We start from the raw sequence: 54,256 nt of genomic DNA, 5'->3' as shown, positions 1-54,256 counted from the left end.
CGTCGCGGGGAATGCCGGGCTCGTGGCAGAGGATAGCATCGAATACAACGACGCGATTTCCAACGATCAGCAGCAGTCGACCTTCGGTTCGCACTTCGTCGAGGCAGCCGTGGACATCGCCACGGGTGAGACGCGCGTGCGCCGCATGCTCGCGGTCTGCTCCGCGGGCCGGATTCTAAATCCGAAGGCCGCGCGCAGCCAGATGATCGGGGCCATGGTCATGGGCGTGGGTGGCGCGCTGATGGAGGCATGCGCCGTGGACAAGAAGCAGGGCTTCTTCGTGAATCACGACCTCGCCAGCTACGAGGTACCCGTCCATGCGGACATCCCTCACCAGGAGGTGATCTTCCTGGACGAGACTGACCCGCGGTCCACGCCGATGAAGGCAAAGGGCGTCGGGGAACTGGGAATTTGCGGAGTCTCTGCCGCGGTCGCGAATGCTATTTACAATGCCACCGGCGTCCGGGTGCGGGACTACCCGATCACCTTGGAAAAGCTGATCGCGGAAATGCCGGACGAGGATGTGTGAGATATCTGGCGGTCACGGGCGCGGGTCGCACCGCTCCCGTGGCCACTGCGCCCGGACTGCCACGCACCATGAGTTCAGATCCCGGATGGATGGTAGATTCCCACGATCGAGTGCACCGTCACATCACCTGCTGCCGTGCCCGAGATGCGCAGCACGGCATTCGTCGCGCCTCCGGGATTATGGCTTGATCCCATGATGACCTTCGCATCCGAGGTCAGGAATTCCCCGTCAAGCACGTGACTGGAACTGGAAGTCTTCGTGCGTGTGACCCGAAGGACGAATGACGTTCCATTTTCCGTCAAGCTGCCCGAATCAAACCAGTAACCGATCCCGGCGGACTCAATGCGGAGACGCTTCGTGTTGCCGTTCGCACCGAATTTTCCTCTGATCTCGTAGGTGATGCTGTCGCCGTTGTTCGGGAGGTAGGTGTCGTAGAATTGAAGCATCGCACCGTCGATCTGTGATGCCGTGGAGACCAGTGGCGCACCGGTGCCGCCGCTCGCCGCCCCTCCGGAAGAAGGTGCCCACGTATTCGACAGCGTCTGGATCATCACAGGTACTCGCCCGCGACCATTGCCGGTGTTGGCGGACAGCTTGCCATGGATGTAAGCATCGCCACCGACGACCAGGCGGTCAGAGTTTTGCTCACCGGCCACCACGCCTGAAACCGCGCCCGGCAGCTTGAGCTGGGTCATCAGGAGTTGCCCGATGGCACCAGTCGAGAGTGATGCGAGGGCGTCGTTGTAAGGCATGACCCCCAGGCCCGGTGTCTGGTCCAACTGCGGAGAATTCACCCATGCCGAATGCACGGCTACGTAGCCATCATAAGTGGCGGCCCCCTGGGTATCCCCACCTCCCTCAAGGAAGAAGTCGGTATATGGCCCGCTGGCACCGATGCGGGGGTGGGAGAATTTCCACGTCTTGCCAAGCGCGGTGATACGGCACTCGTGCTTCACCGTGTCGAGTTCGATGTTGAGCAGGTATTGCCGCTGGAATTGCATCCAGAACTGATTGGTGGGTCCCCAGTTCACATAGTTCCTCGTAGCTCCTTCGGCCACGACCGGGGTGAAATTGACGCCTCCATTTCCCAGTTCGAAAGCGGCGATGCCACTGCGATCGAAACGAAGGTGCAGCATGTCAACCGGGAGGGTCACCGGGCGTCCGTCTTCATTGATCATGTTGCTCGGGGCGAGCCCGATGGTGAAGCCATTGGTCCACAGGCCGGATGGATACGAGGCCGACGGACGCCACTCGATCACGGTGGACAGCGATGTGATCCCCTCGTCAACGGATCTCCCGAGATAATAGACCGAGCCCGGTACCGCACGCAGGGCCCCGTTTTCGATATAGGGCTTGGCCGATCCTCCGAGGTGGTGCCAGCGCCAGCCTTCGCCGATCTCGGGAGTATGGCCGGGACCGATGACGGTTCCCTCCGGCAAGCGGCCGAAGCGCTCCAGGACGGTCACGCGATTGCTCTGGGCTCCCAGCGCGGCGAGGCCCGTTGTGGCGTCCACATTCGAAAAGTCGGCCAGTGCGCCACCTGCTGCTGCGATCGCCCCGGCGGTCACGGAGGCCAGCGGAGCCACATTGTCCGGGCTCCCGTCGTCGCGGAGACGGTAGTAGGCATTGGGAAGATTCCGCGTGCGGGCGAGCACGGAGATTTCACCGCCCGTGCCTTTCACGGAGTATCCTTCGTTGTCCCACGTGGCCAGGTCCGAGCTGATCTGGATCTGGTAATGCTTCCCGACCTCGGATTGGAAGACGAGCTCCACCGCACCGTGGATGCCGGGGGTGAAGCCGCGCACTTCGCCAACTCCGATGGGATCGGCGAGACAAATCCCGGAGATGGTGGCCAGACAGGCCATCAAGCGCTTGAGCGGTAGGGTGATTGACATGGTGGGAATGATGGGCGGATGAGAGATTCAGATCGTGCTGAAATCGAGAGATAATTCGAAAAAAGCGGGCTCTCGAAGGGCGCAGGCTTCAACCCCGATCAGCCTTTACCTTGAACATCTGCGGGAGGAAAAGCCCCCGCTAGTGTCTGGGGGAGAACTCGGTGTCAGGTTCGGGATTTACGCAGACGAGGGCAATCAGTGCTGGACAGTGAAACGTGTTTGCACAAAATTGTGCGCCGTCTCCTCCGGCCCCAATACATGTCATCAAAGCGCAAGACCCTGGAATTTGAAAACCTCAGCCGCCGCGAGCGGGAAGTGATGTACGTGGTGCATCGCCTGGGTGAGGTGTCCGCAGACTCGCTGTGCGAGAATCTGGAGACCACGATGACGAATTCGGGGGCACGGCGGATCCTTGGCATTCTCCATGACAAGGGCTTCCTCGCGATGCGGAAGGATGGCAACCGCTACCTCTACCTGCCGGTGATGAATTCCTCCGAGGTGGGATTCGAGATGCTGAAGCGCACGGTGGGGAGTTTCTTCAATGGCTCGCTGTCCTTCGGCCTCGCATCCTTCCTGAAGCGGGAAAAAGGAACCCTGGCTCCGGAGGACCGGCGCATGCTGGAGGAGATCCTCCAACGGGCCGACTCGCCGAAGAAGGAAGAGGACGCAGCGAAGGGCTGAGCCTAATTTTACATCCCGCCTGACATTGTGCTGGGCGGCCCGGCGATAGCTGCTTGTCTCGGATCATGGAGGAAATGACCGGGGAGCTTTACCGCTGGCTCCTTGTCGCTTCCCTCCGGTTTTGCCTGGTGCTCCCGCTCGTGCTGGCGCTCGCGTATGTGTCGCGGCGCTCCGCATCCCGCATCGTCTGCGTGTTGTTGGCCGTGGGGCTGCTGGCGGGGCTCGCGGCTCCGGCGTTGCCGATGGTCTTCCGCATCACGATCCCCGCGCTGGCCTCGACGCGTGCTTTCGCACCCGAGGTGCCGGGCGAGTTGCGAGTGTCCGCGGTTTCCTCGATGCCGGTGGCCGGGTCCATCCCGGGGGCAAACCGGGATCCGCTGCCGGGCCTCATCGTGCAGGTCTGGGCGGCCGGGGCATTCCTTTTCCTGCTCTTCCGCGGCGCGCAGTACTGCTCCAGCCTGGTGCGTTTCGCGAAGGCGAAGCCCGTTCATCCGGATCATCCTGCGGCGCGGCTGTTAGAAAAGCTGACGGAGGGAATGCGACGGCGTCCGTGGATGTTTGAAGTGGAGACCCTGCCCGGGCCGGTGGTGCACGGGTTGCTGCACCCGCGGCTGTTGGTTTCCTCGGAATTCCTCGCGCGCGACGAGGCCTCGCAGGAGATGATCCTGCGCCATGAGATGGAGCACCTGCACGGGCACGATGTGCCGCTGCGTGCCGCGCTGGAGCTCGCGGCGATCGTCTTTTGGTTCCACCCGCTCGTCCACCTGCTGCTGCGGCAATACGACCGTGCAGTGGAGATGGCGTGCGATGACGCGGTCATCGCCGGCGGTGTACCTGCCTCGAAATACGGGGAGGTGCTCGTGAACGAGGCGAAAGGAGGCCGCCTGAGCCGCCGCCATCTCCGCGAGGTCCGCAGCCGCCTGCTGGCCGTGCTCCGGTCGGACAAGCGGCGCTCGTTGCCGAATCCTCTGACCGTGGTCTCGCTCGTGCTTGTCTTCCTGCTAGCGCTCGCTCCACTTGCCGTCACCGGCATCACACCGTATCCGAAGCAGCCCGCCTTCCGCCCGCTGACACCGGATCCACGACTCGGCGCGCTGTGGCGCATGCGTGTGGGAAGCGGGGATATCGTGGACGACTGGAGCGGCCACGGTCATCACGGTCGCATCAACGGGGCCTCGTGGGTTACCGATCCCGAGCGCGGGCCGTGCCTGTCCTTTGACGGCGTGAATGACATCCTCATCCTGCCCGCGGCGCTGAGCGACTGGACCACGGGACCTTTGACCGTGGCCATGTGGCTGAAGCTACCTGCGACCGCGGACGGCGGCGGCCTGCTGCTGCGCGGGGACTACAACCAGACTTGGAGCGCGGCCAGTGCCCACATGGGGAATGGAGTCTTCCGGGTCTTCGGAGAGCGTGAGCTGAGCCTGACCGCGCAGCATGGTCCGGATGGCGGGCCATCGAGATCGTCTCCGGGCCTGTATCCCACCTTCGACTCCTTCGGCATCAGTGAGGAGCAGTCGTCCGTCGGGTTGCCGGTGGACAAGTGGGTCCACGTGGCGTTTTCCGTGTTCTTCGACGGGACCTCCATGAGACAGATCCGCTTCTACGTGAATGGCGAGCCGACCGGTGTGCAGGATCAGGATCTCAATACCGCGCCCGCCTTCAATTTCGACTGGCCGTCGGAAAGCTGGTACTTCGGACGGGGCGAGGCCCCGCCCGCCCATGGCAATCACTTCGAGGGACTGCTGTCGGATCTTGCCGTCTTCAATCTCGTTCTAACAGAAGATCAGGTCCGCCGCGTGATGGGCGGCGACTTCAGCCTGCCGCCCGCGGGCCAGTAAGGGCAGGGCCCTTCACGGGGTGGCGGCGAGCCACGGCGGGAGGTCCGGATAGCACTTCACTACCGGTTGCTTGAATTTCGGATCGATCAGCGTGATCACGATTTCCCGTCGCGTATCGCTGGCCTTCCAGCTCGCCGAGTAGCCCTTGAACCACTTGTCGCCCGCGCTGGCGAAGTCCACCACCACGGGATACATGTTGTAGTCGTCCTTCTTCGCCGCCTGCGGGAAGATCATCTGCTTCGAAGGCGGCACGGGCGGGGATGCCTTGCCCGCGATGGTGAAGCGCACGGGCACGGGCGCGAGATTGATGGACCGGATGTGCCCCGGCTTGAAGCTGTCCGTGTCGTCGTCAAAGGCCATCACCTCGTAGGGCTTCGCGCCGCCGGACTTCGCGGGCAGGAAGAGGAAGAACTGCCGGGATGAGCTGGCGAGCGCGACCTTGGCCATGACGGCCGGCTTGCCATCCGCTCCCGGTGCCCCGGTGAAAACCGCTTCCTTGCCCGTGAAGTTTCCCACGATTTCCGGGGAGAGGGAGCCCGTGTAGAGCGGCACCTCCACGGCATCGGCACCCGACTTCGCCGCGGGCAGATGCACGCTCGTGACGCCTGCGGTCTGCTCCAGGCACAGGGTGCGGAAGCGCACGGTGCGTGCCTCCTGGGCATGCAGCGCGGACGAGGGGAGGACGCATGCGGCGAGCGCGAGCAGGGGAATCGTGTGGATTTTCATGATCAAACTTCCTCGGGGTGAAGCCAGCGGAATGCCAAGGTCTCGAAGCGTCTGCCAAAGGTGACGTTGGCTTCCTTGGTCGCGATGATTTCAGGCGACTCCGAGGGGTCCACGTAGTCGGGCAGACGCTGCAGGGTGGCCTCGCACCACGCGCGGGCGAGCACCTTGCCCTGCGGATCGCGAGCCTCGCCATAGGCGCGGATGCGGAAGGTATCCGACCGCACGGTGGCGAAGGACCCGATGGCGGAGAGCACGTCGCCTTGGCTGATCGCGCCGGGAGAACCCGCCGCGGTGTTGCTGCCCTCGAGCGCCTTCGGATTCCTCCATCCGTATTTCGTGACCTCGGCGGGATCGATGGGCATCGCATTCGGCACCATCACCTCATTGATGCCGCTGGCGTCGATGGCCGCCTGCATGGCACCGGCCTTTCCGGTGTCATCCTCCGCCAGGCGGCGGTTCACGAAGTCGGACATGGAGAGGAAGGGGCCGCGCTGGCGGACCTGCTTCACCATCTCCTTCGCCAGCGAGCGGACTTCCTCAGGAGTCAGCTTGCGGTAGCTGTTCCACAGTTGGTCGCGGCCCACCACGCCTCCGTCGAGGCCCGTGCTCGGGCGGCGGGTGCGCAGCAGCGGGACGGAGTCGCCGGTGCTTTCCAGCATACCGGTGGCAAGCGGGACCGGGGAGTCCGCCATCGCGGAGAGCACGGAGACCCAGGCGGCCTCCGAGGTGCTGTTCACATTGAAGCCGCCGCGGGTGAGCAGATACATCGCGGACTTCTGGCCGCCCGCCTCGATGGCCGTGGTCGCGACATCGTCCGGCAGCGAGCCGGTGGGGACGATCGCCATGTTCCGGACATTGGGCAGCGTGCCCTCGCCATTGAAGAAGCTTTTCGCCAGCTCCGTCTGGGTCTTCGCGGAGCTGCCGGCGTAGGCGGGGCCCTGCAGCGTGGCGATGGTCGAGAACCAGTAGCGGTCCCAGAGTTGGTCATTCGACAGCCACGAGTGGTCGAGGATGGTGCGGTTCGTCGCGACGGCGAAGCGCGGGGACTTCGCGGGCAGTGCCGGATGCGCGCGGGATTCACCGGTGGCGTAGGTGAAGTAAGGTGCCGCAGCCATCGTGCCCACGTTCGCGTGGCGGAGCTGGGCCAGCGATTGCAGCGGGGCCATCGGGATCTCGAAGAAGGTCGCGGCGGTGGTGCCGCGGGTCGCTCCGTGGCCGCCGAAGAAGTAGCCCTTCTCACCCTCGGACTCGATCACGGCATTGCCACCGCGCACGGGTGTGAGGATGAACTCATAGGGATTCGTCCCCTGGCTGGCCGTGCTGATGAATTCGCAGGTCGCCATCTGCGGGGCGGCACCGGTATCCGCCGCGGGTCGCGAGCGGGTGAAGGCCTCCTGCGTGGTCTTTCCGCTAAGGCTGAAGACCGCGAAGGGCCGCGCCTTGCTGTAGTCGCGGATCTTGGTACTATTGGACTCGTAGATCGAGGACGCGGTGATCGGGGCTTCCACCCCGGGCTTCGGATAGCTCTCGGGGAAACTGCGTGCCTCGGTGAAGCGCGGCGAGGTCCCTTCCTCCAGCACGGTCTTCAGCTTGCCCTCGTTCTGGAAATAGACCTGCGTGGTGCCGTAGTCCACGGGCGCCGTGCCATTCTTCAGCCGCAGCGTCATGGCGAACTTGTTGTTCGGCGAACTCGGCTGGGTCTTCGGACCATACTTCACCATGATCGACTCGCCGGGCTTCACGGGCAGCACGCCCTCGGCGGTGCGGGCCTTGTGCCACTCGGCGCGCGTCGTCACCAGCGGCGCGAGCCAGTCGAGGTCGTAGCCGATGCCGTCATTCGGCCCGGTGATCATGCCGGGCATGATGCGGTTGCCGAGCTGGGTGCGGTCGTTCCGCCAGTCGAACATGTCCACGCCGTCCTGCGCACCGCCGGCATTTTCCTGCGCCCAGGTCCACTCGGGAGGGAAGGGCTTGCCGAAGATGCGCGTCTCGCCCGCACCCATCACCACTTCCTTCGCGGCCTTCAGGTCGCCGGTCAGCGTGACCTTGAAGACCTTTTTCGCACCGCCCGACTCGTTGCCGGTGTAGAGCGAGTTGAAGGGCTTCATCTCGTTCGTCGCGGCCTGGCCATTCACGAAGAACTGGAAGCCCATCGGCAGGTCCGCGAATTCCACCTCCATCTCCGTGAAGCGCAGAGGCACGTTGTAGGGATTGTGCAGCGTGATCACCGGCAGGTACATGAGATGGATCATGTAGGGGTAGCCGGCCTGGAGCAGCGCGGTGGTGCGGCTGGAGTGCACGTCCCGCGCCACGATGCTGAAGACGATGTCCACCTTGGCCACCGTGGGCATCAGGATGGACTGGCGGACGGTGGAGAGATTCGGCTCGATGCGGACGTCCTTGATGGTGGTGTCGCTCGATTGGGCGAGGCGGTAGGTCGTGGGGACGAAGGCCTTCATCCCGTCCTTCGGATTGTCCTTCGCCACCGCCTTCTGATAGAGGCGGTAGTAGTGCTGGTAGGCCGCCCACATCGGGTCGGAGTTGTTCGTGCCAGTGGCCGGGACCGCCGAGTTCGAGTAGAGGCGCCGGGTCGCATACTCGGTCGGCAGGGTGGCACCGTCGAAGATAACGCTCAGGTCGGTCTTCAGCCCGCCATTCGCCACGTCCGCTTGCACGGAATTCGATGCGACGCTGAAGTCATGGAAGTAGCGGCCGAAGACTTCCTTGTCGCCGCCCGCGAGATTCACCTCGGCGGTGCTCACCAGCTTCGGGAGCTTTTCCAGCAGGTTCTCGCGCGCATCGTCGAGGAAGGCGAGTCCATCCAGGCTGCCGGCCTTGTTCCGCGCGGGCGAGCCCATGCGGGAGACGGCATCGGCGACGGAGTCCTTCGGGTCTTCCGCGGGAGCGAGGTCGATGCGGCCCTTCACTCCCTCGTCGAGCGTGGCCCAGGCGAGCGCGCCGGTGGTGGACTTGCCATTCTCCGCGGCGACCGGAACCACGGGGGCCATGATCTCGTTCGTCGTCTCATCCGTGGTGAGGGCGGTGGATGAAACCGAGCCGCCGCCGAGGCTGCCCGCGCCGACCATCACCTGCTCCTCGTCGGAGGTCGGCACGCTGGCGATGTCATCGGTCTTCCCCGGCGTGGGAGTGGAGATCAGGTATTCGGTGAAGCGCTCGGCCTTCTCCTTCGCGTAGTCGGGATTCTCCTGGGGCGGGCGCCAGGACTTCCAGACGCCGGTCACGCCGCGGGGATTCTTCACGTTGGTGATCGTCGCGGGCGCGGTGATGCGCTGGTCCGGGCCGGCCTGCTTCTGGAGCTGGGCGATGGCGAGCGAGAGCGCGACGCGGGCATTGCTGCGTGCGAGTCGCAGCGCCTCCTCCTGGGTGGAAGATCGCATCGAGATCGATGACAGGCCGAGCAGGCCGACGGCGAGGACCGTGAGCAGGACCATCAGCATGATCGAGATGACCAAGGCGAAGCCGCGCTCGCGAAGTCCGGCGCGTGATAGTGTTCGTTTCTTCATTTCGCTGGTTCGTGACGATGGGGAAGTGGGATGGGCCGCAGCCCGGGCTTTTCAGAAGACCTTTGCTGCCTTGGGCGAAGGGGATGCGGGCTGGGTGCCGCGGACGCGTGCCCAGCCGGATGGCTCGGCCAGCCGCTGCCGCACCTCGCGCATGCCGAGGCCGCCCGCGGCGATCTTGCGGAAGGCCGCCTTTCGCTCGGACCATGCGGCAAGCTCCGCTGGGCTAGATGTGTGGGTGACCTCGCAGGGCGCACGCAGGCCTGTTAGAAGCGCCAGATAGCTATCGAGACCGAAGGGGTCCTGCGCGCCGAGCAGCGAGGCACCGATGCCGGACGCGCCATTCTCGCGATAGAAATCCACCAGCTCCGCCGCGCTGCCGAGATCCGTCTCGCGGCGGCAGCGCAGCCAGAAATCCGTCTCAAGCCGGTCATTGAAGCGGTAGTGGATGGCGAGGAAATCGCGGATCGTTTCCCACAGCGTGCGGTTCATGCGGCAGTAGTGGGCACGCATCGTCGGCGGCGGCTTGCAGCCGGAGTCGATGAGCCCGTCGGTGAGCCAGCGCGCCTGCAGGCAGATCACCATGAGGGCGGTGGCCTCAAGCGGCTCGACGAACCCCGCTGCATTGCCGATGGCGACCACGTTGTGAGCCCACGGATTCCGGTAATGGCCGGAGCGGAATTTCACGATCTTCGGATTCTTCGCCAGCGGCGCCACCTGCGAGTATTGCGCCACGGCCTCGTCATCGGAGAGATGATCCGAGCAGAAGACATAGCCGCGATGGATGCGCTCCGGGTGATCGATGCGCCATGCCCACCCGGCGGGCATGGTCTCAGAAAGCGTGTAGGGAAGGATGGTCTCGTCGCCGCGATCCCAGCCGCCGGCCACCGCGCGATCGCAGAAGAGCTGGCCGGAGAATGACGTGAAGGATTCACCGAGCGCGCCGCCTAACAGCAGCGAGCCGAAGCCCGACGAATCCACATAGAGATCCGCGGAGGTGCGCGTGCCATCCTTGAAGACCAGCTCGGCGATTCCTCCTTCGGCATCACGCACGGCCTCGGCCAACTCGGCATCGCGGAAGGTGACACCCTCGCGCTGGCAAGCGGACTCGAGCCACGCGACGAAGGAGCGGTTCTCCAGATGCCAGGCGATCTGCGTGCCCATCGGCGGCAGCTCCGGGTAGCGGTCGGCGCGGCGCGGTGCGGCCTTGCCAGCCTCCATCAGCGCGGAGGCGAGGTCGGTGCCAACGGGCTCCTCCGTGGCGTAGAAGCCATTCGTCTTTGGCAGCTCCGGCCAGCGCCAGGCGAACTGGCGGCCGGTGAAAGTGTAGTCGAAGTGATCCCGGCGGCCCCAGGCGAAGCGCACGCCCAGCTTGAATACCGGATCGAGCGCCGCCTGTGTTTCCCGCTCGGGGATGCCCAGATAGCCATTCAGGTGCGCAGGTACGTTGGGCGTAGTACCCTCGCCCACGCCGATGACGCCGATCCGCGAGCTCGCGACGACCTCCACCTGCAGCGCGGGTAGCTTGCGCTTCAGGGTGAGGGCGGCTAGCAGCCCGGCGCTGCCACCGCCAAGCACGAGCACGGACCGGATCATGGACGTGGACATGAGGGGTGAGGGCGGGTCAGTCGTTTCTCCGGCGACGGAAAAGCAGCATGCCACCTGCCGCGGCGAGCAGCGCTGCGGAGGGCTCCGGCACTTGCTCGATGATGATGCCCGCGAGGCTGCCGCGGGCACCGCCCGCACCGATGAGGCCGTCGATGGTCAGCGTGCTGCCGCTCAGGTTCGTGGCCAGCGCGTAGTTCCCGGTCTGCACCCCGGCGATCGCGCGGGTCCACGTGCCATTGGCCGAGGTGGACTCCATGCTGGCAAAGGCCGTCGCGGTCGTCGCCGAGGCCCCGCCGAAGATCCACGTGCTGCCATTCAGCAGGAAGTCCTGCGAGGTGTAGGTCGTGTTCGTTCCCGCATCCGAGGCGAGGATCAGATACACGTTATACAGGCTGTAGGAAATGTTCGAGAGGGTGACGAAGACTCCTGGATTCGCCCCGCCCTGGTCGCCGTCATCGAGGTAGCCGAGCACGATGCGCTGGTCCTGCGTGGTGCCGCCGCCATCGCCGAACCACGTTTCCTTCGAGGTCCATGAGATGGACATGCCGGTGTTCGCGCCGGTGTTGTCCACGAGGTTCGTCTCGGTGCCCGTCGCCACACCGCCGGTGGTGGTGACGTAGGAGTCATTCCAGATGGAGGAGCCGAGCGGGCCCTTCGGAGTGGTGGTGTCGAGCGACTGCGAGGGATTCGAGTTGGTCTCGCTGAAGTTGTAGGCCACCGACGCGGCGTCGGCAGCGGGAGTGCCGGCGAGCCATGCGCCCGCGGCAAGCGCGGCGAGGCAGAGTCTGTCGGTCCGGAGGGAGCGGAATACGGGGGTCATTTCAGGTTTGCGGTTTTATTGGTTCGGGGAGGCGATGGGACAGAGGGGTGGGATCAGTTTTCACTGACGCGGAAGAAGCGCTTCGTGCCTGCGGGGCGGGGGAAGGTGTAGCTCGTGGACAGGCCGGTCGCGGGGATGGGCGAGGCATTCACGTTTTGCCAGGAGCCCGCCGTGAGGGTGTCCGAGTATTCGACGTCGTAGGTCATGCCCGCCTCGGAGATCCAGGTGAGGGTGATCTGGGTGGGGCTGAAGGTGGACGACGTGAGCGCCAGCGTGCTGAGGTCCACCTCGCGCAGGATGATGGCGGTGATCGCCGGATCGACCGGGTTGATGTCACCGGGCACGACACTGATGATCTGCGTGGCCTCGGCGCTGGCGGTGAAGGTGCCGATGGCGTAGCCCGGGCCGGAGCGCGCAAGGTTTCCGGTGAAGTGACCGACGCCGTCGCCGATCTTTTGCGTGCGGGTGGAGATGCCCGCGCGGCGGTCGGCTCCGGCAATGACCTGCACCTGGTAGGTAGCGCCGGGAGTCAGGCCGGTGAGCATGTACTGCCAGGCGATGCCTTCGCTCGCCGCGTGGTTGTTCAGCAGATTGTCCAGCGAGGCGTTGCCCGTGGTGTCGCCGTTGGCAGTGAAGAAGGTCCCGGTATTCCCGCTGACACTCGCGAAGTTGATCGTGGTGCTGCCGATCGTGACGTCCACGCCTGCCGAGCCGAAGACCCATGCCTGCGCGAGCGTGCCGGTCATGGAAATCGCTGCGTCCGAGGTGAGTTCGCCCTCGGTGGTCCAGGTGATGGTGCTCGTGCCCGGGCGGATGTGCGGGTCCAGCGGGGCGGTGTCCTCGCCATCGGGCGAGCCGTCGCCATCGGTGTCCGCCACCAGCGGGTTCGTGCCGTAGGCCTCGCTGAGCTCCACTCCGTCATCCAGGCCGTCGAAGTCGGTGTCCGGATTTTGCGGGTTCAGCCCGAGCTGGAATTCCCGGATGTTCGTGACGCCGTCGCCGTCCGCGTCTTCCTGGCTGTCGTCATAGCCGACGATGAGGTTGTTGTTGATCTCCCAACTGTCGATCATCCCGTCATTGTCGGTGTCGGTATTGTCCTCGATGATGATCGCGGCGAGGCTCGCACGGTTGCCGTTGTTGACACCCGGCTCGCCGTCGATGGTCAGCGTGCCGGAAGTCAGGTTGCTGATCTTCCAGTAGTTCCCGGTCTGGGTGCCCGGGATGATCTTCACCCAAGCACCGTTCGCGGAACTGGCCTCCATGCTGGCAAAGGCGGTCGCCGTGGCCGGTGCGCTGCCGCCCAGCGCCCAGGTGGTGCCATTGATCAGGAAGTCCTTGGTGGTGTAGGTCGTATTCGACCCGGCATCGGACGCGAGGATCCCGTAAACATTGTAGTTCTCGTAGGGGATATTCGTCACCGTCACGGTCACGCCGTCATCCCCGTCGTCCAGGTAGCCGAGCACGATGCGCTGGTCCTGGGTGTTATAGACGCCGTCGCCGTACCAGGTGTTTTTCGAGGTCCACGAGATCGAGGCTCCGGTCGCGCCGCCGCTGCCGTCCACCAGTCCGTCCTCCGTGCCAGTGGCCACGTTGCCGGTGGTCACGACGTAGGAGTCGTTCCACACGAGACTGCCGAGTGGTCCCTTCGGCGTGGTGGTATCCAGCGTCTGGGTGGTGTTGGTGCTGGTCTCCGAGAAATTGTAGGAGATCGACTCGCCGTTGCTTTGGAAGGTCAGGGCTGCCGCGAGCAGGGCGGCTCTCGTCACGATCAGGCGGCGGCTGGAATGGGTCGGGGTGGCTACGGTCATGAGTCGGATTTGGCTCGGGATTCGTTCTGGCGCGGAGGAGGCGTCGGCCGATTTTATGAACAAAAATGTGAGAGATCGTTCAGGAGGGGTAGTTCAAGGCAGGGGTCCCGTGGAGGAGGATTGGTGACACTTGCTGCATTGTGATGAATCGCTGGCTATCTGGCACAATCCCTGTTTACCCTCGCAAACGAATGCACACTTTTGTGCTTTTATGGAAAGCGGCTTCCATGCCACCCGTAAAGCGAATTCAGTACCACCTGCCCGAAATGAACGGATTTCTCCGCCACCTGACTCCGCTGGGCGTCATGCTTCCCCTCCTCTCAAGTGCATCCACCATCAACTGGGGGACGGCCTTCAATATCGGCAATGATCCGGCGACCGTGCTCGCGGACTTTGATTCCTCAAGGAATGGCGGGCGATCCTCGACCGGCGTGACGGCCATCGTCTCGGCGGTGAACTACGGCTACCCCGGAGTGAGCGTGAATGGCGTGAGCTTCTCCTCCGCCGCGGGGGACACGGACTACTGGAGTGGCAGCGGCCTGAATGCACAGATCGATGCACTGCTTTCCGGGCACACGGCATTCGGCGAGCCATGGGGCGTCCAGACGAAAACCTTCACCCTCACCGGCCTCATCCCCGGACGACCGTACCAGATCCAGATCATCGGCGCGCACGACAATCGCACCAGTTCCTCGATCAACCGCCGCGAGTATGAGCTGGCGCGCGGGACGCTCTTCAGCGGCGGCACGCTGCCCGTGCTGACGCGTGGTGCCGCCGCTGTGGGCGGCTTCGGCACGGTGGTGGGCACTTTCGTGGCGGATGCGGACACGCAGTCGATCTCGATCCGCAGCAATCAGCAGGACGGCAATCTCTCCGACGACCCCGATCCCGCAATCTCCGGCTACGTGCTCATCGGGGACTTCGCCGACGCGAATGGCGATGGCGAGCCGGACGGCTGGCCGCCGGTGGTGGAACCCATCGAGTACGCAAATGTGCAGCAGATCATGCCCTCGGACAATGCGGCGCGCGTGGCGGAAAAGGCTGCGAAGCTGCTGCCGCGCGCCAACCAGGTGGCGTGGCAACGGCTGGAGACGACCTTCTTCATCCACTTCGGCCCGAATACCTTCAGCGGCGTGGAATGGGGCACCGGCAAGGAGAGTCCGGCGATCTTCAATCCCACGGCGCTGAATGCGGCGCAATGGGTGAATGAAATCGCGGATGCGGGCGGGAAGCTCGCGATCCTGGTGGTGAAGCACCACGACGGCTTTTGCATGTGGCCGAGCCGCTACACCGCTCACGACGTGGCCTCGTCGCCATGGCGCGGCGGGCAGGGGGACGTGCTGCGCGAGGTGGCGGATGCCTGCGAGGCGCGCGGCGTGAAGCTGGGCGTGTATCTCTCGCCCGCGGACCTTTTCCAGATCGAGTCGGCCGCCGGATACTACGGTGACAATAGTAGTTCCGTGCCATCGGTGATCCCCACCGCGCCGGCTTCCTTCACATCCTCACCCACGACCGGCCGCACTCCCGTGGACGGCCACGGCCCGTGGACCTACACGGTGGACTCCTACAACCGCTACTTCCTGAACCAGCTCTACGAACTTCTCACGGAATACGGACCGATCTCCGAGGTGTGGTTCGACGGGGCCAATCCCAAGCCCGGCACCAGCCAGGGCTACCAGCATGCCGCGTGGTATGACCTGATCCGGAAGCTGCAGCCCGAGGCGGTGATCTTTGGAAAGGGGCCCGACGTCCGCTGGGTGGGGAATGAAGACGGCACCGCGCGCGAGACGGAGTGGAGCACGCTGCCCATCTCCGCCCATCCGGACAGCTTCAATTGGCCGGACATGACCGCCACCGACCTGGGCAGCCGCAGCAAGCTCTCGTCGGGCTCCTACCTCTGGTGGTATCCCGCCGAGGCCGACGTGCCGATCCTCAACGGCTGGTTCTGGAATGCCTCGAAGACGCCGAAATCCGCCACCGAACTCATCGACATCCACTACCGCAGCGTGGGGCGGAATGCGAACCTGCTGCTGAATCTCTCCCCGGACAATCGCGGCCTGGTGCCGGATAACCAGCTCACGCCGCTGCGCTCGATGGCGCAGGTGATCCGCAATACCTTTTCTACCGATCTTGCCAGCGGCGGCACGGTGACGGCGACCGGCACGAATGCGGCCAGCATTCTCGACAGTGACCTCGATTCCTATTGGGAATCCCCGGCAGGCACCGGCGCGCAGGAAATCATCATCGACCTGCCTGCCGCGAAGAGCATCGACGTGGTCAGCCTGCAGGAGCCAATCGCCGTGCGCGGCCAGCGCATCGAAGGCTTCGCGGTCGACACGTGGACCGGCACCGCCTGGATCCAGCGGGCGACCGGCACCACCGTGGGTCACAAGCGTCTGGTGCGCTTCACCTCCGCGGTGAATACCACGCGGGTGCGCATCCGCATCACCACGTGTCGACTGAATCCCTCGCTGGCGGAAGTGTCCCTGCACAAGCAGGCCGTGGCCACCGCCGCGCCGCTCATTTCCGCGCGGAATGCATCCGGTTCCGTGACCCTCACCCACGCGTCGGGTCGGCCGATCCGCTACACGCTGGATGGCAGCACGCCGCTGCTGGATTCCCCGCTCTACTCCGGCCCTGTGCCGCTGCCGCTGGGCGGTGTGATCAAGGCCATCGCCGTCGGCACCGACGGGCTCCCCAGCTTGGAAGCGTCCGCGAATTTCCCCGGGCTCGCCTCGGTCGGCTGGACGGCCACGGCGGACAGCCAGGAGACCTCTGGCGCAGCATCGTCGGCGATCGACGGAAATGCGACCACGTCATGGACCTCCACCGCCACGGCGCTGCCGCACTGGCACCGCGTGGACATGGGCGACGCCCGCTGGATCAGTGGCTTCACCTACCTGCCTCCCTCCGGCGGCGGGGCGGGCACGGTGCTCGGCTATCGTTTCGAGACCAGCGACGATGGCGTCGAGTGGACGGTGCGGTCCGAGGGCGACTTCGGCAACATTACGAACAACCCCGTGCAGCAGGAAGTCCGCTTCCCTGAGCTGAAGACCCGCTGGTTCCGTTTCACCGCCCTCACCACCACCACCGGTACGAATGTGGTCCGAGCGGCGGAAATCTCAGTGATCCCCGCGGGCTTCGACGCCTGGAAGCGCGACCGCGGCCTGCAATCGCTGCTGCCGGAGGACGAGATCGATGGCGCACCAGCGCTCGCCGCCTACTTCCTCGGAGAATCCGGCGGCACCCGCTTCCTCGGTCGAAATGCAGAGGGCATCGAGCTCGAACTCATCACCCGCCGCAGCACCACCGACGTCGGCTTCGACATCGAGGTCAGCGACGACCTCTTCGTCTGGGACGACGCCACCGGCGAAGTGATGCTCTCCAGCGAAGACCTCGGCCTCGACTACCGCATGACCCGCTGGTCCTTGCCCGAACCCATGGTGAAGACCAAATTCTTCGCCCGCGTCTCCTACGCGCTCAAGTGAAGCGCAGCCTCGGCTAATAAAGATAGAGGAAGAGAAGTAGTCCCGACAGGAATCGAACCTGTACCTACGGCTTCGGAGGCCATCGTCCTATCCATTGGACTACGGGACCGTTCTTGGGAAACGCGGTGAGGCGTCTCGCGCGGCGGGCGGGAAGGTAGCGGGCCGCGGCGGGGCTTGGCAAGGAGAACCTCCGGCTACCCGGGCATCGGAGACGTTCCTCGCCGGGGCGGGGACTTCAGTGGCGCGGGTCGCGGGCCTGCATTTCCGCCTCCTCCTCGTGGGAGTGGATCTGCAGGCTGACATTCACGTCCTCGCGCTCGGAGATGGACTTGATGACGCCGCGGATGGCGGAGGCGCTGAATCCGTTCCGCCCGATGAGGAGGGCGACGTCGGATTGCCGGAGCACGAGCTTGAAGCGCAGGCGCTTCGGCCCGAGCTCGGTGACCTTGAGCTGGGCTTCGGCGGGGAACTCGATGAATTGCACGGCGACGTACTGGAGGAAGTTCCGGATCTGGTCTGTCACCACTTGCATGCTGCAATGATGCCGCGAACCTGCGTCAGGGCAAGATTGGATCGTCGTTAGATTGTCGCCCGCGTGGCCGTGCTTGAGTCGGTGGGGGCGGTCAGGATAGCTGTCGCACATGGCACTTGCATCCGTTTCGCGCTCGGTACCGTCCGGCGGTCGCTTCATCCGGCAGATCCCGCCGACGCCGCTGGTCCCGGTGACGCTGGAGGCGGAGCTGGGGCCGGTGTGGTGCAAGCTGGAATTCATGAATCCCAGCGGCTCGACGAAAGACCGCATCGCCCGCCACATCCTGGAAAAAGCGTGGCGCCGCGGCGCGCTGCGCGAGGGGGACACGGTGGTGGAGGCGTCGAGCGGGTCCACGAGCATCGCGCTGGCACTGGCGTGCGCGCAGATGGGTCTGAGATTCGTGGCCTTCATCCCGAATACGGCGACGCAGGAGCGCGGGCTGATGATCCGGGCCTACGGCGGCGAGGTCCGCCGGGTGGAGGGCGGCATGATGGCGGTGCTGGAGGCGGCGGAAGCGGCGGCGCTGGAGCACGGGTGGTTCGCCGCCCGGCAATTCGAGAATCCCGACAATGCCGAGGCGCACCGGATCTTCACAGGGCCCGAAATTCTCTCCCAGATGGAATGCGGCTGCGTGGATGCCGTGGTGAGCGGCGTCGGTACCGGCGGGACGCTGCGGGGGCTGTGGGAGGCCTTCGATGACGCGGGCTGCCAGGCACGGGCGTATGCGGCGATCCCGACCGAGGGCCGGGCCTTTGGAGACAATGCCGAGTGTTGCAGTCTGGCCTTCAGCAAGGAGGTGCCGGGCGTGGCGCAGGGGCTCTCTGCACTCTACAGCGATTGGCAGGGCGGGCCGCGCGGGGGAGTTATTGAGGAGCTGGTGATCCAGGAGGAGCTTTGCCTGGAGCTGACGCAGCGGCTGTGGGCGCTCGGCTTCCCGGCAGGGCCGAGCTCCGGGCTGAATTACGCGGCGGCGCTGGAGGCGAAGCGGCGGCTGGGTCCCGGTGCCCGGGTGATCACGGTTTTCCCGGACCGGATGGAGCGCTATTTCTCGCACCGGGTTTTTTCCGGGCTGCGTGAAGATTTGTGAGAGCTTGTCCCTCGACCGGGCGCGGTTTTCTGCTAGATTGGTTAGATCCATGGAAAACACACCCGACAAGTCGCCGTCGTCCGGTACTCCTCCGCCCCCCGACCTGACGCCTCCGCCGCCATCGATGCCGCCCCCGCCGGACATCCCGCCGCCACCTCCGCCAGCATCCGCCCCGCCGGTCAGTGCCGCGCCTCCGGTGGATACCTACGTGCCGCCGGTCAAATCGGACGAGGAAGAGGAGGAAGTGGACATCGCTGGAGCAGAGCCAGGAGCGAGCGCACCCTTTGAGACCCGGGTCATCGCCGCGATCATCGACTGCTTCATCGCGGGCCTTGTTTATGCCATCATCGGGATGATCAGTGGCGCTGTCGGTTGGCTGCTCATGTTGGCTTATATGCTGACAAAAGATGCTCTGCCCTTCCTGGATGGCCACAGCCTGGGCAAGCGGATCATGAAAATCCGCGCCGTGACGCTGGACGGCAAGGGGCTGTCCGGAGACTGGCAGAGCAGCATCGTGCGAAATCTCCCGATGATCATCCCATTCTTCGGATTGGTAGAGCTCTACATTCTCTTCACCCGGAAGGGTCAGGCTCCACCACTGCGCCGCCTCGGCGACGAGTGGGCGAAGACCAAAGTCGTGGCTGTGAAGGAACCGTCCGCGATCTGATAAGGACAATCACGGGTCCAGCCGCGCGAAGACACCCTTCGCCGCGGCTGGCTTGATCTTCTGATTCCTCGCATAGGCCAGGCCCGCGGCATCGCGCAAGCTGCCGCGGGCTTTTCCTTGCAACCACGGCTCCAGGGCATCGTGGAGGATGAAGGAACCGGGATACATGAGCTGGGTGGTCAGCACCACGGGCCGCACGCCCGCATCCTCCAGTCGCTGGCGGAAATAGCGGTCGCTGATGCAGCAGAGGACGATCGCGTCCGTCTTGCCCTTCGCCTTCTGCTCCGGGGCTGGGATCGCCACATCCATCAGTACGTTGTGGCCGATGAAGGTGACGAGGTCGTTCTGGCCGGAGAGCATGGCCTTCTCGCAGGCCTCGTAGCACTCCTTCAGCTTCGAGCCGCGCCACGCCTCCGCCACCAGCACGGCGTCTCCGGAGACATGGCGGAAGGTCAGTCGCTCGAGGATGCGGTCATCGCCCGTGGCGGTGTCGGTCTTCTCCAGCTTCCAGCGCTTGCTCGCCTTGAAGTGGGACTTCAGGCCATCGCTGCATCCCCAGTAGAGATTGTCCGCGGGCTTGTCCCCGTCGCCGATCTTCGCGCCCACCTTCACGATGCCCTGCGTGGCATTGTCACAGAGGCCGACGAAGACCGCGATGCGCTTCTCGGCGGCGGCGAGCGGCAGGATGAAAAAGGAAAGGACCAGCGCGCGGATCATCCCATGGAGACGATCCGCCCGGGTCCTTTCTGTCGAGTTCTTACGGCGTGGGACGGGCGCTCAGCCCAGCTTCGCATCCATGGTGATCTCGGCATTGAGCACCTTGGAGACGGGGCAGCCAGCCTTCGCCTTCGCCGCCAGATCCTGGAAAGTGGCGTCATCGATGCCCGGGATGCTGGCGACCACGTCGAGGTGGCTGGTCGTGATGGCGAAGCCGCCGTCCTGCTGCTCCAGCGAAATCGTGGCGGTGGTGGAAATTTTCTCCGGCGTGAATCCCGCCATGCCGAGGATCATGGAAAACGCCATCGAGAAACAGCCCGCATGAGCCGCGCCGATGAGTTCCTCCGGATTCGTGCCCTGCTCGCCCTCGAAGCGGGTCTTGAAGGAGTATGGCTTGGCGACGAGCGCGCCGGAGCCGGTGCTGAGATTGCCGGATCCTTCCTTGAGGGAGCCCTGCCATTGCGCGGATGCTTTCTGTTTCATGGTCGTAGTGGGGTTGGGAAAATCGACTGCCCGCGTGACCGGCCAATCGCACATGAGAAGAGCACGCGATCGCCCATCCGCAAGGAGCATTCCCGTCCCGGGGAAGACAGGGCGGGAGATGACGGGAGCAGACGATTTGTTCTCTTCTAGGCTGGCCTGCTCTCTGGTATCTTCGTCCCAACCTGAGGAAAGCGCCCTGAATTCATGTCAAAGCGAGTCATCTTCACCTGCGTCGTCCTGTTCATATTCGGGCTCCAAGGTTCCTACGAGACCTTGAATGCCTTTTTGCTGGGGAAGTTGTATTTCAATGTCGGTGCGCTCTTTCTACCCGTCTCGATCCTCCTGTTCCTTGGCATCCGCTGGTCGCGAGCGTTGGCGACGGCGGTTTTCACAATCGGTTATTTGTTCCTCTTGGCTGTGGCGTTTTTCTCCCGCACCTGGCGCGTGTTCTCACCTGCCGAGCTTCCGGTCTCCAATCCGGATTCGTTCATGATCCTCATCGTGATGATCATGGGCTCCGTGCTCGCCCTGCTGCATTGGATGCTCTTTTCCCCGGCCTTCGAAGATCATCTCGGGCTGTCGGATGAGAAGCCAGGGGAGCCGACGTGATGGATCTATCCCGCAACATGTCCGATCCGCGCGGAAATTCCGAGCTACCCAGCGAAGCCGATTTCGATCCGTGGGGCTGCCTCGACGCCAAGCATGCGTGGCGGGAATTCGGCGGGCTTTCCATCGAGCAGGCCTTCGCCAAGTTCATCGCCAATCCGCTGAACCGGCAGGAGGACTTCGCGTCCATGGGCCCGGAGGCATTCGAGTTCTACTTCCCCGTGCTGGACCGCTATCTCCGGGAATATCGAATCGGCTGCGGCCCAGGGTATCTGGACGAATCCTATGCTGCCATCATCGCCGCAGGCATTTCGACACAGGTTCAGTTGCCAGGGTTTGGCCCGCGGCGTCATTTGCGCGAAAGCATTGGCAGCCTCGCTGTCCACGTCCGCAGTCATCTCCATCAACTCACCATGGATGAGGCTGAAAAGCGCCGGATAGACGACCGCTGGCAGGCTCTCCAAGCGCATCTCCGGCGCTGATTGATCGCGTGACGCGTCAGCCTTTCTTCCTGGTCGCCACTCGCTGCCAGATCCACCACGAATAGTGATACTCGCGCTCCTCCACGGTGAAAATGTCCCCGCATGCCATGCATTCGCACCTGGACCGCGTGGTGTATTCCTCCGGGACCACGATGAATTCCAGCAACCTCACCCGGCCGGCTTCAGCCTCCCGCTCCGGATTGTAGAGATCCTCTGTCAGGTAGGCCGCGCACAGGCACCGATCCGTCATGGCCAGGCGGATGCGCTTCAAAGCGGTCTCGACGTGCGTGCGGTTGGCTCGCAGGGCACCGTCGAACTCCATCTCCGGCAGCCGCTTCTGAAGCCGCCCTCCCACCTCCGCCAGTGCCCGGAGAACTGCGCGATCCCATTCGTGCCGGATGGCATGCGCCGCCTCCAGCACCACTCCCGGATCGGGCGAATCGAGCGCCCGGGCGAGTTCGTTTTCCCTGGCATCGTCCATCGGATCCGGTGGCTCAGTGCCTCGCCCGATATCTCGAGTAGAGCTGCGCTTGTGCGCGGATAGCCTCCTGGCGGATGCCGAAGCGCTTGGCGATCGAGTCCACGCGCCGGTGAAGCGATCCGTGAGATGATGTCTCCTTGTTCGGCTCCGTCAGCACCCAGCCGAGGAAGGCATCCAGCCGGAAGCCCGCGGCCATCGCATAGCGAGCCCCGGCGATGTCCGCCTTCAGCTCGACCTCCGGATTCGTCTCGGAGTGAACGCCGAGTTGCTCGGTGAGGTGGGCGAATTCATGGCCGAAGAGGAAGGCCCAGGTATTCGCGGGGAGCTTCTGCGCCGCCAGCGGATGGATGGTGATGGTGCAGTCCGCCAGCGTACCACGGATGCGGACCAGCGGCCCGGGATTCTCCCCGTGGCGCAGCTTCCAGTTGATCTTGCGGCCGGAGGCCCTCGCCACCTCGCCCGCGATTGCCTGGAGCTCGGCGAAATTTGCGGCCGGACGATATCGCGGGTCGGGCCGTGCCTGCATGCCGCGGCGGATCGGTTCGGCCCTCTTTGGCTGGGCAGCGCGGGGCGGCGTGGTCTGGCGTGTCCCGTGATGTGGTGCATTCCACGTGGTGCCGGGCTTCCCGGGCGGGCCCGGTTCCCGCGCGACAACCGGCCAGGTCATCGACGCCACCAGCACGACGCCCATGGCTAGCCGGGCGAGCCGCTGCCGGGTTTGCTCGAGGGAATGTATCGTCATCACCGGCCAGCAATAGAGCCCGGAAATCCGGGGGCGAAAGTGAAATGGTCAGGCGTCATCGTGAGCAATGGTCTCCATGATGAAACGATTTCGATTCCGCGTTATTCATGCATCTGGGAAGATTCCGCCGTGCAGAGGAGCCGGCTGGCATATGCAGGGGCGATCGCGGTGGTCATAGCCGTCGGGCTATTCACGCGCTCGTCGTTCGCCCCGTTCATCCTCCCGCACTTCATCCGCACCTACGCGGGCGATGTCCTGTGGGCCACCATGGTCTTCCTCGGCCTCGGCTTTCTCTTCCCGCGGGCAAGCACGGTGGCGCTCGGTTTCTCGGCTCTCGGCATTTCCTTCGCGGTGGAATTCAGCCAGCTCATCGACGTGGACTGGCTCAATCGCATCCGCGCCACCCGCCTGGGGGCCCTCGTCCTCGGCCGCGGCTGGGTCGCCACGGATCTGATCTGCTACACGGTCGGGGTGGGGATTGGGGTGGCGGGGGAGTCGGCCTTCACATGGCGGCGACGCTGATACACCACAGCGCCACGTATGGCTGAAACCAATGGTTGCAGTCAAGATGCGAGGGTTGCGTCGTTACAGGGGCGTCTGATAGATAGGGTGAAAAGTTAATGAAATCGACGGGCGAAAACGAGATTCGGGAAGGGTTCGGGCAATGATCTATGTGAGGATTTTGGTAGGAGGTTTTCTCATCGTCGGAGCGTTCGCCCTCTTCTGGTATGGCTTGCGAAGGATGGTGGCCGAGGAAAAGAGACGCAGTAGATCCCCCTTCAAAGAGAAGATGCTCAGGCCTCCGGGGGAAAGCCTGCGGCTGAAGATCGACGACCTTCGTGAGAGACTGCACGAGCAAGTGATTTTGCTGAGTTTCGCCATGATGTTTCCAGGGCTGATGGTCTTCATCGCGACTGGCAGCAATTGGATCGAAAATCTGATTGTGTGGGCCGTCGTTATCTCGATCGGTGCGTTGGCGGGAATGCTTCTCTGGAAGAAAATCTGCAAGAATCGGAAACTATTACGGCAGTATCGGCTTGGATTCGAGGGAGAACGCTACGTTGCGGAAAAGCTTGCAGGGCTCTCTCCGCATGGGTTTCGGGTCTATCACGATTTCCTCTTCGATATGAAAGCGGGAGGGAAACAAACCGACTTCAACATCGATCACATCGTGGTGGGGCCTACCGGCGTGTTCGCCATCGAGACGAAGACCTACCGGCAGCCCAATGGAGAGCTGAGGGACGGAAACGTCAGCCACAGGGTCAGATCCGAGGCTGATGCCCTCGTTCTTCCGAATGGCCGAAAAATGAGGAAGCCTCTGAACCAGGTAAGGAGTGCCGCCGAAGATCTTTCGAAGTGGATCACTGGATCGGCTGTACGGAAGGTGCCCGTATTCCCAGTCTTGGCGATGCCCGGCTGGTTCACCGACGAAACCACGATTGCCGACATGCTCGTCCTGAATCCGCAGCGTTTGGTGAAACGCCTGTCAGAGTTCAACCTGCACCCAAGGCTGAGCGCCGAAGAAGTGCAGAGGATAGGTGATCGCATCGAGCATCAGTGCCGCAACGTTGACATCTTATGAACGGATCACCCTCAAATCAGGCCTCCACCTCCGGTGGTGGCGAGCTGACCGGCAAGCTTGTCCAGTGGGATGATGCGAAGGGCTTCGGTTGGGTGGAGCATGAGGGGAAGCAGGCCTTTGCACACATCAAGGAATTCACCACCCGCCAGCGTCGCCCAAGGAAGGGCGATGAGGTGATCTACCGCCTCGGCATGGACGCGCAGGGCCGGGCTTGCGCGAAAGGCATCTCGCTGAAGGTGACGGGCGGGCGGATTGGCGTTGGCGCGTGGATCCTGCTCGGCGTGCTGCTGGTGCTGCCGCTTTTCTCCAGCGAGTATCTGCCGGTTCCGAAATGGGTGGTGCCCGCATGGCTCATCGTGGCCTCAGCAATCGCATGGCATCTCTACCGCAGTGACAAGGACAGGGCCGGGCAGAATCAATGGCGCATCCCGGAAGCCGAGCTCCATCTGATCTCGCTGCTTGGCGGCTGGCCCGGTGCCTTCCTCGCGCAGCGGAGACTGCGCCACAAGACGCGGAAGCCTTGGTTCCAGTTCATCTTCATCCTCACCATCGCGCTCCATCAGGTCGCCGCGGTCGAGGTCATCCTCGGTGGTGCCTTCTCCCGCCGGATTTGGATGGAGATCAGCGAGGCAATCCGGTGACTTCGCCGGCAGAGCCGGTGCCGCTCAAGGATGGTTCCCGGGTCTCCTGACAATGCGATCTCCTCCGGGGCGTCACGATCCATGCCCGCGCGGACGGGGGGGCCGCGGATTGACGGATTCATGTCTTCTCTCGCTCCGCGGAGATGAATTGCCATATCCCATCCGGCATGATAACGGGCAACCGATGAAATTCCTCCCCTTGCTCGTTCTGGCGCTGGCCAGTTGCTCCGCACCGCTCGCCCGCGTATCCGCGCCCGTGTCCTCCTGCTGCGACTACTCGAATGCGAAGTGCTCTCCCACCGGCACCTGCACGGCCTGCAAGAATTGTAAGAACTGCGGCCACTGCAAGGCAGGCGGCACCTGCAGCGTCTGCAAGAAACCCTGAGGGCTTCATTCGCCCGGTGAGCGCTTCCCACTTGGGTGGTTCGGGGAAAAAGGTCGCGAGTGGAGCCGATGAAGGGAATTGAACCCCCGACCTGATCATTACGAATGACCTGCTCTACCCCTGAGCTACATCGGCGTTACCTCGCGGAACGGGCGGGAATGAACCAGACTCGGGGCGGTCCGGCAAGCGGATTTCCTGCGGTCGTCCCGCCCGTGTCATGACGATTGCGCGGCGGCGCGATCCTGCGAGTATCCGGGTGTGCCCAGATTTCCCCGCAGCGCCTACGATGAGACCGGCGGATTGGTCTATTTCCCCCGCATGTGCGACAAGATCCGCCTGCATGGCGCCGGGGAGCTCGGAAAGGATTACCACGGCTATCTGGGCAAGGGCTTCGATGGCCGGCTCTGCGGATTCCTCCGCGTGGACTACGAGGCGGTGAAGGCCCGGGTGCTCGGTGGCGCGAGCGACGAGGAGACGCTGGCTTGGTGCCTGGAAAACGGCCGGGGACTGGAAGCCATCGACTACCTCGTGTGGAATGGCTTCGCTCGGAAGCGCGGCTGGCGGGATGAGGATGGTGGCTCGGAATTCTTCGGGAAAGCCAAGGCTGACGGGGGATTCGGCGCGCACGACGATCTCATGACGATGTTCGACTTCTACGAATACGACGAGGGCCGAAAGCCATGAGCGAGGAGGAGCAAAAACCCGAGACCGCACCGCGCGAGCACCCGCGCGATCCTCTCCACGGCGTGACGCTGGAGACCATCGTCCGCACGCTGCAGGAGCGCTACGGCTGGGAGGAAATGGGTCGCCGCATCCGCGTCCGGTGCTTTCTGGAAAACCCCAGCATCAAATCCAGCCTCACCTTCCTGCGGAAGACACCGTGGGCACGCGAGAAGGTGGAAGGCTGGTACTTGTGGGACCTGCGCCGGGCGAAGCAGGGCGGCTGAATGTCCTGCCGCGGGGCTCAATCCTTGTCCCCGGGCCATGCTTTTTCAATCGCGTCTGCCATGGCGGACTCGCCGCGCTGGCAGAGCGAGTTCACGACGCCGTCCTTGTCCCGCCGGTCGCGGTTCTGGCTGAGTTTCGAAATCCCGGTCATCCCGGAGATGGTGATTTCCACCCCCACGATCTCTTCCAGCAATCCGGCGACGTAGCCGGGTTCGGCGTCGCCCAACGACCAGGGCTTTTCCTCTTGGACGCGGGTCTCATTCGCGTGCGTCAGGAGGGCCACGGAGGCGCGCAGCGACTTCGGATCTGTGATGAAGCGGATGGTTCCGCGGACGTGGACCACCTGGTAATTCCATGTCGGCACCATGCGGTGCGTCTCGTGCTTGCTGGGATACCAGTTCGGCGAGATGTAGGCCTGCGTGCCGTGGAAGATCACCAGCACTTCGCCGCCCTCCGCGACCTGCTGCCAGATGGGGTTCTTCCTCGCCACGTGGGAGTGCAGCGTTCCGTTCCCGTCGCCGCTCCTCCGCAGCACGAAGGGAATGTGGACGGCATCCGGACCGGAAGGCGTGTGATAGGTGACCGTGCCGAGCGGGTGCTCCCGGATGATCCTTTCAATCTCCTCCGGACGCGACTCTTCGAAATGGGGCGGGATGTACATAAGCCACGACAAACGCACCCGGATTTCAGGCGAAGCGCTTCGCTCCCGCAACGCACAAAACGACCACCAGCGTGGAGGCGACCATCGTCCATGCCACCGCCTCGTGCAGCAGCAGCGCTGCAAGCAGCAGGCCCAGGAAAGGCTGGAGCAATTGCAACTGGCCGACCCCGGCGATGCCGCCCAGCGCCAATGCGCGGTACCAGAAGACAAATCCGATGAGCATGCTGAAGACCGAGACGTAGCCGAGGCCAAGCCATGCCGGGAGCCCGATGCCGCCCCACGCGCTGGGCAAGGTGAACCACGCGATCCCCGCCATCACCGGCAGCGCCAGCACCAGCGCCCAAGAGATGACCTGCCAGCCACCGAGCCTCCGTGAAAGCGTGGCTCCTTCCGCATAGCCGAGCCCGCACAGGAGGATGGAGGCGATCATCAGCAGATCGCCCGTGAGCACCCCCGCACCGCCGCGTGAAAAGGCGAATCCAGCCACGGTCACCGCGCCCGTGATCGAGAAGAGCCAGAAGGCGGGCTTCGGCCGCTCGCCGCCGCGCAGCACGCCGAAGATGGCCGTGGAAAGCGGCATCAGTCCGATGAAGACGACCGAGTGCGCCGCCGTGATGTGCTGCAGGGCCAGCGCCGTCAACAGGGGGAAGCCGACGACCACGCCCAGCGCCACGATGGCCAGTGGCAGCAGGTCCGCCCGTGTCGGACGATTCTGGCGGAGGGCAAACAGACAAGCCGAGCCGAGCAATGCCGCGATCACCGCGCGCGCCGACGTCAGGAAGATCGGTGAGAAATCCGCCACTGCCAATCGCGTGGCGGGCAGGGAGCCGCTGAAGATCACGATGCCCGCCAGCCCGTTTCCCCACGCTGTCGCGGTGGATGTACCGGTGGCGTCCGCAAGCACCATTCTACGGGAAGCATTCATGAGCGGTGATGTGGTGCGAGTTGGCCGAGAGTGGCGATGGCTTCCAGCGTGCGCTCTCCGAAGGCGAAGCCGCAGCTCAGGCGGAAGCAGTGATTCAGCCCGCCGGATGCGGAGAAGATCGTGCCGGGCGAGAGGCTGATGCCCTTCTTCAGCGCGGCCTGGGTGAATGCCTGCGAGTCAAATCCGGCAGGCATCTCCACCCACAGGACGAAGCCCCCTGCCGGGTGATTCACGCGGGCGTAGTCGGGAAAGTGCTGCAGCACCGCCTCCCGCGAGCGGGCGCACTGCTCGGCATAGAGCCCGCGGATGCGCCGCAGGTGGCGGTCATAGCCACCGGCATCGAGGAAGCCCGCGATGACGAGCTCCGAAAGCGTGCCATTCCACGGGCACTGGATGCCTTTCAGCCGACGGATCTCCGCGAGATGGGAGCCGGGCACCAGCCAGCCCACACGCAGGCCGGGCGCGATGGTCTTCGATACGGAGCCGCAGTGGATCACGCGGTCGCTGTGGATCGCGATCGATGGCGGGCGTATCCCGTCGTGTGAGAGATCGCCATACACATCGTCCTCGATGATCGTGAAGTCGTGCGCCTCCGCGAGGTCTGCCAGAGCCTTCTTGTGAGACTCCGGCATCACGCTGCCGATGGGATTCTGGAAATGCGGCTGCACGATGCAGGCGGCGATGGTGTGCTTTTTCAATGCAGCCGCGAGGGCGTCGATGACCATGCCGGTGCGCGGATCGACCGGGATCTCGATGACCCGCAGGCCGAGGTCGCGGATCAGATTCAGCGTGCCGAAATAGGAGGGCGATTCGACGGCCACCACGTCGCCGGTCTTCGTCGTCGCCCGCAGCGCGAGCAGGATGCCCTCGGTCGCTCCCTGGGTGGTGACGATTTCATCCGGCGCGACCTTCAGGCCGATGTCGTAGAGCCTGCGAGAGAGCGCGGTGCGGAGTTCGCGTCGACCCTGCGGCGGGGTATAGCGCAGTGCCCCTGCGCCGTGCTTGCGCATCACCTCGCGGGTGATCACCGCCAGCTTTGACTCCGGCACGATTCCGTCGCCCGGTGCCGCCGTGCCAAAGGGGACGAAGTCCGGATTCCCCGCGGTGTCCATGATGGTCTCGACGATCGAGCCGACCTTCAGCGGCCGGGATGCCTTCCTAGCCGTGGTGGGAAAGCGATCCGTGGAGATCTTCGGCGGCGCGACGAAGTAGCCGGACCGCGGGCGCGCCTCGATGTGGCCCTCGTCTTCCAGATGGCGATACGCCTCCATCACCGTGGAGATGCTCACGCGGTGCTCGCGGCTGGTGTGGCGGATCGAGGGAAAGCGCGAGCCAGCCGGGAAAGTGCCGGCACGGATCAATCCCGCGAGCTTTCCGGAGAGCTCCTGATGCAGCGGCAGTAGCGTGGGCATGGCGTGTAGGATGAGGGATTTGTGGCTCCCTGCCAGATACAGCCCGGCGGATTGGAATGCAGTACAGATTCTGTACTGATGCGATTTTCCCGAATCTGTACCTGTGAAAGCCGGCGCGTTGCCCTAGGGTTGGTCCGTCGGCCATGCCACTCATCATCAAGATTTTCATCGTCCTCTTTCTCATCGGCTGGACCATTCTCGGAGGCTGGCTCGTCGTGAAATACAGCGCGCTCTTCGGCCCTCACCACGATCACCGCGCGGAAACTCCGGGTGCCCGCAGCTTCGGCCTCGCCCACATCGGTGCCGTCTGGATCGGTGGTTTCGCATTGGGCGTGTGGTTCTTGACCCTGTGAGGGAGTGATTTCCGGGGCCGCCATTCGATGGCTGGCCCGGGTCGGAAAGGCGGAGCGGGGAGGGGTACTCAGCGCTCATCCCGCCCTTCCGTCTGTCCTTTCGAGGCACTTTTCATATCATCGGCCGCCCTTGGATCGGGCCGATGTCACATTCCGGCGGCAGCGGCGATATTAGGGCAGAACTGCCTTTCGCCGCCGTGTCCGTATTCCGCGCCTTTTCCCGATCGATCGACTCCGCCCGCTGCGATGCGGACTTCCGTCGGTATGTGTCGGATGGCAATGCCGACGCCTTCCGCAGGCTCGTGGAGCGCCACCTGCCGCTCGTGCAGGAAACGGCAGCCCGGGTGCTCGGTGGCCGGGCCGGGTGGATCGATGACGTCTCGCAGGACGTCTTCCTGATGCTGGCCCGCAAGGCCCGCCAGCTTCCGCCGGAGATCGTGCTCTCCGCGTGGCTTCATCGTCAGTCCGTCCGCCGGGCGCTGGATGTCGTGCGCTCCGAGACCCGCCGTCGCAAGCGCGAGGAGATCGCCGACCTCGTCCCCGATGAATCCCCGGGCGTGGATCAATGGAGCGCCATCGCCCCGCAGCTTGATCGCGAAATGCTGCGGCTGCCCGAGCAGGATCGTCAGGTGCTGATCCTGCGATTCATGGAACGTCTCACCTCGGAGGAGATTGCCCGCCGCCTCGGCCTGAGCAGCGCCGCCGTGCGCAAGCGCGTGGAGCGCGCGCTGGCGAAGCTTCGCGAGCGCCTGGTCGTTCCTCTTCCAGGGGCAGGTGCCGGTGCCCTCACCGTTACCGCGCTGGCTGCCTACCTCAGCGTGCCCACGGCGAAGGCCGCCACCGCCTCACAAGTCACGGCCATCTGCTCCGGCAGCCTCGCCGCCACAGCCGCCGCACCCACCATTTCCCTTACCGTTCTCACCCTTATGACCAAGTCACAACTCTGCACCGCCGGTGCTGTCGTCGCCATCGGCGCCGGTGCCTACTTCGCCGGCCTCGGCAATGGTTCCGCCACTCCGCGTGAAGGCACGGATGCCCGGAACGATGCTGCCCACACGGCGGCCGTCGCGAACGACTCCCGCGCATCCTCCCGCCAGGCCGCGACCTCCGTTTCCCTGCCCGCCTCGAAGGAAGGCAAGCTGGAGATGCTCCGCAAGATCCTCGCCGATCCGGATGCCGTCTCCAGGAGTCAATCGCTCGATCGCTTCATCTCAAGGCTGGCTCCGGAAGACTTCGGAGACATCGCATCTTTCCTCACGTCCTATCCACCGGCCACGGACCTGGAGCGGGAGGCCATCACCTCGGCTACCCATCTGGTGATCTCGGCGTGGGCGCAGAAGGATCCCATCGCCGCGCTGGCGTTCTTTGAGAAGAGCCCGAATCTCTCCCTCGTCCAGTTGATCGGCAGCATCTGGGGTGCCCGCGATCCCGAGGCTGCGATCGCCTGGGCAAGGGCCCGGCCTGCGGGGTCGGTGCGTGCCGATCGGGTGGATCCCTTCATGTCCGGGTTGATTTCCAGCCTGGCCAGCCAGGACATTGCACGGGCAAAGGCCCTTTTCGCGGAGATGCCCGTGGGCGTGCCGAGCCGGTCTGCCCTGCCGAACTTGATTCCTCACCTCATCGCCGAGGGGAAGGAGGGGATGCAAGCGTGGCTCGACGGGCTTCAGGACGATGGTTTCCGCAAGGAAGCCACCAACCTCATCGCCAATGAAATCGCCAGCGATGATCCCCGCGCCGCCACGGAATGGCTCATCGAGCGCACCGGTGGCGTGGTCGATTTCAGCGACATGAGCGTCATCTTCACGAAGTGGATGTCGAAGGACCGCGAGGAAGCTCTCGCCTACTACGATGCCCAGCCCGCCGGCGAGATGCGCGACCAGACCTTCACCGCCATCTCTTTCCAGCTCTCGGGGGAAAACATGTCCGATGAAACCATCGACTGGATGACCGGACGCATCACCAACCAGTACCTGCCGGTGGTTCACATGGACAAGCTCTTCGCCCGCTGGGGTGAGAAGGATCCCGCTGCAGCCATCGCCTATCTGGAGAGTCAGAATTCCGCCATCGCGGCGCATGTTTCCACGCCCTTCTTGCAAGGCCTCTTCAATTCCAGTCCAGCGTCCGCAGCCGAATACCTGCAAGAGCATCCCGACCGTGTGAGCCCCACCGCCGTGACTGACGTGGTGAAGAGATTGATAGTGGTCGATCCCGGTTTCGTCGTCCCCTACCTCGAGGGCGACAACATCACCGGGAAATCCCATGCCGCCGCGATGGTCGCCTGGCTCCAGACCAAGCCGGAGGACGCGAAGGCCTACCTCGATGCGAACTTCGAAACGATGCCCGAAGAATCAAGGAAGCTCCTCTATGCGGAAGACTCGGTGAACGCAGCCATTGAGGGCAAGATCACACCCCGGCAGCTCGACGGGAGGTGATGGCGAGTGTCTTGCACTCAGCAGAGTTGCTCTGGCTTGGAAGGGTCTCAGGTGGGGTCCGGCGGGGGATGTCGTCCCAATCGCTCCTCAAAACCCCGGATTACCAGATGATCGGGATTGTTCAGATCAAGGGCGTCGACCGTTGCGCGCCCCGTTGATGTTCTTCCGATGATTTGCTTTCCCGACCAACGGAAGTTTCGCGACCACCAATCGCGACGCGGATGGAATAACGGAACTACCTTTCCCGTCTTTTGATCGATGGCTGAAGTCCGGGCTCCTTTTCGCAGGGAGCAGTGGATGCAGGCGAGGGCGAGGTTCTCCAATTCGGTCGCTCCTCCAGCTATCTGGGGAATGACGTGATCGAGATGAAACGTGGCGGCCTGCCCCACCGAGGCGAGACCGCAATACTCACATCGTCCCGATGCTCGCTTGGTGACTTGCCGCCGCAAACTTGCGGAAATGGCCACGACGTCAGGCCTTGATGGTTTTGACTTGGGCCCCGAGCTTCAGGATCGACAGCGTGGTGGCGATATTGGCCAAAGCTTCCGCTTCCTTTTTCTCTGCCGGGCTCAAACGACCAAGACGCCCTTGCTCATCCAGAAGGTGATGCAAGCGATCATCGAGTGCCTTCGGAAAACGCAGGCTCGCAAGGCGAGCCGGCATGGGCACCGTGAGTTCAACCGTTCGGCTCATGGGGTGGAATACCTCTAGCAGAGAGCATTCGAAAAGGCAAGCCGACGGCCGAAATCCCAACGGCTGGTCATTTTCAATACTCCCGCTTCAACAGGTAGTCCGCGATTTCCCTGAGGCGCTGCGCCTTCTTGCCGAGCGGGAGGAGGGCATCCATGGCTTCCTTGGTCAGCTTGGCAGCTTCCTTGCGGGATTTCTCCAGGCCGAGGATGGCGGGGTAGGTGGCTTTCTCGACGGCGGCGTCCTTGCCCGCGGTCTTGCCGAGGACTTCGGTGGAGGCGGTGACGTCGAGGATGTCGTCGATGACCTGGAAGGCCAGGCCGAGTGCGCGACCGAAGACGCTCAACGCCTCGAGCTGTTTCTCGGTGGCATTCGCCGTCATCGCGCCGAGGCGGATGGAGCTGGTCAGCAGCGCTGCCGTCTTCGCCTCGTGGATCTTCACGAGCTGCGCCTTCGTCAGCTTCTTGCCCTCGCCCTCAAGGTCCATCACCTGGCCGCCGATGAGGCGGGTCGAGCCGCCGGTCAGCGCGAGTTCCGCGACATAGCTGCCGACCGGGTAGCGCTTGGCCGGCTGGGTCTGGGCGAGGATGAGGAAGGCTTCGGTCAGCAGGGCATCGCCCGTCAGCACGGCCATGCCTTCGCCATAGACCTTGTGGCAGGTCGGGCGACCGCGGCGCAGGTCGTCATCGTCCATGCACGGCAGGTCGTCATGGACCAGCGAGTAGGTGTGCAGCACCTCCACCGCACAAGCGGGCGGGATGGCCGCCTCCGGATCCCCGCCACAGGCTTCCGCCGCGGCGAGGCACAGGATGGGCCGCAGCCGCTTGCCACCGGCGAAAACCGAGTAGCGCATCGCCGCATGGATGGTGCCCGGCTTCTCCTTTGCCTTCGGCAAAAAGGCATCGAGGGCGGCATCGACTTCGGCAGCGCGGGTGGCGAGGTATTCCTTGAGATCCATGGCGACGGTTGAAAAAGGCAGTGACTCACCGCCAAGACGCAAAGGACGCCAAGTTACTCAAGAAAGAAGTCCTTCCTTGGCGAACTTGGCGTCTTGGCGGTTCCTCGATTTCAGAGGATTTCGGCGATCTGCACCGCATTGAGCGCAGCGCCCTTGCGGACCTGGTCGCCCACCACCCAGAGGTCGAGGGCATTGTCCAGGACGAGGTTCTTGCGGATGCGGCCGACGAGGCAGTCGTCCTTGCCGGTGGTGTCGAGAGGCACGGGGAAGACCTTGTTTTCCGGATCGTCCACCACCTGGATGCCCGGCTTGCCGGCGTAGGCGGCGCGGGCAGCTTCGACGTCGATGGGCTTTTCAAAGACCGCCGTGATCGAGACCGAGTGCGAGCGATAGACCGGCACGCGCACGCAGGTGCAGGAGACCTTCAGGTCGTCGTGACCGAGGATCTTGCGGCCCTCGTTCAGCATCTTCAGCTCTTCCTTCGTGTAGCCGTTCTCGGTGAAGGAATCGACCTGCGGGATCACATTGAAAGCGATCTGGCGCGGGTAAACGCGCGGCTCGAAGGGCTGGCCGGTGGCAATCGCCTTCACCTGCTCCTCTAGCTCCACGATGCCCTGCGCCCCGGAGCCGGAGACGGCTTGGTAAGACGACGCGATGATGGCCTTAAGGCCGAACTTCTCGTGCAGCGGCGCGAGTGCCATCAGCGAGATGATGGTCGTGCAGTTCGGGTTCGCGATGATGCCCTTGGGGTGATCCTTCGCGGCGGCCGGATTGATCTCCGGCACCACCAGCGGCACGCCCTCGTCCATGCGGAAGGCGGACGAATTGTCGATCACCACGGCACCCGCCGCTGCGGCGGACGGGCCGAATTCCTTCGAGATGCCGCCGCCTGCGGAAAACAGCGCGATGTCCACACCCGCGAAGCTGTCGTGGGTGAGCTCCTGCACGACGATTTCCTCGCCGCGGAACGGGATGCGTTTCCCTGCCGAGCGGGCTGAGGCCAGCAAGGTCAGTTTGCCGACGGGGAAATTCCGCTGTTCGAGACAGAGTAGCATTTCCTCGCCGACCGCTCCGGTGGCGCCTACGATGGCGACGTGCTTGGGTTCGCTCATGATTGATTTGGAGGGCGGGACTGTAGGGGCGAAAGTCGGCATGGCAACCGTATCGTGCGGCTTTGACCCAGTCCTGGAGCGCGTTTGCCGGGATTTTCCAAACCGGGGGAGGTGACAAACCCGTCGCCAATCGTCCCGTGTTTACGGGATTGCCTTGCAGCGGCGGCCCCTCCAAGCTTCGCCCGGCTGCCCCAGTCGCCCTCGTCTCCCCCATTATGCCAATGTCCACCGGACGCAAACAGGCCTTTTCGATCCAGGCGCTCCAGCTTCTGGATGCCGCATTGGTCTGGCTGGGCTTTTGGCTGGCGTCCATCCTGCGCGATCCCATCCGCGAGGCCTTCGGGCTGGGGAAGATGGACCGCTCGATGCTGGCGGACATGAGCTGGGTGCTCTACATCGCCGTGCCCTTTACCCCGCTGGTGCTGGAGCATTTCGGCTTCTACGAGCACATCCGCCGGAAATCCCGCCACAAGGCGCTGCAGCAGATCATCAAGGCGCTGGCCGTGATGGGCCTGGTGCTCGGCCTCATCTCCGTTTTCTCCCGTCTGCCGGAGGCGAGCCGCCTCATCCTCGGCCTTGGTGCGCCGGTCGTCGCCTTCCTGCTGCTGCTGCGCGACCGCATCACCAAGAAGCGCATGGTCATCCTTGATCGCGACGAGGGTCGCCGCGAGCGCGTCGTGCTGGCCGGATCGCCGGAGGACCTCGAAGAGCTGATCCAGGAGCTCGATCCCGAGTCGATCGAAGGCTGGAATATCGTCGAGCGCTTCGACCTTTCCTCCCGCCCCGTGGAGGATCTCTACGAACTCCTGAAGGTGGAGACCGTGGAGCGCGTGATCTTCGCCACCCGCCGCACCGCCTTCGACAAGGTGGCCCAGGCGGTGGAGGCCTGCGAGCTGCAGGGCGTGGAAGCGTGGATCGCCGCCTCCTTCATCCGCACCCAGATCGCGCGGCCCGTTTTCGACTCCATCGGGAACAAACCGATGCTCGTCCTGCGCTCCACGCCGGAGCTGAGCTGGGAGCTTTTGACGAAGGAGGCCTTCGACCGACTGGGGGCGCTCACCCTCATCATCCTCAGCTCGCCGCTGTGGCTCATCGCCGCCTTGGGCATCCGCCTCACCAGTCCGGGGGCTCCGGTTTTCTTCTGCCAAAAGCGTGCCGGGCACTACGGCAAGCCCTTCCGCATGTGGAAATTCCGCACCATGGTGCCGAATGCCGAGGCCCTGCTCGACAAGATCAAGGCCGAGCACGGCAATCACATGGAAGGTCCCGTCTTCAAGCTGGACCGCGACCCGCGCGTCTTTGCCTTCGGCGGCTGGCTGCGGAAGCTGAGCATCGATGAGCTGCCGCAGCTCCTCAATGTCCTGACCGGCGACATGAGCCTGGTCGGCCCGCGCCCTCTGCCGCTCTACGAGGTGGCCGCCTTCTCGGAGCTGGCGCACCGTCGCCGCCTGAGCGTGAAACCCGGCATCACCTGCGAGTGGCAGGCAGGCGGCCGGAACAAGATCACAAGCTTCGAGCAGTGGGTGGAAATGGACCTCCGCTACATCGACAACTGGTCGCTGTGGCTCGATTTCAAGATCCTGCTCAAGACCATTCCGGCCGTCCTTTTCGGCAAGGGCGCGAAGTAATTCCTGCCAGCAGGGAATTCCGCCTTGAGGAATGAGGCGCTACCGGCGGACGATGCGCCCCGCCCCGCCGCTCCTGCATGAAACTCATCAGTGGAACCGCCCACCGCGCGCTCGCCGAGCGCATCGCCGACAATCTTGGCACCCAGCTCGCCGACGTCCATGTGACGGCGTTTCCGGACGGTGAGACGTTCGTCAAGATCAACGAGAACATCCGCGGCGACGATGTCTTCATCATCCAGCCGAGCTGCCCTCCATCGAATCACAATATCATGGAGCTGCTCATCATGGTGGACGCCGCCCGCCGCGCGAGCGCAGGCCGTATCACCGCCGTGATGCCTTTCTTCGGCTACGCCCGCCAGGACCGGAAGGACCAGCCGCGCGTGCCCATCACCGCGAAGCTCGTCGCGAACCTGCTCACCTCCGCCGGTGTCGGCCGCGTGCTGACCATGGACCTGCACGCCCCGCAGATCCAAGGCTTCTTCGACATCCCCGTCGATCATCTCTACGCGAAGCCCGCGCTGATCCACTACCTGCGCGACCGCCATCCCGATACCTCGAATCTCACGGTGGTCTCGCCCGATGTAGGCGGCGTGAAGATGGCACGTGCCTACGCCGACGCGCTGGGCGCCGACCTCGCCATCGTGGCGAAGCACCGCATCAGCGCCACCCGCGTGGAGGCGATGAATGTGATCGGTGACGTGGAAGGCCGCGACGTGATCCTCATCGACGATATGACGGAGACCGCCGGCACCCTGACCGCCGCTGCCGAGATCCTCGGCAAGAACGGCGCGCGCCGGATTTTCGCCTGCGTCTCCCACGCCGTGCTCGGCGATCTCGGTCGCGAACGCATCAAGGACTCCGTGATCGAGGAGATCATCACCACCGACTCCGTGCCGCAGGCATCGGGCGAGAAGGTGCAGGCAGTGGGCATCGCGCCGCTGCTGGGCGAGGCGATCCGCCGCATCAATGGCGGCCAGTCCGTCACCTCGCTCTTCGAGGTCTGAAAAGCTGAGAAATCATTTCCGAACGCCGCACGGAGTCATCGCTCCCTGCGGCGTTCTTGCGTAAGGGAAAGGAGGGGAGGGGACTCCGCGCCGACGAAAAAATAGCACGCTGTTCCTTTCACCCGGGCCCGGGACGCCGTAGGCTCCCCGCATGCTTGCTTCCCTGAAAGACAACCTCGCCTCGGCCGCCGCGAAGAACCTGCTCTCCGGGAAGATGGAGCGCTACGGTCAGGTGCTGGACCTGAGGATCCGCAGCAAGGAAAAGACTCTCGCGCTGGAGATCATGCTCACGGGCGAAAGCTCGGAGATCCGCGTGGAAGTCGGCAGCTACCGCATCGTCGCGGGCGAGGGCGGAAAGCTTTTGCTGGTGGTGGAGACCGTCACCGCCTCCCGGGAGTGGCTGCAGCTCGTCCTCGAGGACTTCGTGGTCGGCCAGCCGATCCCGATTCCCGCGGTCGCCTCGATGGCGCTGGGCAAGCCGGATGCGTGAGGATTCGCAAGCGTGTCCGGTTCAGCGCCGGTCACGCGGAGCGATCAGTTCTTCCAGGTCAGCGCGCCCTTCTTGAGCGCATAGACGTAGGCCACGGCCAGCACGCCGGCGAAGCCTGCCATGGACACCAGCGGGATCGCATTCCCGCCGGCCACGAGGTCGCGGAATTGCACGGCCCATGGATACATGAAGACGACCTCGATGTCGAAGATCACGAAGAGCATCGCCACCAGGTAGAACTTCACCGAGAAGCGCGGCGCGCCATCGCCCACGGGGAGCATGCCGCACTCGTAGGCGCTATCCTTCGTCGCATTCCGCCGGGCGGACTTCCCGAGCAGCACGCTCAGCGTGAGGCTCACCGCCGCGAAGCCGATGGCCACGAGGATCTGGACGAATACGGGAAGATACTGGGACGACATCCGGCCTCCGGTTTAAAAGTCGGCGCGGGCCATGGACAGAAAAAAAACCCGCGCCGGATCACGGCGCGGGTTCTTCTCAAAAGGGAGGGCAAACAACGGGTGCTCCGGGCACCTCTTGGCTCAATCTTCCTGCTGCTGGGCGAGATACTCGCTCGAAGCCTCGTGAACGCGCTTGGTTCCCTTGTACTCCTTGCCGATCTTCTCGACGAGGCCACGGGTGACCAGGTTCTGCAGTTTTTCGTAAGCGCGCAGGCGAAGCATTTCTTCACCGCCGCTCACGGCGTTACGGACCTTGAGGTTGTCGAACACCCGTTCGAACAGGTCATTGAAGCCAAACACCTTGTCTTCCGCGAGGACGTTGCAGAGTTCATCCGTGACGTGATCAGGAAGCCGGCGTGAAAACCGGGTGCGTTTCGTGGTGGTTGCCATAGCGGCGCGATCATAGCAGCGAAATGCTGCGCGCGCGACTCCAAAAAGGGCCTGCTATTCAAAAAAGTCCTTAATGTTTCTCAAGTAAATAATTTTAAGCAAATCGTTTCCTTGAGCCCGCTATGGCGTCGAAACCGCGTTTAAAGCGGTTCTCTGAGGGTTTTCCCTCAGCGTCCGTCGCGGAGAATCCGGTTTTCCTCGTCGAGGACCACCTTTTTGGCGAGCACGGGCGTATCGGACAGGCCGAATGCCATGATCGCGACGCGTTCGCCCTTCTTGATGCGATGGGCGGCGCCACCGTTGATCAGGATGTTTCCGGTGCCGGGGGCTCCGGGCTGGACGTAGGTCTCCAGGCGGTTGCCGGAGGTGATGGAGGCCACGAGGACCTTTTCACCTGCCCACAGGCCGACGGCCTCCATGAGGTCGGTGGGGATCTCGATGCTGCCTTCGTAATCGACGTCGGCGGCGGTGATCATCGCCCGATGGAGTTTTGATTTGAGCACCTGATGGAGCATGGCGGGCGGGAAGAAAATGGCGCGCTCCCCGGGCGTCAAGCGGCAAGCAACAAGAATTTTCCGGACCTTCCCGGGCAGACGCAAAACGGCCCGGAGTTTCCTCCGGGCCGCCTTGGATGAAAATTCAGATTCCCAGGATCGGGATCAGAGCAGGCCTGCGTCCTTGAGGGTCGCGTAGGCTCCGTTCTTGTTGATCGTCTTGATGGCCTTGCAGCTCAGCGTGAGGCGCACCCAGCGGTTCAGCTCGGGGATCCAGATACGCTTGGACTGGAGGTTCGGAGCGACCTTGCGCTTCACGACCTTGGTCACGTGACGACCGATACCGCCCTTTTTCTTGGCGAGACCGGAACGATTGATTTTGCCGCCGGAACGGACTCGGCTTCCTCGGATGCTGCAGACTCGGGCCATGGTAGGAAAGGGGTTGCTTACGCGGGGCAGGGAGAATGGCCGGGCGGACCAAAGCGTCAAGGCAAATTCTTTGGAGAAGATTCAAGACTTGGAGACGCAAGACGCAGGATCAGGCATGATGATTACCAGAGACTCGCGAAGCGGGATTTGAGCTCGGCCTGCCATTTTTCCAGGAATGCTAGGTCTCGCGCGGTCCGCCAGGGGTCGCCGTGGCCTCCTTCGATGGCTGCGAAATGGGCTTCCTCCGCGGCCAAGGCGGCGGCCACCTCGTCCAGGGCGGCCTCCAGAGATTCGCGCGCCTGCTGCACGGCTGGCTCCAGCATCGCCTTCGCCAGCGTGCTCAGGGCGGCCTCGCGGCGCTTCGTCACTGCGTCGGCCTGCTGGAGTGTGGTGCCGACTTTTCCGAAGAGATCCACCAGCCCGGGCGAAATCGAGCCGCGCTCGTCGCCGGAGATCTCTTTCGCGGCCAGCCACGCGCGGAGCCGCTTCGAGGGACGGGAGAGCAGGGCAAATGCCTCCTGCACCCGGGCGAAGTCCTCGCCGCTGCCGCCCGCATCCGGGTGCTCGCGCTTGCCCGCCTCGCGGAAAGCGGCGCGCAATTCCTCCTCGGAAATCGCCAGCCGAGGCTCCAGCCCGAGCGTCGCGAAGGGATTCATCACGCGGCGAAGCTCTCCCCGCAGGAGCAGGTGACGATGGCGTTCGGGTTGCTCACCTTGAAGCCGCCCTGCTGGAGATCGTCCGACCAATCCAGCTCGCTGCCGCTGACGAAAAGCGCGCTCTTCGGGTCGATCACCACGTTCACGCCATTGCTGGGCACCATGATGTCGCGGTCGCGCGGGCCGTCCACCAGGTCCATCTTGTACTGGAGCCCGCTGCAGCCGCCGCCGATGACGGCGATTCTCAGTCCGCCGTCCGGGCGGCCCTGCTTTTCCAGCAGGCCGCGCAGGTGGGCGGAGGCCGCATCCATGACGCGGACCAGCTTCTCGTTCCCGATCTTGTAATTCACCGCCGTGGCCGACATCGCGCCGCGACCATCGCCTCGCCGCCGCCCGGTGAAAACTGAAAACTCGCCACGGCGGCGGGGATGCCTACTTTCCGCGCGCCTCCCATGGATCACCCAGTCACGCCCGGACTCGCCGTCGCCCTCGGATCATCCTTCCTCGGCTACTATGCCCATGCCGGCTTCCTGAATGGCTTGGCGGAGGTCGGCCTGCATCCCGCGCGCATCTCCGGGGCCTCGGCCGGGGCCATCGCGGGATCGCTGCATGCCGCCGGCATCCGCGGGGAGGCGCTGAAAAGTACGGTGCTCGATTCCGCGCTACGCTGGTCGTTTTTCGACTGGGCGGCTTTCCTCCGTCTGCCGGGGGTCTGCACCGCCTTCTGGTCCACCGGGCTTTTTTCCGGAAAGCACGCGGTGAAGAAATTCCACTCCATCCTGAATGGCGCGGACCTCTCCTCGCTGGTCTCGCCGGTCATGGACATCGCCGTCACCGATGCCGATCTGCATCGCACGGAGATCCTCCGCAGCGGCCCGCTCGCGGAGCTGATCGTCGCGAGTTGCGCCGTGCCGTGCCTCATCGGCATACAGCGGGTCGGCGGGAAGCGCTACCTCGACGGTGGCGTGGCCTGCGAGGCGCCCTTCGAGCACTGGCTGGATGACCCGGAGATTGACACCATCGTCGTCCACCGCATCCGCCATGAAGAAAACAGCGGCCCGGCGGTCTCGTGGGAGACCATCGCCACCGCCATCGGCGCGTCCCATCACACCGTGTGCAACGAGCTTCACCGCCACCGCACGGAACTCGCGCGGATGAAGGGCAAGCGCCTCATCGAGATCGACACCATCACGCCGACGCCCGGCATCTTCACCCAGGGCCGCGCGCCTCTCTGCTACGAGCGCGGCTACGAGTCCGGCAAGGCGGCGTGGTGATCGGGGGCTTCAGTCTTCTTCACGCGAGGGGTGCCGGATTCCAGCGCCTCCAAGACGCCTTTCATCACTCCCTGAGAGGTCATGGTCGCTTCGTGGAGTAGCAGGATGTCGCCATCCTTCACGCCGGTGACGAGGTCGCGGACGATGCCGTCCACGTCGCTGCGGATGGTGTCGTAGGCGCGCTTGCGCCAGCCGACGAGTTCCAGGCCGAGGTCCTGCAGCGCGGGGTGGGTGAACCAATTCCGGTGGCCCGCGGGCGCGCGGAAAAAGCGGGCCTTCGTGCCGGTGGCTTCCTCGATCGCCTGCTGGCAGCCCTCGATCTCGCGGCGGGTGCGCGCGGGACCGAGTCCCCAGAAAACTCCGACCGGGTGGGTCATGGTGTGATTCCCGAGCTCATGGCCGCGGCGGACGATCTCCCGCGCCAACTCCGGGTGGCGTCGTACTTTCTCGCCGATGATGAAGAAGACGGCCCTGCGCCCGTGCTGGTCCAGCAGGTCGAGCAGCGCCGGGGTGTCCACGGGATCCGGGCCGTCATCGATGGTGAGCAGCACGTCCTTTCCTTCCACGCGGCGGGCGATGGGGCCGAAGACGCGCGAATTTGGCAGGAAGGTGCCGCAGAGCCAGACGGCCGCCGCCACTGGCAGGACGACCAGCCCGGCGTGCCAGCCGTAGAGCCAGGTGACGACGAATACCGGCACGTGGATCGCGGCAAAGATGAACCAGCGGGCGACCGCCGTGCAAGTGGCTGGATGGACCATGAGGAAACGCCAGCCAAGACACAGCGCCGAGACGGCATTCAGCGCGAGCACCCCGAGCCAGATCCCCGCGGCCCAGCGCACCCCGCTTTCATTCGCGAACCACCCTTGCCACACCGACCAAGCGGCGAGCAGCAGGTTCCAGCGCTGCCACTGGGCGAGCGGGTTCTTTCCGCCGATGACGATGGCGACGATGTGAAAGAGCAGGAACAGCACCGGCAGCACGCCGCCCCATGCGAGCCACGCTCCGCCGATCCGCCACAACGCGTCGAAGACCGCGGCACCCGCCACCAGCGGGACGAGCACGGAGAGCACGCGCCACTCCAGGCGATGGTGTCCCGCGCCCTCGGTCATGTGGATGGCATCGCCGGAGAGTCGCTGCCAACGGCCCCCGAAGATCTGGAAAAACGGCGTCACCGCACGGTTCGGGCGATCCTTCTCCAGCATGATCATGCCGCGCCTCCCTTCTCGCGGCGCAGCACGGGCTCGAAGACGAACCACTGCTTCCAGTGCTCCTTCACGCCGCTGAGGATGGCCCCGGCCCACACCGGCGTGGCCGGGTCTTCACCGCGACCGCGGACCCGCGCGGGCAGGTCGAGCGGCGCGTGGACCTGCACGCGGTAGCGCCGCCAGCCATCGCGCACGATGAAGAGCGGGAAGACCGCGGACCCGGTGATGCGGGCGAGGAAAAGCGGGCCGCGTGGCAAGCGCATCATCAGCCCCGGCTCCACCTCCGTCTCCATCGGCGAGACCTCGAAGATCACGCGATCCCCCTGTACCGCGACAATGTCGCCCTGGTTCAGGTAGCGGGCGAGTTCGACGCCGAGCATCTCGCCGCCGTGATTGAAGCAGGTGCGGAAATAAGGGTTCAGCCGCTCCTTCTCCGCGATCTCCGCCTCGCGCAGCGCCTGCATCTCGGGCTCGCGCTCGGGAGCGCGCACCGCATAAATCGTGCGGCCGAATTTCTCGGAGAAGAGCGGGGCGGCCATGTCGTAGTTCCCCATGTGGGCGGTCAGCACGATGCAGCCCGCCGGGCGCGACTTGAGGTCCTCGAAGTGCTCCAGCCCCTCGATGATCCAGTCCACGCCGCCGGTGCCCGTTTCGCATCGCATCGCGTCCACGTAGGTGAAGGCGAAATTCAGGAAGACCCGGTAGGCCCCCGTCCACGCGCGCAGGGCGGACCAGGCGGGAAAGAGCGCGCGGAGATTCCCCATGACCGCGCGGCGCTGGGACTTCGCGACTAGGAAGAAAAGCAGCGTCCACGGCGGGATCAGCACGGGCTCCAGGAACCACGGGGCCACCCTCAGCCCACGCATGAGAAGACGCGTCGGCAGGTCGCCGAAGACCCCGATGCGCCGCCAGCGGCTCTGCTTTTTCTCCTCCAAGGCCCGGAGAGGTAAGCGGGCGATGCCGCCACGGGCAAGTTCAGCGTTCCTCCCCGCCGACGATGGTCTTGGCGACGCTGTAGTCGTCATTCAGCAGGACGAGGTCCGCGTAGAAGCCGGGGACCACCTTGCCGAGGCCTTCCAGCCCCAGCGAGCGGGCCTGGTTCCATGAGGTCACCTTGATCACCTCGTGCAGCGGCAGGCCGGTCGCGCCGACCAGGTTGCGGAAGCCTTCGTTCGCCAGCAGGGTCGAGCCCGCCAGGGCACCGCCGTCCTTCAGGCGCGCCACCTTGTCCTTCACCACCACCGGCAGGCCGCCGAGGTCCACCTCGCCCTCCACGATCCACGACGCGGCGACCGAGTCGGTGATCATCATCAGGCGGTCGATGGGGATGGTGGAGAAGACGAGCCGCAGCATGTCCGGCGAGAGATGGATGAGATCGCTGATCAGCTCGATCATCAGGCGGTCATCGACCATGCCGGCGCCGATCACGCCGATCTCGCGGTGATGCAGCGGGGTCATCGCATTCCCGTAGTGGGTGAGGTGCGTGAGCCCGGCATCGCAGGCGGCGAAGATCTGCGCGGCGGTGGCGGAGGTGTGCGCGGCGGAACAGGTGATGCCGAGCGCCTTGCAGCCGCCGATGAGTTCCAACGCTCCGGGCATCTCCGGGGCCAGCGAGAGGATCAGGGCGGGCACGATCGCGTGCAGTTCCTCCACCTCGGCGAAGTCCGGTGCGCGCATATACTGCGGATTCTGCGCGCCGGCCCGCTCCTTGTTGATGAAGGGGCCCTCGACATGCATGCCGGGGCAGCGGGTCAGCCCGCCTTCCTCGCGGAAGGTGGCGATCTTCGCGACGATGGACTTCAGCTTCTCCCGCGGCTGGGTGAGGGTGGTGGGCAGCCAAGTGGTCACGCCTTCCTGCAGCTTCCGCCGGGCGATGTGGCGCAGCGCGTCCAGCGAGTCATCGCACACGTCGGAGCCATCCGCGCCGTGGCTGTGAATGTCGATGAAGCCGGGGATGAGCAGCTTGCCGGCGGCGTCGATCTTGTGCTCCACGGAGGGGAGATTCGTCCCCTCGATCACGGCCTCGATGCGGTCGCCCTCGATGAGGACGGCCGCGCGGGCGAGATCGAGGTCGGGCGAGACGACGCGCGCGTTGGTGATAAGCTTTCTCATGTGTTAGATGCGGGGCGGGACAGGTCATTTTCTGGGACGATGCCGTCGGTTTGGCGAGCCGGGATTTTTGCGGATATGCGCAGCGGCGGCTTGGCAAAGGGCTCCGGGAGGCTATCCGTGGGGCATGGGAAAGGCATTGCTGAAGCTCGCCGGAGCAGTCTCGTTCGTGCTCGCCGTCACCGGCTGCGGATCCGGGATCGAGAAGTGGGAAAGCGCGAACAGCGCCCGCTATCGCGTGCTGAAGCCGGGCTCGGACCTGCTGGGCGTGACCGTGCCGGTGCTGCGCAGCCGCGGGCTCGAGCAGGTCTGGGGCTCGCCGAAGATCCAGCGCGACGGCGAAGGCGGCTACACCCTGACCTACGCGGACCCGAAGAAGCCCTTCACCCGTCTGGTCGTCCACGGCATGACCGAGCCGCTGCCGAGGCTTTCCAGCCCGCCGAAGCTCTCCGGCGAGGAAATGCGGAACAACACGCTGGCAGGCTACGAGCGCGACCAGCCATGGCGCACCGTGACCATCGCGGAGCAAAAGGTTCGCTGGTTCCAGGAGTCCGCCAGCGGCGGCGCGGATGGCGCGTATTTCAGCACCGAAGGCTTCACCCTCAAGGCGGCGGACGGACGCAAGGGCCACTACCGGCTGGTCGCGGAAAACGGCGACGATGCCGCGGAGGCGGTGGCTCGCTGGTTTGGTAGCGTGTCGTTTTGAAACGAAGGAAACTTCACGGAAGATTGCCTGACAGGGGATGGTGCATCTGCTAGATGGCACGTCCCATGTCTGACCATACGTCTCACTTTTCCGGTGTCCGCGGGTCTATCATCGCCGCGTGTTCGGAGATGGAGCGGCTGCTGAAGGGGCTGACCGACAGCAAGGGCCGCGTGGCTGACGAGATCCACCAGACGCGCAAGGCCGGCAAGCGGCTGCGCGGCGGGCTGGTCATCGCGGGCGAGCCGAAGCCGTGCGTCCGCTGGATCGGGGTGGTCGGCCGCATGCTCGGTGGTTCGCGCGATGCCGCCGTGCGGGTGAAGACGTGGAATTCCCTGGGGATCGACGCTTCGCCGGTGGGCTCGTCCGAAGCGGCTGCCGCGGCGCTGCTTGAGCTGGAGGCGGATGCGTCCACCCGCAAGCCGCCGCAGGCCGTGATCGACTGGTCGCTCGCCGCCCTCTGCCAAGTCCGGGGTCGACTGGAGTCGCAGACCGACGAAGAAGTCGCGGAAGCCGCCGAAGACGGCGCGAGGAAGCTGGAGAAGCAGCTCCGCAAGCGCCTGAAGCGTGCGCTCCAGCGGGTGATCAACGAGGATTTCCACGACTGCCGGAAGGCGGTGAAGGCATGGCTGGGCGGGATGGCGCTCGCCGCCCCGGATCTCCCGCTTGTAGGCAAGGAGGAAGCCGAAAGGCTCGCGAACAGTCTCGGTGAGGAGAATGACCTGGAAGTGCTCGCCGCCTGGCTGGAGGCCCGCGGCTTCACCCCGACGATCTGTCCCTGCGCCTGGAAGGTCCTGCGCAAGCGCCAGGAGAAGGTCCGGCGGAAATCGATCTCCGTGATCCGCAAGGAACTGCTCCCGGCGCTGAAACGCAAGGGCTGAGCCTCATTTTGCCGCGGTGGCACCGAGGGCTTCCAGGCGCTTCAGGTAGGCGAGGCCGAAGCGGTCGTGGCTGCACAAGTTCGCCCATGCCTCGCGCCGGTTCTTGTCGGGGTCTTGGGACAGGGCGAGCCACTCGCGCTCCGTGGTGGGGCGCAGGACCTCGCTGCGCCCGACGATGACGCGGACGGATTTCTCCGGCTTCGGGCTGACTTCCAGCGGCAGGATGGCCTCGGTCTTGGCCTCCGGCACCACCCAGAAAACGCGCAGCCCGTTCTGGGCGAAATAGCTGTTCCACCAAGTCTCGACCATCGCGCGCGCCTCGCTCTCGAGGAGGCCGGTCGCCGTGAGCCCGGCCACCATTTCCCGATAGACCGTCTCGTCAAATGCGGCGGAGGACTCCGTGAAGCCGGACACCGGCACTTCCGCGGCGGCCCCTGCCTTCAGGCCCTCTTTCATGACCATCCAACGGGTGGTTCCGGCGGTTTTCTCGAAGACGAAGGCGAAGGGAATGTCGCCGCCGGTGCGGTTCTTCAGGCGGAGCGTCTCGTCGGCGCCCACCGTGGTGGTGAGCCCGGGATTGAAGGCCCCGATGCCGCGGTAGAAGAGGAAGCCCTCCGTCTCGCCATTCGCGGTGCGGACCGCATTTGCCTCCGGCACGCGCGGGCGCATCCAGTGCAGCGACTCCCAGGGCTTGAAGAGGATGGTGTTGCGCGACTCTTCCGGCGAAAGCACCCGTGCCTGCCACTCGATGGAGCCTTTCCACGGCTTTGTGAAGTCGATTGCCCAGTCCTCCACGTCCTTGATATCCACGGTCTTCCTCGCCTTCGGCACCGGCAGGGTCTCGCCGCCGGAGCGATCCGGATACCACTGGCTGATGGTCCCTCCATTGAAGCCGACCTTCACAGAGACGTCGAAGGCCTTGTCCGAGTGGAAGTAGATCACGGGCGTCTCCATCTTCACGGTCACGCCGCGAAGCGGGCGGTCCATGCCCTTCATCATGGACAAGATCGGCATTCTCCCGTGTTCCTTTACGATCTCGTCGGGAGCGACACGCAGGTTGCCGTTTTCCAGGCCATAGTGGGAGTAGGTGAAGGTCGGCAGCGGGGCTTCCTCGCGCTCCAGTCCGGTGAGCAGCACGCCGTCCGACCCGGCGACCGTGGTGAAGGTGCCCCACTCGTGTAGCGTGTAGGCGGAGGCCGCGGTGGCGGTCAGCAACAGGATGGTGATTGTTTTCATAGCGATCCACCATGATCCCGCGAAGTTCAGGCAAACAAGCTCGTGGCGAACGCTTTACGTCGAATTTACCGCCGCCGGAGGCCATTCCCGGGGGCGGAGAAAAGAATTTCCCCTGACCGCCAAGGGCTGCTACCCATCTGCATCGTTCGCAAGGAAACCATGAAACTCTCGCTCCGCTCCGTCATCGCCCTTTCGCTCGCCTTCGGTGGAATCTCCGCCGCGCAGGACAGCGGTCGCCTGAAGATCGCCACGGTGGACATGCAGGCGCTTTTCATGGAGTACAACCCGACGAAGGAAACCAAGGTCAAGTTCGAGGAAGAGGGCCAGGGCGTCGCCAAGCAATTCGAGCAACGCACCGCCAACATCACCGCGGCCAAGGCCGATCTGGATGCCTTCCAGAAGCAACTGAACGACCCCTCCGTGGCCGACACCAAGAAGCAGGAGATCTTCAACCAGCGGCAGGTCAAGATGCAGGAGGCGGAAGCCCTCCAGCGCGAGGCCGAGGATTTCCGCAACCGCAAGGTGCGCGCGATGCAGGAGCAGATGCAGATCCGCACGAAGAACATCCTCGATCAGATCCGCGCCAAGGTGCAGAAGTACGCCGAGGCCGAGGGCTTCGACTACGTGCTCGACAAGACCGGCACCAGCACCTCGCAGGTCCCGGTGCTCCTCTACACGAAGGACGCCACCGACGTGACCGACGCGCTCCTCAAGACCCTCAACGACGGCACCACCGCCCCGGCGACCGAGGAGAAGAAGTAAGCCTTCCTTCCTCCGTCACCACTTGATCGTCACGCCCGTGCCGATCACGCAGGGCATCCCGAGCTTGCCGGACACCGGCAAGCCCACGGCGGTGTAGTCGTTCTTCGAAAGCGCATACTCCTCGTCGAGCAGGTTGCTGCCGAAGACGTAGGCGTCCACCTGTTGCCAGCGGTAGCCGGTGCGGGCGGAGAGCAGGGTGCGCGCTTCCAGCTTGGTTGCCGCCGTGGAGTCGATCTGCGCGTAGGACGTGTCCGCCCACTGGACCGTCATCTCGCCGAACCAGCCGGTGGCCGGACGCCATCCGATGCCAAGGGCGGCATTCCACTCGGGAGCCAGCGGGAAGGCCTGGCCGCTGCGGTTCACGCCATTGACCACGAGCTCGTCGAATTCGGTATGGAGATAGCCTGCCGACGCTCCGGCGGCGAAGTTGCCCTTCCGCCACTCCATCTCCACTTCCACGCCAGCGCGTTGGGATTTCCCGCTGTTCGTGATGAAGCTGTCCACCACCGGGAATCCACCCGGCGCGACGTAGGGCACCTGCTGTCCGTCCATCCACGCGTGGAATGCCCGCACGGTGCTGCGCAGGTGCTCGCCCTGGTGCTCGGCGAAGAGATTCAGCTCCCAGCCGCGCTCCGGGCCGTAGGCCTGGGACGTGCCGAGCGATGGGGCGACCGCTGCCCCGCCTGGACGATAGGCGCGTGAAATCTTCGCCCCGGTGGTCAGCGCATCGCCGCGCCACTCCAGCCCCAGCTCCGGCAGCCACTCGGTGGAGCTGACATCGACCTCATCGCGACCCCGCAGGGCTCCGCTGATCTGCGCGGCAGACACCTGATCCCGCGACTGGTGGTCAAGCCTCAGCCCGCCCGTCAGCCAGATATCCCGGCCCAGCTCGAGCTCCCCGTGTCCGTAGGCAGCCGCGATGCCGATTTCCTCGGTCGTCACGCTTTCAAAGCGACGCCCCGCCGGCACCGGCCCGAGCCCACGGCCCTTGAACGAAAATTCATACTCCGCCGCCTCCGCATAGATGCCAGCCAGCCAGCGGAAGCCCTCGCCCTCGCGACCGACGCGCAGGCTTTCGGTCAGGCGCGTCTCGTCCGCGGTATAGACGTAGAACCAATCGAGCAGCGGCGAACCGTCGAAGTCATTGAAGTGGGTGCCGTCGAGCTTTGAGTAGGACGACTCGGACTCCACCCACCATCCGTCGTCCAGCTCCACGCGGCCGCGCAGCACGAAGGCATGGCGATCCGCCGGGAGTGTCGCGGTGTCATTCACATTCACCACCCGGTCGAAGATGTCGCGTCCGGGAAGCTGGTAGGCCTGGCCGAAGAAATTCCCGCGCCCGCGGTCCAGATCCACCCGCAGGTCAAAGACCGACTGCTCGTTCCCGGCGGGCCGCCAGCGCAATTGTCCGCGGAAATTCTCGCGGCGGGTTTCCGCGAAACGCTCGTTGCCGTCGTAGAGATTCGTCACCGCGTTGTGCGTGCCCTCGGAGGCTGCGCTCACCCGCAGTGCCAGCTTCTCCGGAATCAGCTCCATGTTCTCCGTCAGCCCGACGCGCCACGAGCCGTAGTCTGCCAGCTCGACCGTCGCCTTGCCCTCGTGGAAGAACTGCGGGGCATTCGGCTCCAGCCGGATCTCGCCGCCCGCGGCATTCACGCCACGGCCGAAGAGCACCGGACCGCGCGTCACCCGCACTTCCCCGATGTCCCACATCAGCGGCGTCACCGAGGTCAGCGAGGATGCGGTCTGCGGCGCTCCGCCATCCGAGAAATTCAGCAGCGTGTTCGACTGCGTGCCGAGCAGGAAGATCACGTTGTCCTGCCCCAGCCCGCGCATGGTGAAGGCGGTGGAACTCGGCGAGCCTTGCTGGACATTTGGCAAGAGCGGCAGCACGTCCTGGAAGCCGCGTCCGCCCGGTAGCGGCAGCGCGAAGTCGCCTTCCTTTCGCCCGAGCGTCGGATGATCGGCGCGCGAGGAGACGACCAGGTCGTCCATCTCGTGCGGCGTCTCCGCCGGTGCGAGGGAGGAGAGCGCCAGGAGGCCGGAAGCCGGGAGGATCCGCAAATCGGGGAGAGTCATAGGGGGAAGCGCGAGACCTCCCTTCCTATCAAGCGGCGGCCTTGCAAGTAAAGCCGCCGCTCCGCCCGCGTCACAGCATCGCGCGGTAATCCGCCAGCGCCTCGTCATACACCGCGGCCAGCGAGGCATCCGGCTCCAGTCGCGATCCGGCGGCGGGCTTGCAAAAGTCGGCCTGCAGCTTCGCGAGATCGTGGCCGCAGGCATGCGCGGCGCGCAGGGCGGCACCGAGGCCCGCGCCATTCGCGATGGCGAAGCGCTCGACGGGTGCCTGGAAGACATCGGCGATGAGCTGGGCGATGCCATTGCTCTGCGACGCCCCGCCGGTCAGGCGGATCAGCTCGGCCTTCTCGCCGATCCACAGGCTATGGAGGCGCATGTTGAGGAACTGGCCTTCGAGCAGCGCGCGGACCTGCACGGGAGCCGATGCATCGGCGGGGAAATTGCGGACCGGGCCATCGAAGTCACGGCGCGGCGTGATCTCCGGACCGTAGAAGGGCAGCATGCGCTTGCCGTCGTTGCCTGCGGGCGTTCCGGCGAGGCCTGCGCTGTCGAAGGCCGACCAATCCAGCCCGAGTTCGTCACGGAGCGCTTCGCGGGCTAGCGAGCCATTCCGGAAACAGATCAGCGACATGAAGCCACCGGCGGGATTGCCGAAGACATGGCCGAAGCCCTGAGGATCCGTCACCGCGTTTTCCATCGCGGCGAAGAAGGTGTCCGAGGTGCCGAGCGAGATGACGATGGTGCCCGGCGCAGTGGCCCCCATACCGACGAGCGACGACGGATTGTCCCCGGTGGAGAGGACGACCTGGCAATTACCAGACAAGCCGTACTTCTCCACGAAGTATGCGGAGACCGGCCCTGCGATGGTGGCGGACGCTGCGGCGGGCGGGAGCTTCGCCCGCAGGTCGGGCGCGGTGGCGTCGAGCAAGGCATCGTCCCAGTCCAGTGTCTGGAGGTTCAGCAGGTTCATGCCCGCGCCGTCGCCGTGGTCGATGGCGATGGACTTCCCCGCCAGCACCGAGCCGACGAAGGAGCTGACGAGATGGATGACGGCGGTCTTTTCATAAGACGCCGGATCGAGCTTGTGGAAGCGGCGGATCTGCGGACCGGTGAAACGCTCGATGGCGATGGAGCCGGAAAGACGGCAGACCTCGGCATTCCCGCCCGCCGCTGCGGCGATCTCCGCGCACTCGGCACCCGTGGACGTGTCCATCCAGATCGGTGCGGTGGCGCGGGTCAGCGCCGGGGAAAGCTGGTCCACCACGGGCACGCCCGCATCCAGCGTGGCCAGACGTTGCTCCAAGGTGGCGTCGAAATAGACCGATCCGTGCTGCTGTCCGGAGCAGGCAACGGCGGTGATCCGCGAGAGATCGAAGCCATCGGTCAGCTTCGCGAAGACCAGGTCGAGCGCTTCCATCCACATCCGCGGGTCCGCATGGACCTCGCCGCCCTTGCCCCCGGGAATGAAGCCGCTGGGGGAATGGTAGGCGGGCAGTTCGGCCCCGAAATTGACCGAGACCTCGCGGACGATTTCGCCACGGGCGGGATCGATGACGAGGGCGGAAAGCGATTGGGTCGAGGAATCGAGACCGAGGAACATGGGATGAATTAACCGTTTTACCCATCGCGCTGGCCAGCGGGAAACGCGGCATCGGCGGCCGCCTTCGATTGGCTGCGATTGCTGTCGTTTGGCGCTTGGCAGCACCCGTCCCCGCTCGCACGCTCCGCGCATGGAGTCCCATGAATGGCGTGAACGCACCGACGAAGGCCTGCGCTTTTGGCGCGCGTCCCGCTATGCCAACCGCTGGTCCTTCCAGACGACGCTGAAGACGGATCCGGACTGGTATCCGGTCGATCCCGTGCCAAAGGAAGTGTGGGCCGAGCTGCGCGACGTGCTGTGGCGGAAGTACCAGCGCAAGCGCTGCCCGTGGGAGTGGGTCGAGCAGATCGACAAGATCCTCGCGGAGGACGAGGAGAAGTGAGCGACCGCGACCCGGCGAAGGCGACGACGATGCGCTTCACCTATCAACCGAATTTCAGCGACTATCTCGCGCTGAACCGCCACGTGCTGTGGGCGCAGCTCAAGATCGCCATGCTCGTGATGGGCGTCCTCACGCTCGTCGCGCTGGTTTATCCCTTTGTCGTCCGTCATCTGGCCAGCGCGGGGAATCCGGACGCGCAGCTTGAGTTCGGGCTGATCCACATCGGCATCCCGCTCCTCGCGCTGCTTTTCGCGATCGCGATCCGCGTCTCAATCAGGAAGCGCTGGGACAAGATCGATGCTCTGCGGGCCACGCTCGAATACGACTTCGACGAGCAAGGCCTCGCCACCCGCTCCGACCGCAGACGGAACTTCACCGAGTGGCCTCAATTCGCCCACGCCACGGTGACGAAGAAGCATTTCATCCTGAAGACCCATGCTGGGTCGTATTACTATTTCCCGCTCTCCGTCATCCCGGATCGCGCAAGGTTGCTGGCCCTCCTCGAAGGGAAAGTGCCGGTGAAGGGCGGCTGAGATTAGAGATCTGCAAGTGCAAGAGATCCGATCCGCATTCCCAATCGAGATCGGGCTTCAGACGACCGCGTAGCGGTCAAGGATGGTAGCCGCGGACTTCAGTCCGCGGATGCGGGTCGTGCGCGCGTGGTGTCGCAGAGCGACACTGGAACCCGACCGACCCGGACGCCCCGAAGATCAACCGGCCGCAAACCAGCGACTCCTGTGTCACTACGCGACACCATCCCGGCCTGCGGGAGTTCTGCGGGCTGAAGCCCGCAGCTACCGTCCTTGACCGCTACGCGGTCGGATCATGTGACGTAGTCGTCGAGCGTTTCTCCATCGTTCGATGGGTGCGCTAGAAGAGGAGCTTGTGAGGCGGGTCGGTTCACTCTCCGGGAGATGAATCTCCACCCTGCCTCAAAACAGCGCCCAACAACCGTTGATGAAACCCAAGGCTGAAAGCGTGATCACGGTGATGCCGGCGAGCTTTTGCCGGCGGCTTTTCGCCATCAGATACCCGGCGCTGGAGAAGAGCAGGCAGGCGAAATACCAAGGGCGCATGTCCTCTGGTGAGGACATGACCGTGGGGGAAGCCGCCAGCAGCACCATCGCGATCGCCAGGGAAATGCGGCCGCCTGATTTCCGCGATGGGAGTTCAGGCGGCGACGTCGTTTCCCCAGATGGCGGGTGAGGGGTGCCGGAGGGCGGCTGCATGGCTCACACCATCTCCGCGGGCGGTTCTTCCTGCTGCGGTGGTGCGTACTTCTGCTGCAGCGCGGCGAGGCGCTGGTCGGCGGCACGCAGGCTATTGAGGATCTTCTTCTGCTTCTCCACGTCGGCGGGCTCGAGGGTGGAGGAGGCCGCGCGCTGGGCGACTTCGTTCACCACGGTGTGGAGGGCGCGGGCGGCGGTGGCCTGGAACATCGGGTCGGCGAAGGGAGCGCCGGGAGAGGTCTCCGGGTCCATCGACTCGATGAGGAATTCAGCGAAGAAGTGCGGCTGGCACACGCGATAGACATGCAGGCCTAGCGCGAAAAGCTCGCCGGCCAGCGGGCGCAGGCCGGTGAAGCCCTGCTGCTCCCAGTGGCGTTGCACGGAGAGCGCGTCTTCCACCGTGTCGGTCGTGTCGCCAATCCAGTCCTCCGCGA

At 64.6% G+C, this 54,256-nt stretch carries 57 protein-coding genes and 2 tRNA genes (2 of these 59 cut by a window edge); 25 read left to right on the top strand and 34 right to left on the bottom strand.

The genetic code is table 11. The features are described from left to right. On the top strand, window positions 1-529 hold the 3' portion of the coding sequence (gene paoC, locus OKA04_RS22085) for an aldehyde oxidoreductase molybdenum-binding subunit PaoC (RefSeq protein ID WP_264503394.1). It extends 1,703 nt beyond the left edge of the window; the window shows 529 of its 2,232 coding nt (coding positions 1,704-2,232); its start codon lies beyond the left edge, outside the window; the stop codon is at window positions 527-529. Window positions 530-603: 74 nt separating this feature from the next. Here the strand turns inward: paoC and OKA04_RS22080 are convergent, their stop codons facing one another. Next, window positions 604-2,424, bottom strand: a complete 1,821-nt coding sequence (locus OKA04_RS22080; RefSeq protein ID WP_264503393.1) for a hypothetical protein — start codon at window positions 2,422-2,424, stop codon at window positions 604-606. A 258-nt stretch (window positions 2,425-2,682) separates the two neighbouring features. On the opposite strand from OKA04_RS22080, the gene OKA04_RS22075 reads away from it, so the two are divergent. Both OKA04_RS22075 and OKA04_RS22070 read left to right on the top strand, forming a co-directional pair. Beyond that, window positions 2,683-3,105 (top strand): BlaI/MecI/CopY family transcriptional regulator, encoded by a 423-nt coding sequence (locus OKA04_RS22075; RefSeq protein WP_264503392.1) that lies wholly within the window; start codon window positions 2,683-2,685, stop codon window positions 3,103-3,105. A 74-nt stretch (window positions 3,106-3,179) separates the two neighbouring features. Continuing rightward, the gene (locus OKA04_RS22070; protein WP_264503391.1) at window positions 3,180-4,946 is read left to right on the top strand and encodes a M56 family metallopeptidase; all 1,767 of its coding nucleotides are present in this window, start codon (window positions 3,180-3,182) and stop codon (window positions 4,944-4,946) included. Between the two features lie 12 nt (window positions 4,947-4,958). Here OKA04_RS22070 and OKA04_RS22065 read toward each other — a convergent pair whose 3' ends face one another. The 5 genes from OKA04_RS22065 to OKA04_RS22045 are packed head-to-tail and all read right to left on the bottom strand — an operon-like array spanning window position 4,959 to window position 13,429. After that, on the bottom strand, window positions 4,959-5,672 hold the full coding sequence (locus tag OKA04_RS22065) for a hypothetical protein (protein WP_264503390.1): 714 nt from the start codon (window positions 5,670-5,672) through the stop codon (window positions 4,959-4,961). 2 nt (window positions 5,673-5,674) lie between these two features. Beyond that, a complete protein-coding gene (locus OKA04_RS22060) occupies window positions 5,675-9,196 on the bottom strand; it encodes a pilus assembly PilX family protein (RefSeq protein WP_264503389.1) in 3,522 nt (1,173 codons plus the stop codon). A 51-nt stretch (window positions 9,197-9,247) separates the two neighbouring features. Continuing rightward, on the bottom strand, window positions 9,248-10,789 hold the full coding sequence (locus OKA04_RS22055) for an FAD-dependent oxidoreductase (RefSeq protein ID WP_264503388.1): 1,542 nt from the start codon (window positions 10,787-10,789) through the stop codon (window positions 9,248-9,250). A gap of 28 nt (window positions 10,790-10,817) precedes the next feature. Beyond that, entirely contained in the window at window positions 10,818-11,621 is an 804-nt protein-coding gene (locus OKA04_RS22050; protein ID WP_264503387.1) for a PEP-CTERM sorting domain-containing protein, read from the bottom strand. Window positions 11,622-11,674: 53 nt separating this feature from the next. After that, complete coding sequence (locus OKA04_RS22045; RefSeq protein WP_264503386.1) at window positions 11,675-13,429, bottom strand: hypothetical protein; 1,755 nt, start codon at window positions 13,427-13,429, stop codon at window positions 11,675-11,677. A gap of 266 nt (window positions 13,430-13,695) precedes the next feature. Here OKA04_RS22045 and OKA04_RS22040 point away from each other — a divergent pair, with 266 nt between their 5' ends. Continuing rightward, window positions 13,696-16,917, top strand: coding sequence for an alpha-L-fucosidase (locus OKA04_RS22040; protein ID WP_264503385.1), 3,222 nt, complete (start codon window positions 13,696-13,698; stop codon window positions 16,915-16,917). Window positions 16,918-16,954: 37 nt separating this feature from the next. Here the strand turns inward: OKA04_RS22040 and OKA04_RS22035 are convergent. Together OKA04_RS22035 and OKA04_RS22030 are read right to left on the bottom strand one after the other, a co-directional pair. After that, window positions 16,955-17,026, bottom strand: a tRNA-Arg gene (locus OKA04_RS22035). Window positions 17,027-17,152: 126 nt separating this feature from the next. Continuing rightward, window positions 17,153-17,449 (bottom strand): KH domain-containing protein, encoded by a 297-nt coding sequence (locus tag OKA04_RS22030; protein ID WP_264503384.1) that lies wholly within the window; start codon window positions 17,447-17,449, stop codon window positions 17,153-17,155. A 109-nt stretch (window positions 17,450-17,558) separates the two neighbouring features. On the opposite strand from OKA04_RS22030, the gene OKA04_RS22025 reads away from it, so the two are divergent. Together OKA04_RS22025 and OKA04_RS22020 are read left to right on the top strand one after the other, a co-directional pair. Next, window positions 17,559-18,536 (top strand): PLP-dependent cysteine synthase family protein, encoded by a 978-nt coding sequence (locus OKA04_RS22025; protein ID WP_264503383.1) that lies wholly within the window; start codon window positions 17,559-17,561, stop codon window positions 18,534-18,536. A 196-nt stretch (window positions 18,537-18,732) separates the two neighbouring features. Further along, a complete protein-coding gene (locus tag OKA04_RS22020) occupies window positions 18,733-19,203 on the top strand; it encodes an RDD family protein (RefSeq protein ID WP_264503382.1) in 471 nt (156 codons plus the stop codon). A gap of 9 nt (window positions 19,204-19,212) precedes the next feature. Here the strand turns inward: OKA04_RS22020 and OKA04_RS22015 are convergent, their stop codons facing one another. Both OKA04_RS22015 and OKA04_RS22010 read right to left on the bottom strand, forming a co-directional pair. Then, window positions 19,213-19,920: a hypothetical protein gene (locus OKA04_RS22015; protein ID WP_264503381.1), complete on the bottom strand. Its 708-nt coding sequence runs from the start codon at window positions 19,918-19,920 to the stop codon at window positions 19,213-19,215. Between the two features lie 60 nt (window positions 19,921-19,980). Beyond that, window positions 19,981-20,403 (bottom strand): OsmC family protein, encoded by a 423-nt coding sequence (locus tag OKA04_RS22010; protein WP_264503380.1) that lies wholly within the window; start codon window positions 20,401-20,403, stop codon window positions 19,981-19,983. A gap of 204 nt (window positions 20,404-20,607) precedes the next feature. Here OKA04_RS22010 and OKA04_RS22005 point away from each other — a divergent pair, with 204 nt between their 5' ends. Both OKA04_RS22005 and OKA04_RS22000 read left to right on the top strand, forming a co-directional pair. Further along, window positions 20,608-21,012 carry a hypothetical protein gene (locus tag OKA04_RS22005; protein WP_264503379.1) on the top strand — a complete coding sequence of 135 codons (405 nt, stop codon included), beginning with the start codon at window positions 20,608-20,610 and terminating at the stop codon, window positions 21,010-21,012. 17 nt (window positions 21,013-21,029) lie between these two features. Next, window positions 21,030-21,491 (top strand): hypothetical protein, encoded by a 462-nt coding sequence (locus OKA04_RS22000; protein ID WP_264503378.1) that lies wholly within the window; start codon window positions 21,030-21,032, stop codon window positions 21,489-21,491. Window positions 21,492-21,507: 16 nt separating this feature from the next. Here the strand turns inward: OKA04_RS22000 and OKA04_RS21995 are convergent, their stop codons facing one another. Together OKA04_RS21995 and OKA04_RS21990 are read right to left on the bottom strand one after the other, a co-directional pair. Then, window positions 21,508-21,972 carry a hypothetical protein gene (locus OKA04_RS21995; protein WP_264503377.1) on the bottom strand — a complete coding sequence of 155 codons (465 nt, stop codon included), beginning with the start codon at window positions 21,970-21,972 and terminating at the stop codon, window positions 21,508-21,510. Between the two features lie 13 nt (window positions 21,973-21,985). Next, window positions 21,986-22,714, bottom strand: a complete 729-nt coding sequence (locus OKA04_RS21990; RefSeq protein ID WP_264503376.1) for a hypothetical protein — start codon at window positions 22,712-22,714, stop codon at window positions 21,986-21,988. Window positions 22,715-22,843: 129 nt separating this feature from the next. Here OKA04_RS21990 and OKA04_RS21985 point away from each other — a divergent pair, with 129 nt between their 5' ends. The 4 genes from OKA04_RS21985 (at window position 22,844) to OKA04_RS21970 (ending at window position 25,322) form a co-directional block, all read left to right on the top strand. After that, window positions 22,844-23,236, top strand: a complete 393-nt coding sequence (locus tag OKA04_RS21985) for a ribosomal maturation YjgA family protein (RefSeq protein WP_264503375.1) — start codon at window positions 22,844-22,846, stop codon at window positions 23,234-23,236. A 142-nt stretch (window positions 23,237-23,378) separates the two neighbouring features. Further along, window positions 23,379-24,296: a nuclease-related domain-containing protein gene (locus OKA04_RS21980; protein ID WP_264503374.1), complete on the top strand. Its 918-nt coding sequence runs from the start codon at window positions 23,379-23,381 to the stop codon at window positions 24,294-24,296. Beyond that, window positions 24,293-24,937, top strand: a complete 645-nt coding sequence (locus OKA04_RS21975; protein ID WP_264503373.1) for a DUF1294 domain-containing protein — start codon at window positions 24,293-24,295, stop codon at window positions 24,935-24,937. Before OKA04_RS21980 ends, OKA04_RS21975 begins: the two co-directional genes overlap by 4 nt. 184 nt (window positions 24,938-25,121) lie before the next feature. Then, window positions 25,122-25,322, top strand: a complete 201-nt coding sequence (locus OKA04_RS21970) for a hypothetical protein (RefSeq protein ID WP_264503372.1) — start codon at window positions 25,122-25,124, stop codon at window positions 25,320-25,322. Window positions 25,323-25,382: 60 nt separating this feature from the next. On the opposite strand, the gene OKA04_RS21965 is transcribed toward OKA04_RS21970, so the two are convergent. Continuing rightward, window positions 25,383-25,457 (bottom strand) — tRNA-Thr (locus tag OKA04_RS21965). A 123-nt stretch (window positions 25,458-25,580) separates the two neighbouring features. Here OKA04_RS21965 and OKA04_RS21960 point away from each other — a divergent pair. Both OKA04_RS21960 and OKA04_RS21955 read left to right on the top strand, forming a co-directional pair. Further along, window positions 25,581-26,006, top strand: a complete 426-nt coding sequence (locus tag OKA04_RS21960) for a DUF5069 domain-containing protein (RefSeq protein WP_264503371.1) — start codon at window positions 25,581-25,583, stop codon at window positions 26,004-26,006. Beyond that, window positions 26,003-26,269 (top strand): VF530 family protein, encoded by a 267-nt coding sequence (locus tag OKA04_RS21955; RefSeq protein ID WP_264503370.1) that lies wholly within the window; start codon window positions 26,003-26,005, stop codon window positions 26,267-26,269. The genes OKA04_RS21960 and OKA04_RS21955 overlap by 4 nt, the downstream gene beginning before the upstream one ends. Window positions 26,270-26,286: 17 nt before the next feature. On the opposite strand, the gene OKA04_RS21950 is transcribed toward OKA04_RS21955, so the two are convergent. Genes OKA04_RS21950 through OKA04_RS21940 form a run of 3 tightly spaced genes read right to left on the bottom strand, consistent with a single transcriptional unit; the run spans window position 26,287 to window position 29,268 of the window. Next, entirely contained in the window at window positions 26,287-26,931 is a 645-nt protein-coding gene (locus tag OKA04_RS21950) for an FMN-binding negative transcriptional regulator (RefSeq protein ID WP_264503369.1), read from the bottom strand. Between the two features lie 25 nt (window positions 26,932-26,956). Beyond that, on the bottom strand, window positions 26,957-27,856 hold the full coding sequence (locus tag OKA04_RS21945) for a DMT family transporter (RefSeq protein WP_264503368.1): 900 nt from the start codon (window positions 27,854-27,856) through the stop codon (window positions 26,957-26,959). Further along, window positions 27,853-29,268 (bottom strand): aminotransferase-like domain-containing protein, encoded by a 1,416-nt coding sequence (locus OKA04_RS21940; RefSeq protein WP_264503367.1) that lies wholly within the window; start codon window positions 29,266-29,268, stop codon window positions 27,853-27,855. The genes OKA04_RS21945 and OKA04_RS21940 overlap by 4 nt, the downstream gene beginning before the upstream one ends. A 143-nt stretch (window positions 29,269-29,411) precedes the next feature. On the opposite strand from OKA04_RS21940, the gene OKA04_RS21935 reads away from it, so the two are divergent. Continuing rightward, the gene (locus tag OKA04_RS21935) at window positions 29,412-29,621 is read left to right on the top strand and encodes a hypothetical protein (protein WP_264503366.1); all 210 of its coding nucleotides are present in this window, start codon (window positions 29,412-29,414) and stop codon (window positions 29,619-29,621) included. Window positions 29,622-29,818: 197 nt separating this feature from the next. Continuing rightward, on the top strand, window positions 29,819-32,053 hold the full coding sequence (locus tag OKA04_RS21930; RefSeq protein ID WP_264503365.1) for an RNA polymerase sigma factor: 2,235 nt from the start codon (window positions 29,819-29,821) through the stop codon (window positions 32,051-32,053). A 47-nt stretch (window positions 32,054-32,100) separates the two neighbouring features. On the opposite strand, the gene OKA04_RS24695 is transcribed toward OKA04_RS21930, so the two are convergent. The 4 genes from OKA04_RS24695 to OKA04_RS21915 form a co-directional block, all read right to left on the bottom strand. Further along, entirely contained in the window at window positions 32,101-32,520 is a 420-nt protein-coding gene (locus OKA04_RS24695; protein ID WP_343226919.1) for an HNH endonuclease, read from the bottom strand. Window positions 32,521-32,524: 4 nt separating this feature from the next. After that, a complete protein-coding gene (locus tag OKA04_RS21925; protein WP_264503364.1) occupies window positions 32,525-32,746 on the bottom strand; it encodes a hypothetical protein in 222 nt (73 codons plus the stop codon). Between the two features lie 73 nt (window positions 32,747-32,819). After that, window positions 32,820-33,701, bottom strand: coding sequence for a polyprenyl synthetase family protein (locus OKA04_RS21920; RefSeq protein WP_264503363.1), 882 nt, complete (start codon window positions 33,699-33,701; stop codon window positions 32,820-32,822). A 110-nt stretch (window positions 33,702-33,811) separates the two neighbouring features. Next, window positions 33,812-34,813 (bottom strand): aspartate-semialdehyde dehydrogenase, encoded by a 1,002-nt coding sequence (locus OKA04_RS21915; protein ID WP_264503362.1) that lies wholly within the window; start codon window positions 34,811-34,813, stop codon window positions 33,812-33,814. Window positions 34,814-35,034: 221 nt separating this feature from the next. Between OKA04_RS21915 and OKA04_RS21910 the strand changes: the two genes are divergently transcribed. From OKA04_RS21910 to OKA04_RS21900, 3 genes are all read left to right on the top strand, one after another. After that, window positions 35,035-36,441 carry a sugar transferase gene (locus tag OKA04_RS21910; protein WP_264503361.1) on the top strand — a complete coding sequence of 469 codons (1,407 nt, stop codon included), beginning with the start codon at window positions 35,035-35,037 and terminating at the stop codon, window positions 36,439-36,441. 77 nt (window positions 36,442-36,518) lie between these two features. Beyond that, window positions 36,519-37,445, top strand: a complete 927-nt coding sequence (locus OKA04_RS21905; RefSeq protein WP_264503360.1) for a ribose-phosphate diphosphokinase — start codon at window positions 36,519-36,521, stop codon at window positions 37,443-37,445. Between the two features lie 151 nt (window positions 37,446-37,596). Next, window positions 37,597-37,935: a hypothetical protein gene (locus tag OKA04_RS21900; RefSeq protein WP_264503359.1), complete on the top strand. Its 339-nt coding sequence runs from the start codon at window positions 37,597-37,599 to the stop codon at window positions 37,933-37,935. A 44-nt stretch (window positions 37,936-37,979) separates the two neighbouring features. Here OKA04_RS21900 and OKA04_RS21895 read toward each other — a convergent pair whose 3' ends face one another. From OKA04_RS21895 to OKA04_RS21870, 6 genes are all read right to left on the bottom strand, one after another. Then, window positions 37,980-38,354 carry an NADH-quinone oxidoreductase subunit A gene (locus OKA04_RS21895; protein WP_264503358.1) on the bottom strand — a complete coding sequence of 125 codons (375 nt, stop codon included), beginning with the start codon at window positions 38,352-38,354 and terminating at the stop codon, window positions 37,980-37,982. Between the two features lie 120 nt (window positions 38,355-38,474). Further along, entirely contained in the window at window positions 38,475-38,783 is a 309-nt protein-coding gene (locus OKA04_RS21890; RefSeq protein ID WP_052573795.1) for a hypothetical protein, read from the bottom strand. 167 nt (window positions 38,784-38,950) lie between these two features. Next, a complete protein-coding gene (locus tag OKA04_RS21885; protein ID WP_264503357.1) occupies window positions 38,951-39,298 on the bottom strand; it encodes an aspartate 1-decarboxylase in 348 nt (115 codons plus the stop codon). A 144-nt stretch (window positions 39,299-39,442) separates the two neighbouring features. Next, a complete protein-coding gene (gene rpmB / locus OKA04_RS21880) occupies window positions 39,443-39,706 on the bottom strand; it encodes a 50S ribosomal protein L28 (RefSeq protein ID WP_264503356.1) in 264 nt (87 codons plus the stop codon). Window positions 39,707-39,828: 122 nt separating this feature from the next. Then, entirely contained in the window at window positions 39,829-40,365 is a 537-nt protein-coding gene (locus OKA04_RS21875; RefSeq protein WP_264503355.1) for a DnaJ domain-containing protein, read from the bottom strand. Next, entirely contained in the window at window positions 40,362-40,727 is a 366-nt protein-coding gene (locus OKA04_RS21870; RefSeq protein WP_264503354.1) for a HesB/IscA family protein, read from the bottom strand. Before OKA04_RS21870 ends, OKA04_RS21875 begins: the two co-directional genes overlap by 4 nt. Window positions 40,728-40,814: 87 nt before the next feature. Between OKA04_RS21870 and OKA04_RS21865 the strand changes: the two genes are divergently transcribed. Further along, the gene (locus OKA04_RS21865; protein ID WP_264503353.1) at window positions 40,815-41,636 is read left to right on the top strand and encodes a patatin-like phospholipase family protein; all 822 of its coding nucleotides are present in this window, start codon (window positions 40,815-40,817) and stop codon (window positions 41,634-41,636) included. Here OKA04_RS21865 and OKA04_RS21860 read toward each other — a convergent pair. From OKA04_RS21860 to nagA, 3 genes are read right to left on the bottom strand one after another with little or no spacing between them, the layout of a single operon-like run. Beyond that, window positions 41,609-42,838, bottom strand: coding sequence for a polysaccharide deacetylase family protein (locus OKA04_RS21860; protein WP_264503352.1), 1,230 nt, complete (start codon window positions 42,836-42,838; stop codon window positions 41,609-41,611). The two genes, OKA04_RS21865 and OKA04_RS21860, sit on opposite strands and share 28 nt — an antisense overlap. 2 nt (window positions 42,839-42,840) lie before the next feature. Next, window positions 42,841-43,776, bottom strand: a complete 936-nt coding sequence (locus OKA04_RS21855; RefSeq protein ID WP_264503351.1) for an LpxL/LpxP family acyltransferase — start codon at window positions 43,774-43,776, stop codon at window positions 42,841-42,843. 40 nt (window positions 43,777-43,816) lie between these two features. Further along, window positions 43,817-44,953, bottom strand: coding sequence for an N-acetylglucosamine-6-phosphate deacetylase (gene nagA, locus OKA04_RS21850; protein ID WP_264503350.1), 1,137 nt, complete (start codon window positions 44,951-44,953; stop codon window positions 43,817-43,819). Window positions 44,954-45,077: 124 nt separating this feature from the next. Between nagA and OKA04_RS21845 the strand changes: the two genes are divergently transcribed. Continuing rightward, a complete protein-coding gene (locus OKA04_RS21845) occupies window positions 45,078-45,656 on the top strand; it encodes a hypothetical protein (protein WP_264503349.1) in 579 nt (192 codons plus the stop codon). A gap of 65 nt (window positions 45,657-45,721) precedes the next feature. Beyond that, the gene (locus OKA04_RS21840; RefSeq protein ID WP_264503348.1) at window positions 45,722-46,534 is read left to right on the top strand and encodes a CHAD domain-containing protein; all 813 of its coding nucleotides are present in this window, start codon (window positions 45,722-45,724) and stop codon (window positions 46,532-46,534) included. Window positions 46,535-46,537: 3 nt separating this feature from the next. Here the strand turns inward: OKA04_RS21840 and OKA04_RS21835 are convergent, their stop codons facing one another. Then, a complete protein-coding gene (locus OKA04_RS21835; protein ID WP_264503347.1) occupies window positions 46,538-47,770 on the bottom strand; it encodes a hypothetical protein in 1,233 nt (410 codons plus the stop codon). 159 nt (window positions 47,771-47,929) lie between these two features. On the opposite strand from OKA04_RS21835, the gene OKA04_RS21830 reads away from it, so the two are divergent. Next, window positions 47,930-48,532, top strand: a complete 603-nt coding sequence (locus OKA04_RS21830; protein ID WP_264503346.1) for an OmpH/Skp family outer membrane protein — start codon at window positions 47,930-47,932, stop codon at window positions 48,530-48,532. 15 nt (window positions 48,533-48,547) lie between these two features. Here OKA04_RS21830 and OKA04_RS21825 read toward each other — a convergent pair whose 3' ends face one another. Both OKA04_RS21825 and OKA04_RS21820 read right to left on the bottom strand, forming a co-directional pair. Then, on the bottom strand, window positions 48,548-50,611 hold the full coding sequence (locus tag OKA04_RS21825; protein ID WP_264503345.1) for a TonB-dependent receptor: 2,064 nt from the start codon (window positions 50,609-50,611) through the stop codon (window positions 48,548-48,550). A gap of 70 nt (window positions 50,612-50,681) precedes the next feature. Beyond that, window positions 50,682-52,211 carry a xylulokinase gene (locus OKA04_RS21820; protein WP_264503344.1) on the bottom strand — a complete coding sequence of 510 codons (1,530 nt, stop codon included), beginning with the start codon at window positions 52,209-52,211 and terminating at the stop codon, window positions 50,682-50,684. 130 nt (window positions 52,212-52,341) lie between these two features. Here OKA04_RS21820 and OKA04_RS21815 point away from each other — a divergent pair, with 130 nt between their 5' ends. Both OKA04_RS21815 and OKA04_RS21810 read left to right on the top strand, forming a co-directional pair. Continuing rightward, on the top strand, window positions 52,342-52,593 hold the full coding sequence (locus OKA04_RS21815; protein WP_264503343.1) for a hypothetical protein: 252 nt from the start codon (window positions 52,342-52,344) through the stop codon (window positions 52,591-52,593). Then, window positions 52,590-53,126 carry a YcxB family protein gene (locus OKA04_RS21810; RefSeq protein ID WP_264503342.1) on the top strand — a complete coding sequence of 179 codons (537 nt, stop codon included), beginning with the start codon at window positions 52,590-52,592 and terminating at the stop codon, window positions 53,124-53,126. Before OKA04_RS21815 ends, OKA04_RS21810 begins: the two co-directional genes overlap by 4 nt. Window positions 53,127-53,525: 399 nt before the next feature. On the opposite strand, the gene OKA04_RS21805 is transcribed toward OKA04_RS21810, so the two are convergent. Together OKA04_RS21805 and OKA04_RS21800 are read right to left on the bottom strand one after the other, a co-directional pair. Beyond that, on the bottom strand, window positions 53,526-53,822 hold the full coding sequence (locus OKA04_RS21805; RefSeq protein ID WP_264503341.1) for a hypothetical protein: 297 nt from the start codon (window positions 53,820-53,822) through the stop codon (window positions 53,526-53,528). A gap of 3 nt (window positions 53,823-53,825) precedes the next feature. Continuing rightward, on the bottom strand, window positions 53,826-54,256 hold the end of the coding sequence (locus OKA04_RS21800) for a tetratricopeptide repeat protein (protein ID WP_264503340.1). It continues 937 nt past the right edge of the window; the window shows 431 of its 1,368 coding nt (coding positions 938-1,368); the start codon falls outside the window, past its right edge; it ends in the stop codon at window positions 53,826-53,828.

The organism is Luteolibacter flavescens (assembly GCF_025950085.1).
Classification (GTDB): Bacteria; Verrucomicrobiota; Verrucomicrobiia; order Verrucomicrobiales; family Akkermansiaceae; genus Haloferula; species Haloferula flavescens.
Note: the sequence above shows the minus strand (reverse complement) of the source record. Positions and strands in the feature narration are given on the sequence as shown.

Bases quoted from the DNA above. Each gene is read 5' to 3' on its own strand.
- OKA04_RS22080 (WP_264503393.1), bottom strand. From the start codon at position 2,424: ATGTCAATCACCCTACCGCTCAAGCGCTTGATGGCCTGTCTGGCCACC.
- OKA04_RS22075 (WP_264503392.1), top strand. From the start codon at position 2,683: ATGTCATCAAAGCGCAAGACCCTGGAATTTGAAAACCTCAGCCGCCGC.
- OKA04_RS22070 (WP_264503391.1), top strand. From the start codon at position 3,180: ATGACCGGGGAGCTTTACCGCTGGCTCCTTGTCGCTTCCCTCCGGTTT.
- OKA04_RS22065 (WP_264503390.1), bottom strand. From the start codon at position 5,672: ATGAAAATCCACACGATTCCCCTGCTCGCGCTCGCCGCATGCGTCCTC.
- OKA04_RS22060 (WP_264503389.1), bottom strand. From the start codon at position 9,196: ATGAAGAAACGAACACTATCACGCGCCGGACTTCGCGAGCGCGGCTTC.
- OKA04_RS22055 (WP_264503388.1), bottom strand. From the start codon at position 10,789: ATGATCCGGTCCGTGCTCGTGCTTGGCGGTGGCAGCGCCGGGCTGCTA.
- OKA04_RS22050 (WP_264503387.1), bottom strand. From the start codon at position 11,621: ATGACCCCCGTATTCCGCTCCCTCCGGACCGACAGACTCTGCCTCGCC.
- OKA04_RS22045 (WP_264503386.1), bottom strand. From the start codon at position 13,429: ATGACCGTAGCCACCCCGACCCATTCCAGCCGCCGCCTGATCGTGACG.
- OKA04_RS22040 (WP_264503385.1), top strand. From the start codon at position 13,696: ATGAACGGATTTCTCCGCCACCTGACTCCGCTGGGCGTCATGCTTCCC.
- OKA04_RS22030 (WP_264503384.1), bottom strand. From the start codon at position 17,449: ATGCAAGTGGTGACAGACCAGATCCGGAACTTCCTCCAGTACGTCGCC.
- OKA04_RS22025 (WP_264503383.1), top strand. From the start codon at position 17,559: ATGGCACTTGCATCCGTTTCGCGCTCGGTACCGTCCGGCGGTCGCTTC.
- OKA04_RS22015 (WP_264503381.1), bottom strand. From the start codon at position 19,920: ATGATCCGCGCGCTGGTCCTTTCCTTTTTCATCCTGCCGCTCGCCGCC.
- OKA04_RS22010 (WP_264503380.1), bottom strand. From the start codon at position 20,403: ATGAAACAGAAAGCATCCGCGCAATGGCAGGGCTCCCTCAAGGAAGGA.
- OKA04_RS22005 (WP_264503379.1), top strand. From the start codon at position 20,608: ATGTCAAAGCGAGTCATCTTCACCTGCGTCGTCCTGTTCATATTCGGG.
- OKA04_RS22000 (WP_264503378.1), top strand. From the start codon at position 21,030: ATGTCCGATCCGCGCGGAAATTCCGAGCTACCCAGCGAAGCCGATTTC.
- OKA04_RS21995 (WP_264503377.1), bottom strand. From the start codon at position 21,972: ATGGACGATGCCAGGGAAAACGAACTCGCCCGGGCGCTCGATTCGCCC.
- OKA04_RS21990 (WP_264503376.1), bottom strand. From the start codon at position 22,714: ATGACGATACATTCCCTCGAGCAAACCCGGCAGCGGCTCGCCCGGCTA.
- OKA04_RS21980 (WP_264503374.1), top strand. From the start codon at position 23,379: ATGATCTATGTGAGGATTTTGGTAGGAGGTTTTCTCATCGTCGGAGCG.
- OKA04_RS21975 (WP_264503373.1), top strand. From the start codon at position 24,293: ATGAACGGATCACCCTCAAATCAGGCCTCCACCTCCGGTGGTGGCGAG.
- OKA04_RS21970 (WP_264503372.1), top strand. From the start codon at position 25,122: ATGAAATTCCTCCCCTTGCTCGTTCTGGCGCTGGCCAGTTGCTCCGCA.
- OKA04_RS21955 (WP_264503370.1), top strand. From the start codon at position 26,003: ATGAGCGAGGAGGAGCAAAAACCCGAGACCGCACCGCGCGAGCACCCG.
- OKA04_RS21950 (WP_264503369.1), bottom strand. From the start codon at position 26,931: ATGTACATCCCGCCCCATTTCGAAGAGTCGCGTCCGGAGGAGATTGAA.
- OKA04_RS21945 (WP_264503368.1), bottom strand. From the start codon at position 27,856: ATGAATGCTTCCCGTAGAATGGTGCTTGCGGACGCCACCGGTACATCC.
- OKA04_RS21940 (WP_264503367.1), bottom strand. From the start codon at position 29,268: ATGCCCACGCTACTGCCGCTGCATCAGGAGCTCTCCGGAAAGCTCGCG.
- OKA04_RS21935 (WP_264503366.1), top strand. From the start codon at position 29,412: ATGCCACTCATCATCAAGATTTTCATCGTCCTCTTTCTCATCGGCTGG.
- OKA04_RS21925 (WP_264503364.1), bottom strand. From the start codon at position 32,746: ATGAGCCGAACGGTTGAACTCACGGTGCCCATGCCGGCTCGCCTTGCG.
- OKA04_RS21920 (WP_264503363.1), bottom strand. From the start codon at position 33,701: ATGGATCTCAAGGAATACCTCGCCACCCGCGCTGCCGAAGTCGATGCC.
- OKA04_RS21915 (WP_264503362.1), bottom strand. From the start codon at position 34,813: ATGAGCGAACCCAAGCACGTCGCCATCGTAGGCGCCACCGGAGCGGTC.
- OKA04_RS21910 (WP_264503361.1), top strand. From the start codon at position 35,035: ATGTCCACCGGACGCAAACAGGCCTTTTCGATCCAGGCGCTCCAGCTT.
- OKA04_RS21905 (WP_264503360.1), top strand. From the start codon at position 36,519: ATGAAACTCATCAGTGGAACCGCCCACCGCGCGCTCGCCGAGCGCATC.
- OKA04_RS21900 (WP_264503359.1), top strand. From the start codon at position 37,597: ATGCTTGCTTCCCTGAAAGACAACCTCGCCTCGGCCGCCGCGAAGAAC.
- OKA04_RS21895 (WP_264503358.1), bottom strand. From the start codon at position 38,354: ATGTCGTCCCAGTATCTTCCCGTATTCGTCCAGATCCTCGTGGCCATC.
- OKA04_RS21890 (WP_052573795.1), bottom strand. From the start codon at position 38,783: ATGGCAACCACCACGAAACGCACCCGGTTTTCACGCCGGCTTCCTGAT.
- OKA04_RS21885 (WP_264503357.1), bottom strand. From the start codon at position 39,298: ATGCTCCATCAGGTGCTCAAATCAAAACTCCATCGGGCGATGATCACC.
- rpmB (WP_264503356.1), bottom strand. From the start codon at position 39,706: ATGGCCCGAGTCTGCAGCATCCGAGGAAGCCGAGTCCGTTCCGGCGGC.
- OKA04_RS21870 (WP_264503354.1), bottom strand. From the start codon at position 40,727: ATGTCGGCCACGGCGGTGAATTACAAGATCGGGAACGAGAAGCTGGTC.
- OKA04_RS21865 (WP_264503353.1), top strand. From the start codon at position 40,815: ATGGATCACCCAGTCACGCCCGGACTCGCCGTCGCCCTCGGATCATCC.
- OKA04_RS21860 (WP_264503352.1), bottom strand. From the start codon at position 42,838: ATGCTGGAGAAGGATCGCCCGAACCGTGCGGTGACGCCGTTTTTCCAG.
- nagA (WP_264503350.1), bottom strand. From the start codon at position 44,953: ATGAGAAAGCTTATCACCAACGCGCGCGTCGTCTCGCCCGACCTCGAT.
- OKA04_RS21845 (WP_264503349.1), top strand. From the start codon at position 45,078: ATGGGAAAGGCATTGCTGAAGCTCGCCGGAGCAGTCTCGTTCGTGCTC.
- OKA04_RS21840 (WP_264503348.1), top strand. From the start codon at position 45,722: ATGTCTGACCATACGTCTCACTTTTCCGGTGTCCGCGGGTCTATCATC.
- OKA04_RS21835 (WP_264503347.1), bottom strand. From the start codon at position 47,770: ATGAAAACAATCACCATCCTGTTGCTGACCGCCACCGCGGCCTCCGCC.
- OKA04_RS21830 (WP_264503346.1), top strand. From the start codon at position 47,930: ATGAAACTCTCGCTCCGCTCCGTCATCGCCCTTTCGCTCGCCTTCGGT.
- OKA04_RS21825 (WP_264503345.1), bottom strand. From the start codon at position 50,611: ATGACTCTCCCCGATTTGCGGATCCTCCCGGCTTCCGGCCTCCTGGCG.
- OKA04_RS21820 (WP_264503344.1), bottom strand. From the start codon at position 52,211: ATGTTCCTCGGTCTCGATTCCTCGACCCAATCGCTTTCCGCCCTCGTC.
- OKA04_RS21815 (WP_264503343.1), top strand. From the start codon at position 52,342: ATGGAGTCCCATGAATGGCGTGAACGCACCGACGAAGGCCTGCGCTTT.
- OKA04_RS21805 (WP_264503341.1), bottom strand. From the start codon at position 53,822: ATGCAGCCGCCCTCCGGCACCCCTCACCCGCCATCTGGGGAAACGACG.